The 57,671-nt window shown below is 61.5% G+C and carries 51 protein-coding genes (1 of these 51 running past the window's edge); 17 read left to right on the forward strand and 34 right to left on the reverse strand.

Translation table 11 applies throughout. The features are described from left to right. Positions 1-63: 63 nt before the first annotated feature. Positions 64-213, reverse strand: coding sequence for an aldehyde dehydrogenase family protein (locus GPL81_RS12125; RefSeq protein ID WP_281355034.1), 150 nt, complete (start codon positions 211-213; stop codon positions 64-66). An 8-nt stretch (positions 214-221) separates the two neighbouring features. Between GPL81_RS12125 and GPL81_RS12130 the strand changes: the two genes are divergently transcribed. Then, complete coding sequence (locus GPL81_RS12130; RefSeq protein ID WP_160106897.1) at positions 222-1,280, forward strand: HlyD family secretion protein; 1,059 nt, start codon at positions 222-224, stop codon at positions 1,278-1,280. 34 nt (positions 1,281-1,314) lie between these two features. Further along, positions 1,315-2,343 carry a DUF2955 domain-containing protein gene (locus GPL81_RS12135; protein WP_160107159.1) on the forward strand — a complete coding sequence of 343 codons (1,029 nt, stop codon included), beginning with the start codon at positions 1,315-1,317 and terminating at the stop codon, positions 2,341-2,343. A 109-nt stretch (positions 2,344-2,452) separates the two neighbouring features. Here the strand turns inward: GPL81_RS12135 and GPL81_RS12140 are convergent, their stop codons facing one another. The 31 genes from GPL81_RS12140 to GPL81_RS12290 form a co-directional block, all read right to left on the reverse strand. Then, the gene (locus GPL81_RS12140) at positions 2,453-2,908 is read right to left on the reverse strand and encodes a YMGG-like glycine zipper-containing protein (protein WP_160106898.1); all 456 of its coding nucleotides are present in this window, start codon (positions 2,906-2,908) and stop codon (positions 2,453-2,455) included. Between the two features lie 43 nt (positions 2,909-2,951). Then, a complete protein-coding gene (locus GPL81_RS12145) occupies positions 2,952-3,299 on the reverse strand; it encodes a Rieske (2Fe-2S) protein (RefSeq protein WP_160106899.1) in 348 nt (115 codons plus the stop codon). A gap of 2 nt (positions 3,300-3,301) precedes the next feature. Beyond that, positions 3,302-3,613, reverse strand: coding sequence for a YciI family protein (locus GPL81_RS12150; protein ID WP_160106900.1), 312 nt, complete (start codon positions 3,611-3,613; stop codon positions 3,302-3,304). Positions 3,614-3,615: 2 nt separating this feature from the next. Then, positions 3,616-4,488, reverse strand: a complete 873-nt coding sequence (locus GPL81_RS12155) for an intradiol ring-cleavage dioxygenase (RefSeq protein WP_160106901.1) — start codon at positions 4,486-4,488, stop codon at positions 3,616-3,618. Positions 4,489-4,513: 25 nt separating this feature from the next. Further along, a complete protein-coding gene (locus GPL81_RS12160) occupies positions 4,514-5,581 on the reverse strand; it encodes a maleylacetate reductase (protein ID WP_160106902.1) in 1,068 nt (355 codons plus the stop codon). Positions 5,582-5,589: 8 nt separating this feature from the next. Next, complete coding sequence (locus GPL81_RS12165; RefSeq protein ID WP_096511628.1) at positions 5,590-7,053, reverse strand: aldehyde dehydrogenase family protein; 1,464 nt, start codon at positions 7,051-7,053, stop codon at positions 5,590-5,592. An 89-nt stretch (positions 7,054-7,142) separates the two neighbouring features. Further along, positions 7,143-8,162 carry a hydroxyquinol 1,2-dioxygenase gene (locus GPL81_RS12170; protein WP_160106903.1) on the reverse strand — a complete coding sequence of 340 codons (1,020 nt, stop codon included), beginning with the start codon at positions 8,160-8,162 and terminating at the stop codon, positions 7,143-7,145. A 48-nt stretch (positions 8,163-8,210) separates the two neighbouring features. Beyond that, on the reverse strand, positions 8,211-8,705 hold the full coding sequence (locus tag GPL81_RS12175; RefSeq protein WP_160106904.1) for a cupin domain-containing protein: 495 nt from the start codon (positions 8,703-8,705) through the stop codon (positions 8,211-8,213). Positions 8,706-8,959: 254 nt separating this feature from the next. Then, positions 8,960-9,889 (reverse strand): LysR family transcriptional regulator, encoded by a 930-nt coding sequence (locus tag GPL81_RS12180; RefSeq protein WP_160106905.1) that lies wholly within the window; start codon positions 9,887-9,889, stop codon positions 8,960-8,962. Between the two features lie 208 nt (positions 9,890-10,097). After that, entirely contained in the window at positions 10,098-10,559 is a 462-nt protein-coding gene (locus tag GPL81_RS12185) for a nuclear transport factor 2 family protein (protein ID WP_160106906.1), read from the reverse strand. Between the two features lie 27 nt (positions 10,560-10,586). Next, positions 10,587-10,976: a c-type cytochrome gene (locus GPL81_RS12190; RefSeq protein ID WP_160106907.1), complete on the reverse strand. Its 390-nt coding sequence runs from the start codon at positions 10,974-10,976 to the stop codon at positions 10,587-10,589. Positions 10,977-11,039: 63 nt separating this feature from the next. Beyond that, positions 11,040-12,767: an FAD-dependent oxidoreductase gene (locus GPL81_RS12195; protein WP_160106908.1), complete on the reverse strand. Its 1,728-nt coding sequence runs from the start codon at positions 12,765-12,767 to the stop codon at positions 11,040-11,042. 67 nt (positions 12,768-12,834) lie between these two features. Then, entirely contained in the window at positions 12,835-13,752 is a 918-nt protein-coding gene (locus GPL81_RS12200; protein ID WP_246218920.1) for a transporter, read from the reverse strand. A 292-nt stretch (positions 13,753-14,044) separates the two neighbouring features. Next, complete coding sequence (locus GPL81_RS12205; protein WP_160106909.1) at positions 14,045-14,755, reverse strand: NAD(P)H-dependent oxidoreductase; 711 nt, start codon at positions 14,753-14,755, stop codon at positions 14,045-14,047. A gap of 9 nt (positions 14,756-14,764) precedes the next feature. Beyond that, positions 14,765-16,408 (reverse strand): ABC transporter ATP-binding protein, encoded by a 1,644-nt coding sequence (locus GPL81_RS12210; RefSeq protein ID WP_160106910.1) that lies wholly within the window; start codon positions 16,406-16,408, stop codon positions 14,765-14,767. 2 nt (positions 16,409-16,410) lie between these two features. Next, complete coding sequence (locus GPL81_RS12215; RefSeq protein WP_160106911.1) at positions 16,411-17,238, reverse strand: ABC transporter permease; 828 nt, start codon at positions 17,236-17,238, stop codon at positions 16,411-16,413. A 3-nt stretch (positions 17,239-17,241) separates the two neighbouring features. Further along, the gene (locus tag GPL81_RS12220) at positions 17,242-18,201 is read right to left on the reverse strand and encodes an ABC transporter permease (RefSeq protein WP_160106912.1); all 960 of its coding nucleotides are present in this window, start codon (positions 18,199-18,201) and stop codon (positions 17,242-17,244) included. A gap of 171 nt (positions 18,202-18,372) precedes the next feature. Beyond that, the gene (locus GPL81_RS12225; RefSeq protein ID WP_160106913.1) at positions 18,373-19,974 is read right to left on the reverse strand and encodes an ABC transporter substrate-binding protein; all 1,602 of its coding nucleotides are present in this window, start codon (positions 19,972-19,974) and stop codon (positions 18,373-18,375) included. A gap of 97 nt (positions 19,975-20,071) precedes the next feature. After that, on the reverse strand, positions 20,072-21,487 hold the full coding sequence (locus GPL81_RS12230) for an aldehyde dehydrogenase family protein (protein WP_160106914.1): 1,416 nt from the start codon (positions 21,485-21,487) through the stop codon (positions 20,072-20,074). Next, entirely contained in the window at positions 21,480-22,670 is a 1,191-nt protein-coding gene (locus tag GPL81_RS12235; protein WP_096511641.1) for a pyridoxal phosphate-dependent aminotransferase, read from the reverse strand. The genes GPL81_RS12230 and GPL81_RS12235 overlap by 8 nt, the downstream gene beginning before the upstream one ends. Before the next feature lie 30 nt (positions 22,671-22,700). Next, the gene (locus GPL81_RS12240) at positions 22,701-24,308 is read right to left on the reverse strand and encodes a 5-guanidino-2-oxopentanoate decarboxylase (protein WP_160106915.1); all 1,608 of its coding nucleotides are present in this window, start codon (positions 24,306-24,308) and stop codon (positions 22,701-22,703) included. A 10-nt stretch (positions 24,309-24,318) separates the two neighbouring features. Beyond that, positions 24,319-26,418 carry an acetate--CoA ligase family protein gene (locus GPL81_RS12245; protein WP_160106916.1) on the reverse strand — a complete coding sequence of 700 codons (2,100 nt, stop codon included), beginning with the start codon at positions 26,416-26,418 and terminating at the stop codon, positions 24,319-24,321. A gap of 18 nt (positions 26,419-26,436) precedes the next feature. Then, positions 26,437-27,597 (reverse strand): acyl-CoA dehydrogenase family protein, encoded by a 1,161-nt coding sequence (locus GPL81_RS12250; protein ID WP_096511643.1) that lies wholly within the window; start codon positions 27,595-27,597, stop codon positions 26,437-26,439. An 86-nt stretch (positions 27,598-27,683) separates the two neighbouring features. Further along, positions 27,684-28,475: an enoyl-CoA hydratase/isomerase family protein gene (locus GPL81_RS12255; protein ID WP_096511644.1), complete on the reverse strand. Its 792-nt coding sequence runs from the start codon at positions 28,473-28,475 to the stop codon at positions 27,684-27,686. Between the two features lie 452 nt (positions 28,476-28,927). After that, positions 28,928-30,340: an amino acid permease gene (locus GPL81_RS12260; RefSeq protein ID WP_160106917.1), complete on the reverse strand. Its 1,413-nt coding sequence runs from the start codon at positions 30,338-30,340 to the stop codon at positions 28,928-28,930. 344 nt (positions 30,341-30,684) lie between these two features. Then, positions 30,685-32,955 (reverse strand): ATP-binding protein, encoded by a 2,271-nt coding sequence (locus GPL81_RS12265; RefSeq protein ID WP_160106918.1) that lies wholly within the window; start codon positions 32,953-32,955, stop codon positions 30,685-30,687. Further along, on the reverse strand, positions 32,952-33,716 hold the full coding sequence (locus GPL81_RS12270) for a substrate-binding periplasmic protein (protein WP_160106919.1): 765 nt from the start codon (positions 33,714-33,716) through the stop codon (positions 32,952-32,954). Before GPL81_RS12270 ends, GPL81_RS12265 begins: the two co-directional genes overlap by 4 nt. Positions 33,717-33,742: 26 nt before the next feature. Further along, positions 33,743-34,459 carry a response regulator gene (locus GPL81_RS12275; protein ID WP_160106920.1) on the reverse strand — a complete coding sequence of 239 codons (717 nt, stop codon included), beginning with the start codon at positions 34,457-34,459 and terminating at the stop codon, positions 33,743-33,745. A gap of 92 nt (positions 34,460-34,551) precedes the next feature. After that, entirely contained in the window at positions 34,552-35,199 is a 648-nt protein-coding gene (locus GPL81_RS12280; RefSeq protein ID WP_160106921.1) for a TetR family transcriptional regulator C-terminal domain-containing protein, read from the reverse strand. 228 nt (positions 35,200-35,427) lie between these two features. After that, positions 35,428-36,213 (reverse strand): class II aldolase/adducin family protein, encoded by a 786-nt coding sequence (locus GPL81_RS12285; protein ID WP_160106922.1) that lies wholly within the window; start codon positions 36,211-36,213, stop codon positions 35,428-35,430. A gap of 75 nt (positions 36,214-36,288) precedes the next feature. After that, a complete protein-coding gene (locus GPL81_RS12290) occupies positions 36,289-37,338 on the reverse strand; it encodes an ABC transporter substrate-binding protein (RefSeq protein WP_160106923.1) in 1,050 nt (349 codons plus the stop codon). 316 nt (positions 37,339-37,654) lie between these two features. Here GPL81_RS12290 and GPL81_RS12295 point away from each other — a divergent pair, with 316 nt between their 5' ends. Both GPL81_RS12295 and GPL81_RS12300 read left to right on the forward strand, forming a co-directional pair. Next, positions 37,655-39,610, forward strand: a complete 1,956-nt coding sequence (locus tag GPL81_RS12295; RefSeq protein WP_160106924.1) for an oxidoreductase — start codon at positions 37,655-37,657, stop codon at positions 39,608-39,610. A 168-nt stretch (positions 39,611-39,778) separates the two neighbouring features. Further along, positions 39,779-40,375 (forward strand): cupin domain-containing protein, encoded by a 597-nt coding sequence (locus tag GPL81_RS12300; RefSeq protein WP_160106925.1) that lies wholly within the window; start codon positions 39,779-39,781, stop codon positions 40,373-40,375. Here GPL81_RS12300 and GPL81_RS12305 read toward each other — a convergent pair. After that, a complete protein-coding gene (locus tag GPL81_RS12305) occupies positions 40,372-41,301 on the reverse strand; it encodes a helix-turn-helix domain-containing protein (RefSeq protein WP_160106926.1) in 930 nt (309 codons plus the stop codon). The two genes, GPL81_RS12300 and GPL81_RS12305, sit on opposite strands and share 4 nt — an antisense overlap. Before the next feature lie 162 nt (positions 41,302-41,463). Here GPL81_RS12305 and GPL81_RS12310 point away from each other — a divergent pair, with 162 nt between their 5' ends. The 12 genes from GPL81_RS12310 (at position 41,464) to GPL81_RS12365 (ending at position 55,899) form a co-directional block, all read left to right on the forward strand. Next, positions 41,464-42,822 (forward strand): glutamine synthetase family protein, encoded by a 1,359-nt coding sequence (locus GPL81_RS12310; RefSeq protein ID WP_096511654.1) that lies wholly within the window; start codon positions 41,464-41,466, stop codon positions 42,820-42,822. 200 nt (positions 42,823-43,022) lie between these two features. Beyond that, positions 43,023-44,111 carry a polyamine ABC transporter substrate-binding protein gene (locus tag GPL81_RS12315; RefSeq protein ID WP_160106927.1) on the forward strand — a complete coding sequence of 363 codons (1,089 nt, stop codon included), beginning with the start codon at positions 43,023-43,025 and terminating at the stop codon, positions 44,109-44,111. Continuing rightward, positions 44,108-45,409 carry an NAD(P)/FAD-dependent oxidoreductase gene (locus GPL81_RS12320; RefSeq protein WP_160106928.1) on the forward strand — a complete coding sequence of 434 codons (1,302 nt, stop codon included), beginning with the start codon at positions 44,108-44,110 and terminating at the stop codon, positions 45,407-45,409. Before GPL81_RS12315 ends, GPL81_RS12320 begins: the two co-directional genes overlap by 4 nt. A 225-nt stretch (positions 45,410-45,634) precedes the next feature. Further along, on the forward strand, positions 45,635-46,231 hold the full coding sequence (locus GPL81_RS12325) for a paraquat-inducible protein A (RefSeq protein WP_160106929.1): 597 nt from the start codon (positions 45,635-45,637) through the stop codon (positions 46,229-46,231). Then, complete coding sequence (locus tag GPL81_RS12330; RefSeq protein WP_096511658.1) at positions 46,228-46,884, forward strand: paraquat-inducible protein A; 657 nt, start codon at positions 46,228-46,230, stop codon at positions 46,882-46,884. Before GPL81_RS12325 ends, GPL81_RS12330 begins: the two co-directional genes overlap by 4 nt. Then, positions 46,865-48,541: a PqiB family protein gene (locus tag GPL81_RS12335; protein WP_160106930.1), complete on the forward strand. Its 1,677-nt coding sequence runs from the start codon at positions 46,865-46,867 to the stop codon at positions 48,539-48,541. The genes GPL81_RS12330 and GPL81_RS12335 overlap by 20 nt, the downstream gene beginning before the upstream one ends. Before the next feature lie 17 nt (positions 48,542-48,558). After that, positions 48,559-49,113 (forward strand): PqiC family protein, encoded by a 555-nt coding sequence (locus GPL81_RS12340; protein WP_160106931.1) that lies wholly within the window; start codon positions 48,559-48,561, stop codon positions 49,111-49,113. 299 nt (positions 49,114-49,412) lie between these two features. Beyond that, the gene (gene pmrG / locus GPL81_RS12345; RefSeq protein ID WP_425502570.1) at positions 49,413-50,087 is read left to right on the forward strand and encodes a lipopolysaccharide core heptose(II)-phosphate phosphatase PmrG; all 675 of its coding nucleotides are present in this window, start codon (positions 49,413-49,415) and stop codon (positions 50,085-50,087) included. A 141-nt stretch (positions 50,088-50,228) separates the two neighbouring features. Continuing rightward, positions 50,229-51,947 (forward strand): lipid IV(A) 4-amino-4-deoxy-L-arabinosyltransferase, encoded by a 1,719-nt coding sequence (gene arnT, locus GPL81_RS12350; RefSeq protein ID WP_160106932.1) that lies wholly within the window; start codon positions 50,229-50,231, stop codon positions 51,945-51,947. A 269-nt stretch (positions 51,948-52,216) separates the two neighbouring features. Further along, complete coding sequence (locus tag GPL81_RS12355; protein WP_096511663.1) at positions 52,217-53,230, forward strand: iron ABC transporter substrate-binding protein; 1,014 nt, start codon at positions 52,217-52,219, stop codon at positions 53,228-53,230. A gap of 3 nt (positions 53,231-53,233) precedes the next feature. Next, a complete protein-coding gene (locus GPL81_RS12360) occupies positions 53,234-54,832 on the forward strand; it encodes an ABC transporter permease (RefSeq protein WP_160106933.1) in 1,599 nt (532 codons plus the stop codon). Next, positions 54,829-55,899: an ABC transporter ATP-binding protein gene (locus GPL81_RS12365; protein WP_160106934.1), complete on the forward strand. Its 1,071-nt coding sequence runs from the start codon at positions 54,829-54,831 to the stop codon at positions 55,897-55,899. Before GPL81_RS12360 ends, GPL81_RS12365 begins: the two co-directional genes overlap by 4 nt. Before the next feature lie 123 nt (positions 55,900-56,022). Here GPL81_RS12365 and GPL81_RS12370 read toward each other — a convergent pair whose 3' ends face one another. Continuing rightward, on the reverse strand, positions 56,023-56,961 hold the full coding sequence (locus GPL81_RS12370) for a site-specific integrase (protein ID WP_160106935.1): 939 nt from the start codon (positions 56,959-56,961) through the stop codon (positions 56,023-56,025). Between the two features lie 382 nt (positions 56,962-57,343). On the opposite strand from GPL81_RS12370, the gene arnB reads away from it, so the two are divergent. After that, positions 57,344-57,671, forward strand: the 5' end (the start) of a protein-coding gene (arnB, locus tag GPL81_RS12375) for a UDP-4-amino-4-deoxy-L-arabinose aminotransferase (RefSeq protein WP_160106936.1). 821 nt of this gene lie beyond the right edge of the window; only the first 328 of its 1,149 coding nucleotides appear in the window; its start codon is at positions 57,344-57,346; its stop codon lies off the right edge, out of view.

A 57,671-nucleotide genomic window follows, 5' to 3' on the forward strand; every position in this document is an offset into this window, starting at 1 on the left:
CCCGCGAAAGCGACCCTCCCCCACCCACGGCGGCCCCCCCCGCGCCCGGCCACCGGAATGCCCCTAACCGGGCACCACGTTGACCACGCCTTTGGTCAAGCCTACTTCCGTCATCAGCTCGACAAGGCTCAAGGTCGTCAGCGGGGTGATTTCCGAATGCTTGATGACTATGGTGTTGCCCGCCGCCAGCGCAGCCTGCCGCCGACCCGACAAAAAAAGGCGTGAAAGGGGTGTTGCTGCTGATCGTCCTCAGCCTGACCTGGTATCTGCTGGCGGATCGTTTTACGCCCTACACGCAACAGGCGCGGGTTGGCGCCTTCGTGATTCCGGTGGCGGCGGAAGTCGCGGGCCGGGTAATCCGCGTCAACGTGCGCAACAATCAGGACGTCAAGGCCGGGGACGTCATCTTCGAGATCGACCCGCAGCCCTATCAAATAGCCGTCGACCGTGCGCGAGCGGACCTTGAGTCCACACGTCGGCAGGTCGGAGCCAGCACCGCCGGCATCGCTTCGGCGCAAGCCAACCTGCGGGCGGCACAGGCCAATGAGCTCAAGGCCCGCCAGGACAACAAGCGCCTTGAAGGCCTGTATCGCGAAGACCCCGGCACCATCTCCGTGCGCCTGCTGGAAGTGTCCCGCGCCAACCACGAAGCCGCCATCAGCCAGGTCGCCGCCGCCCGCGCCGAAGTGCAGCGCGCCCGTGAAACGGAAGGCGGCAGCGAGGATGACAACGCCAAACTGCGCAGCGCCGCCACCGCCTTGTCGAAGGCCGAGCTGGACCTGTCCAATACCCAGGTCCGGGCGCGCTCGGCCGGGCTGATCACCGACTTGCGCACCGATGTCGGCCAGTTCGCGGCCGCCGGCAATCCGGTCATGACCCTGATCGCGATCCATGACGTGTGGATCAGTGCCGACATGACCGAGAACAATCTCGGCCGGGTCAAAACCGGCACGCCAGTGTCGATCGTGCTCGATGCATTGCCCGGCGAAGTATTCGAGGGCCGCGTGCGCAGTCTCGGCTACGGGGTCAGCGTGGGCCAGCCGTCCGCCCCCGGCACCTTGCCCACGGTGCAGAACAGCCGCGATTGGCTGCGACCGGCCCAACGCTTCCCGGTGATCATCGAGTTTTCCGCCGAGTCACTGGCCATGATCAAGGACAACCGCTCCATTCGCGCCGGCGGCCAGGCCGAGGTGATGGCCTTTCCTTCCGAGGGCAATGTGCTCAATCCTTTGGGCCGGATCTTCCTCGGGCTGATGAGCTGGCTTTCCTATGCCTATTGAGAGCATGCCTACTGAAAGCATGCCTACCAAGAGCATGCGTACCGAGCGCTCGCCGCGGGTCCAGCGCGCCGCGCGTCTGGCCACCGGCACCGCGTTGTGCCTGGCCGCCAGCTATGGCCTGGCATTGCCGATTCCGTTTCTGGCCCCGGTGTTGTGCGCACTGTTGCTGGTGTCCCTCAACCGTCCGTTGTCGTTCAAGGCTGCCTTGGCGCTCGGTTTGGTGGCGATGCTGACCACTGGCATCGGCCTGTTGCTGATTCCTCTACTGCGCTACTTCGGGTTCAGCGGCGTGTTGCTGATCGGGCTTTGTCTGTTCGCGGTGTTTGGCTTTGGCTTGAGGGGCGGCAATGGCCTGATCGTCACCTTGCTGGTGATCGGCCTGACCATGATTTCGTCGGCGGGATTTGCCGACTTTGACTTGGCGCTGACGGTCATCACGGCGCTGGTCGCGGGCCTGCTGCTGGCAGTCATGGTCGGCGTGGTGAGTCACGGCTTGTTCCCCGAACCGGCCAATGCCCCCGCTCCACCCGCCGCCCCGGCCTTGCCAGAGAACGAAGTCCATCGGGTGGCGTTGCGTGCGACTTTGATCGTGATCCCGGCATTTCTGCTGGCGCTGATCGACCCGGCCAGCTATCTGCCCATCGTGCTCAAGGCGGTCAATCTGGGGCAGCAGAGCTCCACCACCTCGGCCCGCAACGCCGGCCGCGAACTGCTGGGATCGACGCTGCTCGGCGGTCTGTTGGCGATCCTGTTCTGGAGTGCGCTCAGCCTGTTCGTGCACCTGTGGATGTACTTCCTGTGGATGCTGCTGTTCGGCCTGATCCTGGCGCGCAAGCTCTACGGCCTCAGCCCCGGCCGCTGGAGCCCCGGCTTCTGGATGAACACCCTGATCACCCTGATCATCCTATTGGGCCAGTCGGTGCAGGACAGCGCGGCGGGCAAGGACGTCTACACCGCGTTTGCGGTGCGCATGGGGTTGTTTATCGCGGTGACGCTGTATGCCTGCCTGATGGTTCATCTGCTCGATCAGCGACCAGACCAGAAGCCGTACCCTCTCCTGTAGGAGCGAACCTGCTCGCGAAAAACGTCCAGGCAACGCGGGCATTCAGACAGCCCGCGTTATCGTTGACGACCATCGCGAGCGGGCTCGCTCCTACAGGGGATGTGTGTTGTCAGGGATTGACCTGGTAGCCCTTGCCCTGCAGGCAACTGGTATAGGCCGTCGAGGTGGTGGACGCAGCGGTTTTGTTTTGCGCCCGGCGTTCCTGGCGCTGGCGTGCGCCACCCACCACCGCGCCCGCCGCCGCGGTCTGCTTGGCCTGGTTTTGCCGGTAATCCTGCTTGGTGTCGTCATCGACGCGATCATAGAACTCGTCATGCTGACGGCCGCGCACTTGCGCACCGGCGGCACCGGCGGCGGCCCCAACGGCGGCGCCTTTCATCCGACCGCCGGACGGCGTGGTCGTGGTAGACGACGCCTGGCTGGCGGCAATGTTGTGGCAATCGGTGATGTCCAGTTGAGTCTGTTGCGAACTCTGGCCTTTCATCGGCACCACGGTTTCGGCCCAGCCCTGGGCACTGAAAACCGCCAATGCGACGCACAGGCTGACGGGTGACAACCTTTTCATGATGATCTCCGTATGGGCGTGGTTCACCCCCAAGGATTGTAGATCACCGTTCCTCACCCGCCTCCATGACCAGGCTGTTTTCCACCCGGCGAACCGTCACGGCCTCCAGTTGCGCCCCCTTGCAAGGGCCGTCGATGCAATGCCCGTCTTCGAAACGAAACATTGCACTGTGATGCGCGCACATCAGCACCTTGGCGCGATAGGTGCAGAACTCCTGCGGGCGATAGTCCAGCGGTACCGAGAAATGCGGGCAGCGATTGACGTAGACCCACACCTGCTCGCCCCGGCGCACGGCAATCAGCCCGGCGGGATGCAGTTGTCGGTGCTGGGGCAGGCCCAGGGCACCGCCGTCGGTGATGTCGTCGAGTTGGCACAACGTGATAAGGGTCATGGTCAGCCACGCATTTCCGGGTTGCCGAGACTCCAGTGCCAAGGGCGGATCTGGAGACTCGCAAACAGCCCGGCCTGCACATAAGGGTCGTCGCGCATAAACGCTTCCACCTCCGGCAGGCTGCCCGCCTCGATCACCAGCAACGTGCCATTCATCGCCGCGCCGGCGTCATCCAGGGTCGGACCACCGAGCCGCACAACGACCCGGTGCGTCTCGCTCGCCCGCAAATGGGCCTGGTGACTGGGCCGCAGACGCTGACGCAGGGCCAGCGAACCCGGACGGTCAGTGGCGAACACCGCAAAGAACTGGCCCATATTCACACCGCTTCCATGACGAATTCGTAACACGCCCGCTTGAACGGCACCTGGATATCGAGCTGTTCGGACAGGTCATCGTGGGTGAGCCGGTCTTCATAGATGACCTGCAGCGACTGCTTGACGCCAAACACCGCATCAGACTCCAGGTACGGATCATCGCGATTGAACAGGTGGGTCACCAGTTTGCGATACCCCGGCACCTCGATCATGAAATGCAGGTGCGCCGGCCGCCACGGGTGGCGATTGGCGGCCTCCAGCATGCGCCCCACCGGACCGTCGGTGGGAATCGGGTAACACACCGGGACGATCGTGCGAATCGCAAAGTAGCCATCGGCATTGGTGCGGTAGCGACCGCGCAGATTGCCGAACGGTTGTGCGCTGTCCTGGCCCGAGTACATGCCGTTTTCCGCCGTTTGCCAGACGTCCAGCACTGCACCGGCCAGGGGATTGCCCCGGGTGTCGACCACACGCCCGCGCACCAGGGCCGGCTCGCCCGGGGTGAACGCCATGTTTTCGCCGAATTCGCGCTCAGGCATGCCTTCGATGTAGAACGGCCCGAACACGGTGGTCTCGGTGGCGTTGGCACTGTGTCGATGGTTGATCGCGTCGACCAGCATCGACACGCCGAGAGTGTCCGACAGCAGAATGAATTCCTGGCGCACCAGGCCATCGCACTTGTGGCCGGTGTCGGTGAGAAAACCAATGCCTTCAAACCATTCCTGTTCGGTCAGTTCGACGTCACTGACAAACGCATGCAGGTGACGCACCAGGCTTTGCATGATCTGCTTGTAACGCGCATTCGGCGCATCATTGAAACTGTTCACCGCTTTTTCGGAGATCAGTGATTCGAAAATTCTGTCTTGATCGGTCATTGTTGTCATTCCGACGAGGATGAGTTCAGGCCGGCGCCAGGCCTTGCAGGGCGCGGGTCAACAACGCTTCAATCGGGCCCTGTTCGAAGGGCCGTGGATTGTAGTAAGGGCTGGCACAGGCGATTTGCGCGGCTTCGGCCGGACCGCTTTCTGGCAGGCCGATGTCCGCCAGCGCCAGTGGTATGCCCAGTTTCTGGTTCAAGGCATACAAAAGAGCACCCACCTCCTGCGCGTCTTCGCCCCCCAAGGCTCGCGCGGCCCGTTGCAACGGCCCGGCCGCCGCTTCACGGTTGTAATGCGCGGCGTGGGGCAGAACGATGGCGTGCGCCTGGGCGTGGGGCAGATTGAAGGTCCCGCCCAAGGTGTGGCAAAGCTTGTGGTGCAAGGCCATGCCAACCGACCCCAGGCAGATGCCCGCCAGCCACGCGCCGTACAACGCCTGGCTACGGGCATCCGGATCGTTGGGGTCATTGACCACGCCCGGCAACGCTTGCGCCAGCGAGCGAATCGATTCTTCGGCCATGAAGCCGATGATCGGGTTGGCGTCCTGGGCGTACAGCGCTTCAACTGCGTGAGCCATGGCATTCATGCCGGAGCAGGCCGAGATCTGCACTGGCAGGGTCAGGGTCAATTGCGGGTCATAGATCACGGTCTTGGGCAACACCCTGGGATCGCGCCCGGTTTTTTTCAGGCGGTTTTCGGTCAACCCGTAGATCGGGGTCATCTCCGAACCGGCATAGGTCGTCGGCACCGCCACGATCGGCAGCCCGGAATCCATGGCAATCGCCTTGCCCAGGCCGATGGTCGAACCACCGCCGATGGCCACGCAGCAATCGGCCTCCAGGCGCGCAGCTTCGACCCGCGCCGCCTGCGCCACTTCCAACGGAACGTGCATCACGGCATGCGGGTAAACACCCGCCGCACGGTCACCGAGCAGCGCCGCGACCTGTTCACCGAGCCCGTGCTGTTCCGGCGTGGTGAGGATCAACGCACGCCGGGCGCCCAGCCGTTCGATCTCTTCAGCCAGCGCCGAGAGCTTGCCCCAGCCGAACACCACACGGGTCGGCAGGCTTTGGTAAATGAAAGGATTCATGACTGGCCTCAGCGCGAGTAGTAAGGGGCGATGTTGGCGTCGACGTTGACCCACACCGAGCGGGCCTCGGTGTAATCGTGGATCGCTTCGAAGCCCATTTCACGGCCATAACCCGACTGGCCGACACCGCCAAACGGACTGCCGGGGCTGACGCGTTTGTAGCAGTTGATCCAGCACATGCCGGCGTGAATGGCATTGGCCATTTTGTGCGCGCGGGACAGGTTCTGCGTCCACAGGCCGCTGCCCAGTCCGTATTCGGTGCTGTTGGCGATGGCCAGGGCTTCTTCATCGGTGCTGAAACGCACCACAGTGACGAACGGACCGAAGACTTCTTCCTGGCACACCCGATCATCGGGCCTGGCCTCGACCACCGTGGGTTCGATGTAAAAGCCGTTGGCCAGCGCTTTGTCGTCCGGCGCTTTGCCGCCGGCGAGGACTTTGCCGCCCTGCTCGATGGCGATATCGATGTAGCTCATGACACGGTCGCGGTGCAGCGCCGAGGTCAGCGGGCCCATTTCGGTCTCGGGGTCCATCGGATCGCCCAGGCGAATGGACTTGGCCAAGGCGATGAAGCGCTCGAGGAACCGGTCGGCGATGTCTTTGTGCAAAATCAAGCGTGAACCGGCGATGCAGGCTTGCCCCTGATTGTGGAAGATCGCCCAGGCCGCGCCGTTGACGGCGGCTTCCAGATTGGCATCTTCAAACACGATATTGGCGCCCTTGCCGCCCAGCTCCAGTTGAATACGCTTGAGGTTGCTGGAGGACGCTTGAACAATCCGGCGCCCGGTTGCCGTTGACCCGGTGAAGGCAATCTTGCCCACGTCGAGGTGCTCCGCCAGCGCCTGGCCGGCGGTATGGCCATAACCGGGCACCACGTTGACCACGCCTTTGGGGAAGCCGACTTCCGTCATCAGCTCGACAATGCGCAAGGTCGTCAGCGGGGTGATTTCCGAAGGCTTGATGACGATGGTGTTGCCCGCCGCCAGTGCCGGGCCCATTTTCCAGCTGGTGAACATCAGCGGGAAGTTCCAGGGAACGATTTGCCCGACGACGCCGATGGGTTTGCGCTGCACGTAATTAAGAAACCCGGCTTCGACCGGAATCACCGAACCTTCGATCTTGTCGGCCATCCCGCCGAAATAGCGGAAGCAAGCGGCCGTGCGCGGCACGTCCAGGCCACGGGAATCACGGATCGGGTGCCCGGTGTTCAGGGATTCGAGTTGCGCCAGTTCCTCACTGCACGCCTCGATCTTGTCCGCCAGCTTGAGCAACAGGCGCCCCCGCTCGGCAGCGCCCAGGGCCGCCCAGGCCGGGAAGGCGCGCTTGGCGGCGGCCACCGCCAGATCGATGTCCGCCGCTTCGGCGGCGGCGATGCGGGTAATCAAGGAGCCGTCATGGGGCGAGACGACGTCGATGGTGCCACCGGCGACTGCATCGACGAATTGGCCATCGATATAGAGCTGATTTTGCATAAAATTTTCCTCGCACCGCGCCTGTGGCGCAGTGTTGACGATTTGATTCGAGTGCCTCGCCCGACGTGTGCCGGGCCAGGCGCCAGGGATTAGAACTCGATGGGATACGGCTTGAGCTCGCCGCTTTCGTAGCGTTGCGGCAGGTTCGGCGTGGCGTTTTCCCAGACCATGAGCATCGAGCGCTTGGTGGAATAGCCCTGATGGCGAATGTCGGCGGGCATGGCGCAAATATCACCGGCGCGCATGGTGATGCGAGCGCGGGGGTTGCCGTCGTCCTTGTCGCCGACATCCCAGATGATCTCGTCGGACAGCTGCAAGAACCACTCGACCCGGTCATTGCCATGGAACACTGGCAAGATGAATTCTTCAGTGGTCGGACAGAACAGGCTGGCCTTGCACACCGAGGTCACCGAAGGGTTCCAGGTCACGTCGGAGCGCGACAGATACTTGAACAGGTTGAAGGCATGCAATTCGCCTTCGAAACCTTCTGCCCCGTGGACTTCAGGCTCATCCTGGGGAACGTCGATGAACTGGCGATTGACCGGCAGATCGTTGCGCAGCGGCGAGTCATCCGGCAGACCCGGCATACGCTTGGTGGCGATGCGGAAGCGTTCGATGGCCTCGATGTTGTCGCCGTTCTTGCGACCGAAGGCCGAACCGGTTTCTTCCGGTGCCGCGAACGGGTCGAAGGTGGCATTGGTCCAGTCACGCAGGATGGCCTTGAAGGTGGCCATGATCAGCGGCGTTTCAAAGTTTTCGGTGTAGTTGACCCCGGCCGCCTTGAGCGTGCCGTTGAAGGTGCCGGCGTACAGGTCGACCTTGCCGTAGTAGTTACGGGTGCCGATGACGTGGTCGAAATTGACCCAACCGTAGAAAAAGCCCCAGGCCACATCGCGCATCAGGGCGCGCAGAAAGGCATCCACCGGTATCAGGTGCGAGCGGGTCTGGCCTTTGGCCGGCCAGGTGATGCGGGCGAAATACTCGTCGCGCGACAGTTCGAAGGCGCCAAGGTTGAATGAGCGGTAGCCGGTAATGGCGTGGGGAGCGCTGGCCCGGACTTCATCGTCGGCAAAGTGGGCGGTTTGGGCAGCGGTTTCAAGCATGGCCATGGCGGGATTCCTCTTGTAGTTGTGGGTTGGACGGTCGGGCTGGACAAATCATTTGAAGCAGATGTCTGCCCACTTCTCGACCGACAACGGCCCCTTGATCGTCTGCTGCAGGATCACGCCCGGCCGGCCGGCTTCGAATCGATAGGCGCTGCCGACCGGCAACAGGCATTGATGGCCGCGCTTGAGCAGCACATAGCCCATCGGTTTGCCGGCCGGCACGTCACCGGCCAGCCGGGTGCCTTCGCCGTCGGTCAAAGGCGCATCGAGCTTGAGGAAATCCACCCGTACCTCACCGTCCATGACGATGGCGAATTCATCGTGCGCCGCCGTGTACCAGGGCGATTGCCCTTCGGCGCGCAAGGTTTCCACGACGTAGCCCAGATTCAGGCCGACCACGACTTTTTCATAAGGAAGGGATTTTTGTGCCACTTCGAAGATGTTCGAAAAGGCGTAATGACTGGCCTGGCCGCTGACGATTTCAACCGAGCCTTTGCTGTAATTTTCCAGCGAGCCGAAGACTGTTTCGATTGCCGCGCTACTCATGGAATTCACCGTTTTGTTGTTGTAGTAACCGTGAACCAACAGTACGACTGACCCCATTCGGGAACAATTAGAGAGTCAACGACAACAGTGTTCGCGAAACGCAAACACTGCGGTACTTAACTGTTGCCCCGTTCCACTGTGGGAGCGAGCCTGCTCGCGAAGGACGTCAACGAAAACGCGACCTGCCTGAATAACCGCATTGTTCAGGCGTTTTTCGCGAGCAGGCTCGCTCCCACAACTGGATCGCCGTCCTCTCAGCGCACCCAGCCACGCGCCAGCAACGGCTTGTCCCAGCAGGGATCGTCACCGAAATTTTCCACCAGGAAATCGATCAACGTGCGCACTTTCAAAGCCCGGCGCTGGGTAGCGGGATACACCGCGGAGAAATTGAAGGACGACAATGCGTAATCGGGCAGTACCGGAATCAGACGGCCGTTAAGCAGGTCTTCGCTGGCCACCAGTGTCGGCAGACAGACAATGCAAACCCCGGTGGATGCGTAATCACGCAACAAATGCACAGAGTTCGAGCGGACCTGACCCGGCAGACTCAGCTCCACTTGCTCGTCCTTTCCGGTGAAGATCCAGCGGTTGCGCGACGGATAGCCCTCATACAGGGCAATCTTGTGTTGCAGCAATTGCTGGGGGTGCGTGGGCACGCCGAACGCTTCGGCATATTCAGGGGACATGCAGAATAAGCGGCGAACACTGAACAGTTTGCGTTCGATCAGGGTTTCCGCCATGGGCGGGAACATCTGGAACGCGACATCGAAGCCTTCTTCGATCGGGTCCACCACCCGGTCATTGACGATGACGTCAACCTCGATGTCCGGGTACAACCGCGTGAACTCGGCCAGCATCCTGCCGAAGTGGCCGATGGCAAACCCCGGCAGCATCTGGATGCGCAACTTGCCAGTGGGCTTGGCGCGCAGTTCACGCATGTGTTCGGTCAGCGAGTTGAAGCTCGCGACCATGTCCGCGCATTCCTTGTAGTAGGTCTCCCCCACCTCGGAGAGCCGCACATGCCGCGTACTGCGGTGGAACAACGGCGCATTGATGAACTGCTCCAACTGCTGGATGCGGTGGGTGATCACCGAGCGGGTCACCCCCAGTTGCTGGGCCGCCTTGGCGAAGTTGCCGGTTTCGGCCACCCGCACAAAGGCTTCGACACTGAGTAAACGATCCATGGGGCAGGTACTCTGGATGTTCTTGCTCTCATATGAACAACGAGATTAGCCGCTACTGCCCCAAGGTGAATGCTTTTCCCTGTAGGAGCGAGCCTGCTCGCGAAAAACGCCCAGACAACGCGGTCATCCAGACAGGTCGCGTTATCGTTGACGTCCATCGCGAGCAGGCTCGCTCCTACAGGTATGTGTGTCCGTTGAACACAGCCATTCAGCGATTTAGCCAAGGGTAGCGTGCGGTGTCCTGGCTGCCATAGTCGGGGTCCAGATAAATAAAGCAGCGCTGGATCTTGAAGTCGCGTATCTCGAACACGTCGGCCCAGTAGCCTGCGCCCGCCGCCGTCGGCACGCCGGCGCGCCAGGGTCCATCGACGTGCTCGCCGAAACTGGTGCCCTCACAGACCAGCGTATCGGTGCCGGTGAGTATCCAGTTGAAGTGCGCATAGTCGTGGGTGATCGACTTCAAGCGGCTGCCCAGGTCACCGAACATCTGGCCGATCTGCTCGCGGCCGGTCGCCAGGCCCCATTTCGGGAACAGAACCTGGGCGTCTTCGGCGAACAGTTCGAGAATGCTGCCGCCGGTGGAGGTCACACCGCCGTTGTCGAAGGCCTTGAGGTATTCCAGGGCGACTGATTTACGTTGTTCGTCGGTCATTGTCAGGGTGCTGATCATGGCTGTCTCCGATTCGTTATAGGTCTGTCAGTGCAGCGATTTGATGTAGGTGATGATCTTCTGGCGTTTGGCCGCGTCGTCCTGGGAATAAACCATGGCGCTGCCCGGCGCGACGGTCTGGGCATCGGTCAGCCAGGCATCGAGCATTTGTTCGTCCCAGACCTTGCCGTCCATGGCTTTGCGGTAGCCATCGCTGTAGGTGAAGTTGCTCTCGCTGGCGGCCTTGCGACCGATCAGCCCGAACAGGTTGGGCCCCTGCCCCGGCGGCCCGCCCTTGTCGAAGGTGTGACAGACCGAACAATGGTTGGTCGCCATTTTTTGCGCGATTTCCAGCTCGTCGGCCTGAGCGCTGCCCGCCAGACCAATGCTTGCCGTCAGCAGTAACAGTGCCGCGGTGCGTGGGATGAAGTGGTTCATGGTCTGGTTCTCATGCAATTACGGGTTACCCGCAGCCACGGGTGATCGCGGCTGCGGCCAGGTTCAGCTGCGCACCGGTTCCTTATGCGCCTGATTCGCCGCCCGATAGGCAAAGGCGATGATCGGGCCGAGGGTCGAACCACCGGCCCAATAGGCGCGGCCGGACGCCGAAGCCACGCAGTTGCCGACGCCGTACAGGCCGGGAATCGGCGCATTGGCGTTGTTCAGCACCTGGCCGTAGGAGTTGGTTTTCGGCCCGCCCTTGGTGTCGAGGTTGCCGCCGGTGATCAATGCTGCGTAGTACGGGCCTTTCGCGGCCAGCGGGTACATTGTCAGGTTGCCGGTGCGGCCAGTTTTGACGGGACCGGTGAACACGCCCTGAATCACCAGCTCGCCGCGTTGGAAGTCCACATCCTTGCCCTTCTTCGCCAGCTCGTTGAAGCGCTTGAGCGTGGCCTTCAGGTTCAGGTTGAAATCCGGGCTGAGCTTCATGCCACCGATGTCGGCGGCATGTTTGTCGAGCCGCTCGGCAATGTTCTTCGCCAACTCTTCCAGGGTTTCGCCACGGACCACATGGCGATCGTTGCCGCCCTTGGGCACGATGGGCGAGCCGTATTCGTCGCTGAAGCAGTTGTCCTGAGCCTGCTGGTCCCAGATCGAAAACATCACCAGGTTCGGATATTCGGCTTTGTCGCCATCCCACTGGAAGAAGGTCGGGACCATTTCGTTGTAGACGGTTTTTTCGTTGACGACGCGCTTGCCGTACTTGTTCACCATCAGCATCGAATCGCCGGTCATGGTGAAAATGCCGGACATCGATCCGTCCTTGGCCAGGGCTTTCTCCAACAGGATCGGGCACGACCACGCGTAGTTCATGTTGCGCAACTGAACCCCCAGGTCACTGGAAATACGGATGAAATCGCCTTCATTGGTCAGGGCTGCGCAACCGCCGTAGACCGGGGCGTTGAGGAAGTTGCGACGCAGCTCCGGATCGTGGGTGAAACCACCCGTGGCGAAGATCACCGCCTTGCGTGCCCTGACCCGCTCACGGGTGCCCTCTTCGTTCTCGACCTCGACACCGACCGCTTCGCCCTTGTCGTTCTGGATGACCTTGACCACACGCTCGCCGGTACGGATCTGGATGCCGTCACGCTTGGCGGCCGCGGTCAGCGTGCGAATCGCCACGCGACCACCGTCGGACATGCTCGGCCGGGCGTCCTTGGGCAGCAGCACGCGACCTTTCTTGGCCTTGTCTTCGGGCAGTTCGTACCAGTAGTCCGGCACGTCCGGGCAGTGACGGTAAGGCAGCGCATCGCGCTCGGCCAAGAGTTCGGCGGCAGGCGATGCGCTGTCGTAGATGGCTTCGCACATTTCGTATTCCCAATCCGACAGACCGAGTTTGGGCAACGAGGCATCGTAGGATTGCGGGCGTGTCAGGCGGGCCACATAGCGCATGTAGTCGGCCTTGTCATCGACGATGCCGGCGTCACGCATCGGCTTGTTGTTCGGCACCCAATACCAGAACGCCGCCTTGGCCGCGGTGCCGCCAGGGCTCCCGGCTTTTTCCAGGATCACAACATCGTTGCCCAGCCAACGGGCGAACAAGGCGGTCGGCAAACCACTGCCGCCACCGCCGACGACGACAATGTCGTGCTCTTTGTCGAACGGCAGCTCGTCGCTGGCCATTGCCCGTCCAGCCACGCCCGACAGCGCGGCAACAGCCGTACCGGCAGCGCCGGCCTTGATAAAGCTGCGGCGTGACAGGGCAAGTTTGTCGTTTTCTTCATTCATTTTTTATTCTCCGGAACGGGTAGCGGCCACACGGGTAAATCACAAGGCACAGGCAGGGGTCGATCACTCACCAGTAGTGCCAGAACTGCACAAACAAGCCGTCCGTGACCGTGGTGTTGCGCCCTTCCACGCCTTTGGAATAGTGGATGGACACCTGGTCCCACATTTTTTGGTTGAACACTTTCTGCACGCCGGGCTTGAGCTGGAACAGCACACCGGCGCCCAGCGCGGTTTCGTTGGACTCAGAGAATTCGACGGTGTTGTTGTCGCGATCCTTGGTGCTGAAGGTCTTCTGGTAGTCAGCACTGACGAAGGGTGTGATCTGGTACGTCGGGCGATCGACGACGTTGTAGCCCACGCGCAGGTTGGCGTGGCCCGTGTCGCCGGGATCGGTGTGGTGCGGGCCTTCGCCGCGAATGATCGCGCCGACCAGCAGGTCGATGTTCACCTTGCCCAGCCATTCGTTGTAGAACAGCGAAGGCCACAGGGCGTAGGTGTCGCTGCTGACCGAGTCCGCACCGGTCGGCAGTTGCACGTAGGCCTGCATGCCGATGGTGCGCAGCGGGGTCGGGTTGTACCAGACCAAACCGCCGACCAGTGGATCGCCAAGGCCGCTGACCCGCGTACCATTGCCGCGAACCGCAATCTCCGGGAGGGTGACACTGGCGATGAAACCGGTATTGGGCAGCCCGTCCATCTTCCAGTAATGCAGTAATGAGGTCAGGCCAACCCAGGTTTCGGTGCCAGGGCCGGCGACCTTGTTGCCGTGATCGTCGAAGCGCTGGCGGTCGTTGTTGTATTCAAACTCCTGACCCACCGAGTTGTAAGGCTCGGTGAAGTCCGAACTGAACTGGAAGCTTTGCGGCCGGTTGCTGGCATAGGGAATGCCCGACGCCTGCGCCTCGCCGGCTGGATACAGGGCAGCACCGAGGGCACACAGACCCAGACCTGCCACATTCATCGCGAGACTGAATCCAGCTCTCATCGAAATACTCCGGATATTGTTATTGTTTTGGGTGCTCGATGGTCGACAGTGCCATCGGGCTACGGGCGAACGATAAGGCGCGCCCTGACAGCCAACAATTCCAATCTCGGCGACTTCAGTGTTTGTGGATTCAGAACAATGGGGGCGGAATTTGCGACGGTGTACGCGCAGGCAATGATCAAAAACTGTAGGAGCGAGCCTGCTCGCGATAGCGGTAGAACAGGCGATGGAGATGTTGAGGCTACTGGCCTCATCGCGAGCAGGCTCGCTCCTACAGGGTTTGTGGTGTTAATCAGGCCTTGGTGGTCAGTGGGTAGAGCAGCTCGTCGAACTGCGAAAGCTTCGGAAACTCCAGAGGCTGATCATCACTCAGGTGTTGCAGGCGCAGGGCGTAGTCCTTGAGGAATTGCTGGCGCGCTTCATCGCTGATGTAAGGCACATGCCAGGCCACGAACGGCTCCAGCACGTCGAAACCGACATACGCCAATGTCCCGCGCAGGATCGGCCGCAGCATGTCTTGCAACGGACCATGGATCGCATCCTCGCCGAACATGTGCTCACGCCCGCCCAGGGTCACGGTTACCAACGCTTTCTTGCCCGCGAGCCCGCCCTGATCGTAGAAGCGCTTGCCGCCATAGCAGATGCCCGACACCAGCACCCGGTCGATCCAGCCCTTGAGCATGGCCGGTGCGGAGAACCAGAAGATCGGGAAGTTGAGGATCAGCAGATCAGCCCACAGCAGCTTGTCCAGTTCCGCCTGGATATCCGCCGCCAGCGATTGGCTTTTCACCCCAAGGCGTTGCTCCAGCGCATACACCAGGTATTCGGGGTTTTCCCGGGAAGAGAAGTCGGCATCGCTGGCCACCGGGTTCCAATTCATCTTGTACAGGTCGCTGACCTGCACTTCGTGGCCCTGGGCTTCGAGGGTCGCCACGGCCTGGTCACGCAGGGCTGCGGTGAAGGATTTCGGCTCGGGATGAGCGTGAACGATCAGTACTTTCATGGTGGTTCCTTAGACTTTTTCCAGCGTAGGGTTTGAATTCGAAGCACGGCTGGCCAGCAGGCGGTCGAGCCAGTCGGGGTCCATCTGTGGTTCCGAAGAGAACAGCAGCCCGGTGTAATCCTGGTGTGGCGGGGTGAATATTGCACTGCGCGAACCGTGGTCCACCACCCTGCCCCGTTGCATCACCAGCACCTCATCGGCAATCGCGCGCACGGTGGCGACATCGTGGGTGATGAACAGGTAAGCGACACCCAGCTGTTGCTGAATTCGATTGAGCAGCTTCAATACGCCTTCGGCCACCAGTTGATCAAGGGCCGAGGTGACTTCGTCACAGATGATCAACTGCGGATCGGCCGCCAGTGCCCGGGCGATGCAGATCCGCTGTTTCTGCCCACCGGACAGTTCGCGGGGCTGGCGCTCCATGAAGGTCGCGGGGTCCAGTTCGATCATCTCCAGCAGCTCGGCCACCCGTGCACGCATCGCCTTGCCCTTGAGACCCAGATAGAACGTCAGCGGCCGGCCGATGATGTCGACAATGCGCTGGCGTGGATTGAGGGCCGTATCGGGGATCTGGTAGATCATCTGGATGCGCCGCAATTGTTCCTTGCTACGCTGACGGAAGTCCGCTGGCAGCGGCTTTCCGTCGTACAGCACTTCGCCGTAAGTCGGCGGCAGCAAACCGGTGATCAGCCGTGCCGTGGAGCTCTTGCCGCTGCCGGACTCGCCGATCACCGCCAGGGTTTGACCCTTGTAGAGCTTCAATGAAACGTCATGCAGCACCGGTTGATGACCGTAGCTGGCGCAGCTGTTGCGCAATTCCAGCAAAGGCTTTTCTTCGTGCGGACAAGCCTTGGGTTCGGTGCGGAAACTGCGCACCGCCCACAACGACTTGGTGTACTCCTCCTGCGGATCGCCAAGCATCTGACGGGTCTCGGCCTCTTCCACCAGTTTGCCGTGACGCAGCACCATGATCCGGTCGGCCATTTGCGCCACCACCGCCAGGTCGTGGCTGATGTAGATTGCCGCGCTGCCGTAGGTCTTCACGGCATCACGAATGGCCGCCAGCACTTCAATCTGGGTGGTCACGTCCAGCGCAGTGGTGGGTTCGTCGAAGATGATCAGGTCCGGGTGACAGGCCATGGCCATGGCGGTCATGACCCGCTGTAACTGGCCGCCGGAGACTTGGTGCGGATAGCGCTGGCCAATCTTCTCGGGATTGGGCAGGTGGAGCACGCGGTACAGTTCCACCGCTTCGCTCATGGCCTGTTCGCGGCTCATGCCGCCGTTCTTCACCGCCGTTTCCACGTGCTGATCGATCAAGCGATGGGCCGGGTTGAACGAAGCTGCCGCACTTTGCGCGACGTAGGCAATGCGCAGACCGCGCAACTTGCGCAGGGCTTCCGGCTTGGCCTTGAGCAGGTCGATGCCGTCGAAGTGCACCGAGCCGCCGGTGATCCGGCAGCCGTCGCGGGTATAGCCCATGGCCGACAGGCCGAGGGTGGATTTGCCCGCCCCCGACTCACCGATCAGCCCTAGTACTTCACCGCGTTGCAGGGTCAGGTCGATGCCCCTGATCAGTGGATGCCAGGCATCTTCGTAATGGCCTTCAATGTACAGGTCGCGGATTTCCAGCAAAGGTTTGGAGGTCGTCATGTTCAGCACTCCTTGAGGCCGCTGGATTTGTGCAGCATCCAGTCGACGACGAAATTGACGCTCACCGTGATCAGCGCCACGGCCAGGGCGGGCAGCAACGGGCTGATGTCGCCAAAGGTGATCAGTACGGCGTTGTCGCGCACCATGCTGCCCCAGTCGGCGGTGGGCGGTTGAATGCCCAGGCCGAGGAACGACAGCGCACTGATGAACAGGAACACGAAGCAGAAGCGCAGGCCAAATTCGGCAATCAACGGCGCCGCCGCGTTCGGCAGCACTTCGCGGGTCACCAGCCACCACAAGCCTTCACCGCGCAGGCGCGCCGCTTCGACGAAGTCCTGCACCACCACGTTCATCGCCACCGCCCGTGACAGGCGGAATACCCGGGTTGCATCCAGCAGCGCGATCACCAGCACCAGCGACGTCGCCGTGGTGCCGACCACGCTGAGAATCAGCAAGGCGAAGATCAGTTGTGGAATCGCCATCAGGATGTCCACCACCCGAGACAGGCCCTGATCGATCGCGCCGCCCTTGATCGCCGCGATCAGACCGCTCAGGCCACCCAGCAGAAACGCCAGCATCGTGGTCAGGAACGCGATGCCCAACGTATTGCGCGCGCCGTAGACCAGACGGCTGAACATGTCGCGCCCCAGATTGTCGGTGCCCAACAGGAACTGCCCTCCCCACGGGGCGAAGCCCTCGCCCACCACCTGGGTCTCGCCGAACGGTGCCAATACCGGTGCGAACACGGCCACCAGGATGTACAGCGCGATCACCAGCAGCCCGAATTTGGCGCTCAGCGGCGCCCGCACTATTTGTTTCAAAAGGCTCATGGCTTACCCCTTCGGATGCATCAGGCGTGGGTTGCTGGCGATGGACAGCACATCGGCACTGGTATTGAGCAGGATGTAGGTCGCTGCGAAGATCAGGCTGCAGGCCTGCACCACCGGGATGTCACGCTTGGCCACCGAGTCCACCAGCAACTGGCCGAGCCCCGGATAGACGAACACCACTTCGACCACCACCACACCGACCACCAGGTACGCCAGGTTCAATGCCACCACGTTGACGATGGGCGCCAAGGCATTGGGCAGGGCATGGCGGAAGATAATCCGCGACTGGCTGATGCCCTTGAGCCGGGCCATTTCGATGTACGGGCTGGCCAGCAGGTTGATCAGGGAGGCGCGGGTCATGCGCATCATCTGCGCGATCACCACCAGGCTCAGGGTTGCGACCGGCAGTACCGAGCGCTCAAGGACTTCGCCCAGGGAGGCATTCGGCGACAGGTTGGAAATGCTCGGGAACCAGTTGAGCTTGACCGCGAACACCAGGATCAGGATGTAGGCGACGAAGAACTCAGGGAACGACACCGCGCTCAGGGCCGAGGTATTGAGCAAGCGGTCGAACCAGCTGTTGCGATACAACGCGGCGAGCATCCCCAGCAGCAAGGCCAGCGGCACTGACACCAGTGCGGCCAGCAGCGCCAGGCTGAAGGTGTTGCCCAGACGCGTACCCACCAGTTCGGCGATGGGCCGCTGGTTGGCCAGCGACACGCCGAGGTCACCTTGCAGCAGGTGCCAGATCCAGTGCCCGAAGCGGGTCAGCGGCGGCAGGTCCAGCCCCAGTTGCGCCCGGTACGCCGCCACGGTTTCCGGGGTGGCGGACTGGCCGAGCATGGCCTGGGCGATATCGCCCGGGAGCATGCCGACCGCGAGAAAAATGATCACTGACACCGCAAACAGCGATAACAGCCCCAATGCCAAACGCTGAAGTAGCAACTTTAAAATACTATTCACCGCGCAATTCCTTAAATGGGCACACTCACGAAGACGCACACATAACCTGTGGGAGCTGGCTTGCCAGCGATGGCGTCACAACAGCCAGCATTGATGTTGACTGACACACCGCTATCGCTGGCAAGCCAGCTCCCACAGGGATCTTCATTGTCCTGAAAACCGCGACCGGCCTTACGCCTGCCACCACCGCTCAATCACCCGCAGGCCATCCAGCTCGCCATAGGGCGCAGTCTGCCCACCATGCGCGACGCGGTTGGAGCGCGCCGCCACGGAACTGGCGAACAACGGCACGATGGCCCCGCCGTCATCCCGGCACAGCGCCTGCATTTCGTTGTACATCTCGCGGCGCAGCGGGTCGTTCATTTCGCCGCGGGCGGCGTTGAGCAGTTGGTTAAAGCGTGGGTTGTCCCAGTGGGTTTCGTTCCACGCCGCGCCCTTGGCGTAACCGATGCTGAACATGCGGTCGGCGGTCAGGCTGCTGTACCAGAACGAGGTGGTGAAGGGCTGCTTCATCCAGACGTTGGAGAAGAAACCGTCGGCCGGTTCCCGCACCACGTCTATGTCGATCCCGGCCGCACGTGCCTGTTCCTTGAACAGCACCGAGGCGTCGACGGCGCCGGTGTACGCCGCGTCGGAGGCTTGCAGGCGCACCTTCAGCGAATCCAGCCCGGCCTTTTTCAGGTAGAAACGCGACTTGTCCGGGTCGTAGCTGCGTTGCTCCAAAGCGGTGTTGATGAAGCGGCTGCCGGGCTGGATCGGATGATCGTTGCCCACCAGGCCATAGCCGTACAGCACCGAAGCCAACAGGGTTTCACGGTTGATCGCGTGCTTCATCGCCATGCGCACGTCGTTGTTCTGGAACACCTGGCTGTCGGTGAGCATCGGGAAGGTGTAGTGCTGGGCACCCTTGGTTTCTTCGATCACCAGGTTCGGGTTGCGCTTGAGCAACGCCACGGTTTTCAGATCGACCTTGTTGATCACGTCCACTTGCCCGGTGACCAGCGCATTGACCCGCGCCGCGCCGTCGGCGATGGCAATCAGTTCGGCACCGGCGAAGTGCGCGCGCCCGGCTTTCCAGTAATCGGGGCTACGTTCCAGGGTCATGCGCACGCCCGGCTCGAAATCCTTGAGGCGATAGCCGCCGGTGCCGACACCGGCCTGCCAGTCTGCCACCCCGTCCTTGCTCGGCATGATCACCAGGTGATAGTCGGCGACCACATACGAGAAATCAGCGTTGCCCGAATGCAGTTCGAACACCACGCTGTCGCTGCCATTGGCGCTGACCTTGGCCACGTCGCCCAATACGGTCTTGGCCGCCGAGGTGGATTTTTCCCCGAGGTGATGCTGGATCGAGGTGACCACGTCATCGGCGGTCAGGGTCTTGCCGTTGTGGAAGGTCACGCCCTGGCGCAGCTTGAAGGTCCAGACACGGGCGTCCGGGGTCGAGGTCCAGCTTTCCGCCAGCTCGGGAATAGCCGTGCCGTCCACGGCAATTTCGGTCAGGGTGTTATAGACCGCCGAGAAACCGACGAAGGTAAAGGTGTCGCTCCAGGAGCCCGGATCTTTCGAGTCGGTGGTGCTGCCACCGGCCAGGCCCAGGCGCAACACGCCACCGGGTTTTGGCGTGGCTTCTGCAGCGAAGGCACCCAACGGCAGGCCCATGGAGAACGCCCCGGCCATCGCCGCTGCTGCCGCGCTGTACTTTAAAAAGTCGCGACGCGGGAAACTGAATTCATGGTTCGCTTGAGTAATCTTGTTTTTGTTATCGCTCATTGCATTGCCCCTGATAAAGACTAATGAAATACCCGTTCAAAGCCACGCAAGACACCGGGCCAGGGCCCGGTGCGCAAAACACTTGAATCGTTGACGGTCACACCTGAATCGCCTTCACTTCGACGAATTCGTTGAGCCCCTCTTCCCCCCATTCACGTCCATTACCCGACTGCTTGTAGCCACCGAACGGCGCCTGATAATTGAACGCCGCGCCATTCAGGAAACACTGGCCCGCCCGCAGTTGTCGCCCCAGTTCCAGCGCCCGCCCGGTACTGCCGGCCCAGACGCCGCTGGACAGGCCGAACGGCGAGTCGTTGGCAATCTGGATCGCCTGTGCCTCATCGTCATAAGGGATCAGGCACAACACCGGGCCGAAGATTTCTTCCTGGGCGATGCGCATGCTGTTGTCGACATCGGCGAACAGCGTCGGGCTGACGTAGTAGCCCCTTTCGAATTCCGGCAACCCATCGCCGCCGCACAGCAAGCGTGCGCCTTCCTCCTGGCCGACCTTGATGTAATCGAGCACGGTGCGGCGTTGCCCGGCCGAGCACATCGGGCCGAGGAAGCTTTGTGGATCGAGCGGATCGCCCATTTTCAGGCTCAGGGTTTCCTCCAGCGCAATTGCAACCGCTTCGGCATAACGGCTGGCCGGCAGCAACATGCGGGTCAGCGCGGTGCAGGTCTGGCCGGAGTTGATCATCACGTCCTGCACGCCATAGCGCACCGCGGCGTCCAGATCGGCATCTTCGGCAATCAGCAGTGCCGACTTGCCGCCCAGTTCCAGGCACACCCGCTTCACCGAGGGTGCCGCTGCCTGGGAGACCCGCACGCCCGCGCCGGTGGAACCGGTGAACGACACCATGTCCACGTCCGGGTGCCTGGCCAGGGCTTCGCCGACCTTCGAGCCCGGCCCGCTGACCAGGTTGAACACGCCGGCCGGCAGGCCGATGTCTTCGATCATCTGCGCCAGCAAAAACGCGTGCAGCGGCGTTTCCTGGCTCGGCTTGACCACCACCGTGCAACCGGCGGCCAGTGCTGGCGCAAGCTTGCCGATCAATTGGTGCAGCGGGTAATTCCACGGGTTGATGAACGCGCAGACGCCCACCGCCTCGCGGATCACCAGCGAGTTGCCGACTTCGCGTACTTCGTCCATCAAACCGGCCAGTTCGATGTACTGCTCCAGGCCCATGATCGGCCCGTCTACCTGTACCGAACGACTCCACTGCACCGGCATGCCCAGTTCAGTGGTGATCACCGCCGCCATTTCATCGGCGCGGGCTTTCAGTTGTTCGGTCAAGGCGCGGATATAACCGGCGCGCACGCTGGATGGCGTACGCGACCATGGCCCAAAGGCCTTGCGCGCCGCCGCCACGGCGTTATCGACATCGCGCTCATCGCCCAGCGGCACGCGGCCGGCGACTTCTTCGGTGGCCGGGTTGATGACTTCGGCGACGCCTTGGCCAGACGTGGTTTGCCAGCGCCCGTCAATAAACAGTGTCTTGTGATCAAGCATGAACCTGAGCCTCCATCAATTCCTGTGCACAACGGGCAATGCGCTGGCAGGCATCGCGCAAGGGCGCGGCACCTACCACCAGCCCGAGGCGGATATGTCCGGCAGCGCTCGGACCAAAAGCTTCACCGGCCAGCACCGAAACGCCATGACGATCCAGCAGTCGATCAGCGAATGCCTGGGCGCTGAGCCCGGTTTCGCGGATATCGACCATCACGAACATACCGCCATCGGGCTTCAAAGCACGCACGCCGGGGCAACCGGCCAGGTTTTCGCAAACCAGGTCGCGACGCTGGCGATAGGCTTCGCGCATGGCGTCCAGCTCCGGCAGCTGGCTTTCCAGCGCCACCACGGCAGCGTCCTGAATGAAGTCCGGTGAGCCGTAGAGCATGCACAACGCGAGGTTTTCCAGGTGCGCGGACAAGGATGGCGGCGCCACCACCCAGCCGACGCGCCAACCGGTCATGGCGTGGGATTTCGACAAGCTGTTGAGGGTCGCGGTGCGCTCGGCCATGCCCGGCAAACTTGCCGGGCTGACGTGTTCGCCGTCGAACAGCAGCTCGCTGTAGACCTCGTCGGATATCAGCCACAGGTCGTGGGCGATGCACAGTTCGGCCAGGGCTTGCCAGGTGCTGCGCGGCAGGCTTGCCCCCGACGGATTGTGCGGGCTGTTCAGCGCCAGGGCGCGGGTGCGCGGGGTGATACGAGCGGCGACGTCTTCGGGCTGCACGCGGAAACCGTTCTCCGAACGCACCGGCACGGGCACCACCACCGCACCGCAGGCACCGAATACGGCCTCGTAGGTGACGTACATCGGTTCGGCGACGATCACTTCATCGCCCGGATTGAGCACGCACTGGGCCACGCTGAACAGCGCGCATTGCGCCCCGGCCAGTACCGTGACCTCGTCGGCTGTCACCGGTTGGCCACTGCGTTGCCGGTGGCGTTTGGCGATGGCTTCGCGCAAGGCACGCTTGCCGCGCACCTCGGCGTAGTGGGTGTTGCCGGACAACAAGCTGTCGATGGCGCCCTGCACGATCGGTTGCGGCGTGTCGAAATCCGGGTCGCCCACCGACAACAGCAGAATGTCCTTGCCCTGCTCCATCATGGCCAGCGCACGGTAGTGAATATCCCAGGCGGCAGCGCCGTCACCGGCGATACGTTGGGTCAGATCGGAAAAGCGCATCGCACTATCCCCTCTTCAAAAAGTTGAATATCACCGAACGCAGGCATGCTTGAGTTCGATCAGGGTGACGCCATTGCGATTGAAGCCATGGCGCAGGTCGGTTTGCAGTTCCGCGAGGTTCTGCGGCTGGCTCACGGTGCAACCGAAGGCGCGACCCAGGGCGGCGAAGTCCGGATTGCGCGGCAGCACGCCGATGGGCTCGATATCGAGGCCAATCATGTCGTCGCGAATCTGCCCCAGGGCATCGTTGTTCCACAGCAACACCACCAGCGGACTGTCCAGCTCCTCGACCGCCGTCGCCAGTTCCTGCGCGGTGTAGAGGAAACCACCGTCACCCACCAGCACCAGCCCCGGACGTTGCGGCGCGCCGAACTTGGCGCCGATCCCGGCCGGCAAGCCGTACCCCAAAGTGCCGTAGCCGGTCGGGTGCAACCAGCTGCGGGTGGCCTGGCTGGCATAGGCGTAGTTGCCGGTGTAGGCCAGTTGGGTCATGTCGGTGCTGATGAAGGCGTTGGCCGGCAGCTCGGCGGCGATGCGTTGCAAAATCGCCTGATGGATCGATTGCAACGGACCATGACCGGCCTGAATGGCTTCACGCAGTGCCGCGACTTTGGCGATGGCCGCATCGGCGTTGCGTACATCTGCCGACAGGCGTTCCAGCAAAGCCGCGAGCGTCTGCTGCGCGTCACCTTGCAGTGCCACGGCGCATGGGTAGAAATCGTTGAACTTGCGCGGATCGATGTCCACGCGCAGCACTTCACCAGTAAGCGGCAGGCGTTCGCGCCAGAAATCGGTGTCGGCCATCTCCGTGCCAACTGCCAGCACCACATCGGCCTCGGCGATGAGGTCCCAGCCCGGTTCCACGCACAGCGATGAACCGGCATTGAGCGGCGCGTCCGGTGGCAGCAGGCCTTTGCCGGCGACGCTGGTGAACAGCGGCGCGGCCAGACGGGTGCTCAGTTCCTGCAACTGCGCTGCGGCATTCAAGGCACCGCCACCGGCGATGATCATCGGCCGTTTCGCGCTGTGCAGTTTGGCCACGGCTTCGTCCAGCACGGTCGAAGCCGGGGTACCGCGACCCGGACGGCGCACCACTTCGTTGCTCCAGTCGCGGGCGACCGGTGCCGACAGCACGTCGAGCGGCACCGAGATGTGCACCGGGCGCGGACGCTCGCTGTCGAACACCGCGTAGGCACGGGCGATCAGTTCCGGCAGGTCTTCGGCGGTCAGGGCCACCGCCGAGAATGCGGTGATCGGCGCGGTCATCGCGCGCTGATCCTGGCACTCGTGCAGGATGCCCCAGCCCTTGCCGAGGCTGGCGGTGTGGTTGACGCTGGAAATCACCAGCATCGGAATCGAGTCGGCGTAGGCCTGGCCGATGCCGGTGGCGGCGTTGGTCACGCCGGGGCCGGTGATAACGAAACACACGCCGGGCTTGCCGCTGACCCGCGCATAACCGTCGGCCATGAAGCTGGCGCCCTGCTCATGGCGGGTCAGCACATGGTGAATGCCGCTGCCGGGAAGGCCGCGATACAGCTCCAGGGTGTGCACGCCGGGAATGCCGAACACGGTGTCTACGCCGTAGTTGGCCAGCAGGCGCACCAGCGCCTGGCCACCGGTCAAGGTTTTGCTTTGCATGTTCAGGTCCTCACGCATGGGCGATGCGAATCAACGCATCGACCGCGGTCGTGCCATCGGCACCGACCAACAATGGGTTCACATCGAGTTCGAGCAATTGCGCGGCGTTTTCGCAGGCGTAATCGGCGACCGCTCGTATCGCTGCTACCAGCGAATCCAGATCCGCCGCCTCGCGACCACGGAAGCCTTGCAGCAACGGGGCGCTGCGCAGGCTCAGCAAGGCCTGGCGAATCGCGCCGTCGGTGGTTGGCAGCAGCAGGTTGCGACTGTCCTTGAGCAGCTCCACCAGAATGCCGCCGGCGCCAATCACCAGGGCCAGGCCGAAATCGTTTTCACGCTTGATGCCGACGATCAGCTCCGCCAGTGGTGGCTTGGCCATCGGTTCCAGCAGCAGTTGATCGAAGGGCACGTGCGGCGCGTACGCCTTGATGCTGGCGCGCATCTTGTCCAGCGCGGCGCTCAGGGCTGCGTCGTCCTTGAGGTTCAGTGCCACGGCACCGGCTTCGGTCTTGTGCGGCAATTGCGCGCTGACCGCCTTGAGCACCAGCGGATAATCCAAGGCGTTGGCGTCCTTGAGCGCCTTGTCTGGCGTACTCAACACCCCGTTGGGCGTCGGCAGGCCAAAGGCACGCAGGGCCTGTTTGGAATCCCATTCATTGAGCAACTGCCCTTCGCCTTCCAGTGCCTGCGGGCTGAGCGGTACCAGTGCCGATTCACCGAGGGCCAACAAGGCTTGACGATTGCGCTGGTAACCGGCGATGCGGCCCCACGCCGCCAAGCCGTCTTCGACACCCTGCAATGCCGCCACGCCCTGGGCATGCAAGCGCTCACGGGCGTGAGGCGGCAGCAGTTCCGGGAAGGCCGAGGTGACGAAACCGGTCTTGCCATGACGCTCCAGCGCCTTGCAGTACAGGTCCAGCAGCAGGTCGCACTCCTTGCGCTCGCCGGTAAATTCCGCCGGGTAGTCGAGCACCAGCATCGCCGCATCGGCTTCTGTGCGCAGGGCGCTGTCGAGCATGCGGTTCAACGCTTCGCCGTCACCCCAGATCGCCGTGGTGAAGTCCAGCGGGTTGACCAGGTTGGCGTAGCTCGGCAGCACCTGCGCCAGTTCGCCGACTTGTCCTTCGTCGAGTTTCGGCAGGCTCAGGTCATTGCGTTCGGCGTAGTCGGCAATGAAACCGGCATCGCCACCGGAACAGGCCAGCGCGATCAGGCTGTTGCCCGCTGGCAGGTTGCCGCAGGCCGCGGCTTTCAGGGTCTCTACAAAACTCACCGGGCCACTGACGCGGATCACCCCGAGGCGCGCAAACAGCGCGTCGTACAAGGCGTCGGAGCCGGACAACGAACTGGTGTGACTCAGGGCCAGTTCGGCACCGATCTGCGACACGCCGGTTTTCAACGCGATGATCGGAATGCCCTTCTCCAGCGCCTTGTGCGCGGCACGGGCGAAACCCGGTACGTTCTTCAGGCCTTCCAGATGCAGGCCGATGGCGGTGACCCGTGGCTCGTCGAGCAGCACGTCCATCAGTTCGGCCACGCCCAATTGCGCCTGATTGCCCACCGAGGCCATGTAGGCCACCGGCAGCGAGCGGTCGCTCATGGACAGGTTGTAGGCAAAGTTGCCGCTCTGGGTCAGCACCGCCACGCCCTTCTCCACCGCTTTGCCGCCGTGGGCCACCGGCCACAGCGCGGAGCTGTGCAGGTAGTCGAGCAGGCCATAGCAGTTGGGGCCGAGCAAGGCCATGTCGCCGGCGGCTTCAAGCAATTGCTGTTGCAGAGCCTGCCCTTCGGCGCCGGTTTCGGCAAAACCCGAGGCGTAGCAAATGGCGCCGCCGGTGCCGATGGCGGCGAGTTCGGCGACGCAGGTCAGGGTCAGGTCGCGGTTGGTGGCGATGAACACCGCGTCCGGTCCGCAAGGCAAATCGGCAATGTTGCGCACGCAGGGCACGCCTTCAAGGACGTCGTGCTGCGGGTTGACCAGCCACATTTGCCCAGGGTAGCCGCCATCGGCGCAGCGCTTGAGGGCGCGGGCCATGCTACGGCCACCGACGAAGGCCACGTGGCGTGGGGCAAGCATGCGCTTGAGGTTGTCACGAATGGTTTGCAACATGGGAATTCTCCGGACCAATCAGCGCAGCAGCGGCCGCAGCAGCTCACGGGAAATGATGTGGCGCTGGATCTCCGAAGTGCCTTCCCAGATCCGCTCGATCCGCGCGTTGCGCCAGATGCGTTCCACCGGACCTTCGTCCATCAGGCCCATGCCACCAAAGATCTGTACCGCCTCATCGGCCGCGCGGCCCAGCACTTCGCTGGCGAACAGCTTGGCCATGCCGGCCTCGCCATCGGTCATGGTGCCCTGATCCATCTTCCACGCGGTGTGCAGGGTCAGCAGTTCGGCGGCGCGAATTTGCGTGGCCATGTCCGCCAGCTTGAAGGACACGCCCTGATAGGTGCCGATCGGCTGGCCGAACTGTTTGCGGTCCGCCGCCCATTGCAGCGACACGTCCAGCGCCCGTTGCGCCTGGCCGACGCAGTTGGCGGCGACCATCACTCTGCCTGCGGTCAGCCAGGCGTTGGCCACGTCCCAGCCCTTGCCGACTTCGCCCAGCACTTTGGAGGCGGGTACGCGGCAGTCGTCGAAGAACATTTCGAAGGTGTGATAGCCACGGTTGCTCACGCATTTCGGCCCACGGCGAATAGTCATGCCGGGGGTATTGCGGTCGACCAGGAACGAGGTCACGGCGTTGCGCTTCTTGCCGTTGTGCTCGTAGGTGTCGGTGACGGCGAAGACGATGGCGAAGTCGGCGTGGCCGGCGTGGCTGATGAAGTGCTTGCTGCCGTTGAGGATGAAGTCGTCGCCGTCACGCACGGCGCGGGTCTTGATAGCGTTGGCGTCGGAGCCGGCGCCCGGCTCGGTGAGGGCGAAGCAATCGATCTTCTCGCCCTGGATGCATGGCAACAGGTAGTCGTTGATCTGCTCGCCCTTGCAAGCCATGAGGATTTTCGACGGCCGCGCGACAAACACGTGCAGCGCCCAGGAGACCTTGGACAACTCGCGCTCGATCAGTGCCTGGGACAGGTAATCCAGACCGCCACCGCCCACCTCTTCCGGCATGTTGAACGCGTAGAAACCGGCGGCAATCGCCTTGCCGCGAATCTGCGCCGCCAGCTCCGGGGAGACCTCATCGGCGCGATCGACCTGATCTTCATAGGGCAGCAGTTCCTTTTCGACAAAACTGCGTACCGCGTCCACCAACATTTCTTGTTCTTGGGTCAGTTGGAAATTCATGGTGCTACCTGTTGTTCGTTTGCAAAGATTGGTTTGCGAGGCTGAAGGTGATCGCTGGCAAGCCAGCTCCTACAGGTCGGCTTGGCTTATCGACCAATGAAGCGTGCCGGGCGTTTTTCCATGGCGGCGCGCAGGGCTTCGTTGCCGTCTTCGCTGCGACCGCACAACAGGCCGGCAGCCAGTTCCGCCTGCAGTTGCTCGGGCAGGCTGCGGTCGGCGCCTTCGCGCATGAGTTTCTTGGTCTGGGCAAAGGCAAAGGTCGGACCGGCGGCCAGGCGCGAGGCGAGTTCACTGGCGGCGGTCAGCAACTGATCGTCGGCGCAGACATCACTGACCAGGCCGGCGTCCAGGGCACGGTCGGCGCCCCACAATTCGTCGAGAAACAGCAGGCGCTTGGCCTGCTCGACCCCGATCAGCCGTGGCAGGTGCCAACTGGCGCCGGCGTCCGGCGAGTACGCCATGCTGGTGTAACCGGCCTTGAACCGTGCCGATTGCCCGGCGATGCGCAGGTCGCAGCACAGGGTCAGGTCCATGCCCGCGCCGACGGCGGTGCCGTTGATGGCGGCGATGGTGGGTTTTTCCAGGCTGTGCAGGCGCGTCATCAGGGCGTGGGCGGTTTCAGTCCAGCCGTAGGTTTCCAGCGCGCCCCGGGCTTCGGCTTCGGCCCATTCATCGAGGTCGGCCCCGGCACAGAAACTGCGGCCACTGCCGGTCAGCACCACCACGCGGACCGCAGGGTCGGCGTTATAGGTGTCGAGCAACGCGTGCAGGTTTTTCAGCGTCGGGATGTCCAGCGCATTGCGCTGAGCGGTGCGATTGAGGGTGATCCAGGCAACGCCTGCTTCGACCTGACTGAGCAGCGAATCGTGAGTAGTCATGCGAGTCCCCGAATTATTGTGATTGGTCTGAGGTGTTGCGACTTGAGGCCATACTAAACGAGTGTTCAGTAAGGCGGCAATTGGTGGCGAAATAAGCTGTAACAGGCCGATTAATCGTTTAGCTCATTGTTTTAATTACGTTTTTTATAGATAGACGATCTTTGGCCACTATCTCTGTTACAACTTCGAACAACTGCCCACACGGTGGCGCAAAAACGCTCAACACCGCCCATGACTGACCCACCGCCTTCAACTGTAGGAGCAAAGCTTGCTCGCGATAGCGCAATGTCAGGCGATTCGAAAGTGCGGCCGCCAATGCCATCGCGAGCAAGCTTTGCTCCTACAGAAGCGAGCCTGCTCGCGATGGCGGCGTCACATTCAACATCTCTGTTGATTGTTGAACCGCAATCGCGAGCAGGCTCGCTCCTACAGGGATGTGCTAAATCATGGGATCAGGCGCTCGGCAAACTCGGCGCCAACACCTCTTCACGCTTGCGATGGAACAGAAAGTACGCGCCATAGCACAGCGCAATAAAGCCAAAGCCCCAGTACAGCGATGGTCGCTGGGTTTCATCCAGTGCCAGGAACACGAACAACGAGCAGCACAGGGTGATGCACATCAGCGGCAGCACCGGGAACCATGGGGCGCGGTATTTCAGGTCGCTGAGTTTGCCGCCGTCGCGCAGGTAGGCCTTGCGGAATTTGTATTGGGCCAAGGCGATGACGATCCAGGTCACCGTGCCGGACATGCCGCTCACCGCCATCAGCACCATGAACAAGGTGTCCGCCGCGACGAAGCTGGTCATCAGCGACACCAGGGCAAAGCACAGGGTGATGCTCAAGGCACGCAGCGGTACGCCACGCTTGCTCAACGGCGACAGGCTTTTCGGCGCCATACCGGTTTTCGACATCGCCCAGAGGATGCGGGTCGAGGCATACAAGCCAGAGTTGCCCACCGACAGAATCGCGGTGAGGATCACGAAGTTCATCAGGTCGGCGGCATAGGGAATGCCGACCATGTCGAACACCTGCACGAACGGACTTTCCATCAGCCCCGCCTGCTGCCACGGCACGATGGCCGACAGCACGATGATTGCCAGCACATAGAAAATCAGCACGCGGAACACCACGTTGCGTACCGCGCGCGGGATGCTTTTTTCCGGCTGGTCGGTTTCGCCGGCGGCCACGCCCATGATCTCGCAGCCCTGGAACGCGTAGACCACGGTCATCATCACCGCGAACACGGCGGACATACCGTTGGGAAACAGCGAATCGCCGATCAGGTTGGTCGCCATCGGCGCCGGTGCGCCACTGCTCAGCGGCATCACGCCGAAGATCACCAGCACACCAACGACGATGAAACCGAGAATCGCCGCGACCTTGATCCCGGAGAACCAGTATTCCGCCTCACCGAAGGCGCGGGTCGCCATGGCGTTGATGCCGAACAGCACCACCACGAACAGCGCCGACCAGTACCAGATCGGCACCGCCGGGAACCAGCGGGTCATCAGCATGCCGGCGGCGGTGAACTCCAGGCCGACGGTGGTCGCCCAGCTCATCCAGTACACCCAGCCGATCATGAAGCCGGTGGCCGGGCCGATGAATTTCGTGGCGTGGGTCTGGAACGAACCGGAGACTGGCATCTGCACCGACAGTTCGCCCAGGCAGACCATCACCAGGTACATCAGGAAACCGGCCACCAGATACGCCAGAATCGCCCCCACCGGGCCGCCCTGGTTGATGGTCACGCCGGAGCCCATGAACAGCCCGGTGCCGATCACACCGCCCAACGACAGCATGAAGATGTGCCGGCTTTTCAGGGCACGGGTCAGTTGGATGCCTTTACGATCAGTGTTTTCGTTCATGTCGGCACCTCAGCAGTCAGTGAGGGGCGCGGCGCATGACAGGAGGTCATGGCTCGGGGAGGGATCAGCTTTACGGTAATTCATTATTATTATCTCCAATAAGCTTCGAAGACCGCGCTGCGGCGGTTGCGTCGATTATTGGAAAGCCATGTAAGGCCCTGTTGTACGTAAAGATCAAAGATGTAAAAAGTCGTAACAACCTTGTACACCTGCACCACAACACGCAATCCCCTGTAGGAGCGAGCCTGCTCGCGATTGCGGTGGGTCAGTCGACATCAATGTTGAATGTTAAACCGCCATCGCGAGCAGGCTCACTCCTACAGGGATAGGCGGTGTGCCTGGGATTATCGGGGCAACGTTCCCAGAAGGTCTTCGAGGATTTGCAGCGCCCGCTGCATTTGCGCCTGAACGGTCGGCGCCAGCCCGGGAATCGCCGATTCGTCGTTGTCCAGGGCCGCCGTTTCCAACTGGCGCAATACCGCCGCAAGCCCACGGAACCCCAAGGAATCACTGCTGCCGGCCAAACGATGGGCCAATTGCGCGACCTCCGTGCAATCGTCAGCCTCGATCGCTTCGTCCAGTGCTTCGCGATGTTGAAGGATCGAATCACGCAACACGGTCAACAGCCCCTGCACTTTCTGCTCACCGAGCAAGGTGCGATGGGTGTGCAGCAACGGCCAATCCATCGCCTCGTCCTCGACCACCGCCTCGGCGACCGTCGTCTGCCCCGCCAGCACCTGCCGCAGGTTCTCCAGCTTCAGCGGTTTGGCCAGAATGCCGTCCATGCCCGCATCCAGATAACCGCGAACCAACGCCGGTTGCACGCTGGCGGTCAGGGCGAAGATGCGGGTCTGGCGATTCGGTCCTTCGGTGCTGCGAATCCGCTTGCACAATTCGACGCCGCTCATTCCCGGCAGATGCACATCCAGCAGAATCAGATCGAAGACCCGCCCGGCACACTGCACCAACGCTTGCTCGGCATCGATGGCCAGCCACACCTGATGCCCGTCCCGTTGCAACAGCCCCTCGGCGACTTCGCGGTTTAGCGCCACATCCTCGACCACCAGTATGTCCAGTGCCGGGCCCGCTGCATGAACCGACGCGACGTCGATGACGCCGCTGGCCGGCTGCAAGGTCAGTTCGAACCAGAAACAACTGCCGCGCCCGACTTCGCTGCTGACGCCGATGCTGCCGCCCATGTGCTCCACCAGGTGTTTGCAGATCGCCAGCCCCAGCCCGGTGCCGCCAAAACGCTGCGCCACTTCTTCACTGGCCTGGGTGAACCGCTCGAAAATCTTCGCCTGCATCGCCGGGGCAATGCCGATGCCGTTGTCGGTGACGCTGACCCGCAGACGCTGCCCGTTCTGCGCTTCAGGCTGATCGAGCAACGCCACCTCGACGCTGACCTCGCCGCCTTCGGTGAACTTGATGGCATTGGCCAGCAAGTTGCTCAGCACCTGCCGCAAGAATTGTTCAGCGCCATTGTGATGTTCGGCCACCCGCTGATCGACCCGGCATTGCAAGAGTGTGTCGTTGTCCAGCGCCTTGGGTTCGAGCAGGGTCAGCACCTCGTCGAGCAACTGGCGAATCGAGAAATCCACCGGCTCGGGCAGGCTCGCGCCCTCCTCCAGCTTGGCGAAAAACAGCACTTCATTGAGGATGCTCAGCAAGCCCTCGCCGGCCTTGTGCAAGGCGTCCAGACGCTTGCTGTCCTGCGGGTCCAGACGGGCGCCGCGCAGCAACTCGGCCATGCCGAGAATGCCGTTGAGCGGTGTGCGCAGTTCGTGGCTCATGGTCGCCAGAAACCTCGACTTGGCCTGGTTGGCGGCTTCGGCTTCGTCCTTGGCGCGCATCAGGCTGGCGGTACGCCGCTCGACCCTGCGCAGCAATTCGTCGCGATTGTCCTGCAAGGCCAAGCGATCGGTTTCCCGGCGTTCGATGTCACTGAGGATCGCCCGGCGCATGTCATCCAGGGCGTGGGCCACGGTGTCGATTTCGTCTTCATGTGCGTTACGTCGTTTGTCCAGGCGCAGCGGCTCATGCCACTCACCAGCGGCAATGCGCCGGGCGAACCCGGCCATGACTTGCAGGTGCCGGGTGACCAGGCGGTAAAACAACCCGGACAGCGCAATCGCCAGGCCACACAAAAACGCCCCCATCCACAACAGGCTGGTCAGCCCGGTGGCGTACAGGCGCTGATACACCGCGCCCAGGTCGGTGCTGACTTCCAGCTCGCCGAGCTGGCGCAACGGGCCCGAAGGTGGTTGATAGTCCAGGGCAAAACGCTCGATGCGCAACGGGCCGACCGGGTCCGGGTTGCCTTGCAGCAAGTCGTAGTCGGGGCTGGTCAGGTGCACCCGCGCCACGTCGGAAAAATCCACCAGACCGCGCAATTGCACGTTCAACTGTTCCTGGTTCAGGTCCCACAGGCTGCGCTCCAGGCTCGCCAGATAGCCGGCGCGGATCAGCTCCATGCGCGAGTCGATCTCGCGCATTTCCCGGCGGTATTCGATGTACAGCTGCACGCTGCTGGCCAGCACGGTGAAGCACAGGCTGAACAACAGAATGAACAGCAGCAGGCGCCGCAGCAGTCCGCCGGGTCGAGCGCGAATCATTGGGCGTTGGCCGGCAGGTTGATCATGTCGCGGTAGGTGACTTCGCTTTCATTGAGCAGGCGCTCGATGTCGCCAGCGTCCACCATGCGTTGCAGCTGGGCGTTGATGTCCGGCATGCGCGCAGCCAGCGGCGAACGGCGCGACACGGCGATCCGCAGGTAATCCACGCTCAGGGCAGTGGGCAAGGCGACAATGTCTTGCGCGCCGGGCAGACTTTCCACGTACAACTGCCCGGTGCGACGTTCCTGGGTGATGAAATCAATGCGACCGCGAATCAGCTTGCCGAAGTTCTGGCGACTGTCCGAGACCCATTCGATGTTGTTGTTTTGCGCGACCATGCGATCGAACTCCACGCCGTAACTTTCACCGAACAGCAAGCCGCCACGGTAGTTGGCCAGATCCTGCAAGCGTTCGAATTTCACCGGGTGTTGGCGATTGATGAACAGCGCCACTTCCTCGCGCAGCACCGGTACCGTGGAAAACAACATGCTCTGTTCCCGCTGCACAGTGCTGTAGGCCAGCACCACGTCGACCCGGCCTTCGGCGGCGTCGAGCAGGCAGCGCTTCCAGTTGCCCAGCACCACCACCTCGACGTCGTAGCCCAATTGGCCGAACAGCTTTTTCACCACGCTCGGCGCCAGTCCTCGGACCTGTTTACCGTCGCTCCAGGAAATCGGCGGGTACACCGGGTAATCGCAATAGCGCACCTTTTCAGCCGCCAGCGCATAGCCGGACATCATCGGCAAAATCAACGCCAGCATCAGCCAGAGCCGTCGCCCCACGACCATCACGCCGCCAGGCTGGCCGTGAACAGGTAACCGGCGCCGTGGATGGTGATGATCAACTGCGGTTCGGCGGGGTCGTCGTGCAGCTTGCGGCGCAAGCGGCCCACCAGCACGTCGATGGAGCGGTCGTTGGGCACCCATTCGCGGTTACGGATCTGGTCCATCAACTGATCGCGGCTCAGGGTGTGGCCGCTGTTGCGCAGGAACACGCTGAGCAGCTGGTATTCGCCGTGGGTGAGCAGGGTTTCACTGCCGGCCGGATCGATCAGGCGTCGGCGGTCGGTGTCCAGCGCCCAATCGGCGAACTGTTTGACGGGCCTGGAGACGGGCGCCACGGGTTGAGGAACCTGTGCGTGACGAACCCGGCGAATCAGGTTTTTCGCCCGGGACACCAGTTCCCGTGGATTAAGGGGCTTGATCACGTAGTCATCGGCGCCGCATTCGAGGCCGACGATGCGGTCGATTTCATCGTTGCGCCCGGTGATCAGGATGATCCCGACTTCCGAACGCACCCGCAGCTCGCGGGTCAGGGTCAGGCCGTCCTTGCCGGGCAAGCGGATATCGAGCATGACCAGGTCGACGGTCTGGCTGGCGAGGAAGGTTTCGGCCAGTTCCGCGGTGGCGGCGCAATGCACGTCGTAGCCTTCCTGGGAAAGATAGGCCTGCAACAGTTCGCGAATCAGCGGATCGTCATCGACGATCAGTACCCGAGGCGTCATTACGTGGTGTCCTGCACGGGCCCGAAGGCGTATTTCTTATTAGAGTGTTTTGTTGCGACAGCGCCAGAGAGTAGCCACTGCTGAACAGGCGATCAACAGCTACTCGTCTGTACACAGAAACGCTGGCGCCCACCAGCCTGCAAACCGTCGACCCAGGCCTCGCAAATCTGGATGCCCTGCTCCGGCGTAAAGGTGCCCGGGTTAAGTCCGGATTCCAGCCACAGGCCATCGAGCAAGGCGCTGAGACTGATCGCGGCGAGATCGGCGTCAAAGTTTTCCCAGCCCTCTTCCTGCGCCAGTTCCATCAGCACCTTGCGCAAGATGCCACGGTACTCGCCGTAGGAATGATCGTGGGCCTGGTTGATTGCCTCGGCAGTTTTCACCGCACCCCAGAACGCCAGCCAGGCATCGATCAACTGCGGATCGAGCAATTCGGCGGAGAACGAACCACGGAAAAACGCCGACAACCGCTCCCGGGCATTGGGCGCCGCCTGTTCCATGGCATCACGCAGCAGGGTCATGACCCGCCCGGTGATCGCCATGTAGGCCTCGGCCACCAGTTCGTCCTTGCCGGAATAGTGATGACTGATCAGGCCAACCGAGACACCGGCCTCGGCGGAAATCTTGCGGATCGAAGCGCCCTGGAAGCCATGGCGCTTGAGACACACCAGCGTCGCCTCGATCAGATTGGCCTTGCGCAACTCCGGTTCCATGCGGGAAAAACGGGCTTCCTGATTCATGGCGACATGCTCCTGGATTCAGTCATGAGGGCTCGTGTATTGGCTGCGAGCTGAACGACTGTACAGCAAGAGCACAGTGATTCTCCAGTCGAGACCGAGGCGTTTCCATCGCGGGCAAGCCTTGCTCCCACAGGTTTTGCATCGTCTAGATGACCGTGAAACGACTCAGTACCTGTGGGAGCAAGGCTTGCCCGCGATGGCATCAGCCCCTTCAACACAGAACCAGGATCAATCCCGATACCCCGGCGCCACCCGTTCCAGCATCCGCAACAGCGCCGCCCAGGCCAGTTGCATCGCATCCGGGTCAGCCAATTCGCCCTCTTCCAGTGGCCGTCCTGGGTCATTGAACTGGCGTTCGGTGTGCTCACACACCTCGGCCGGAGGCAGCACCAGTTCCCCGGCAGCCTGCGCCGCCAGCTGAATCTCACAGGCCTTTTCCAGGTAATACATACGCAAGAACGCCTGGCTCACCGTCTCGCCCACGGTCAGCAAACCATGGTTACGCAGCATCAACACCGGCTTGTCGCCCATGTCCTGCACCAACCGCTGCTGCTCGCTCATGTCCAGCGCCACGCCTTCGTAGTCGTGGTAAGCGACCTTGCCGTAGAACTCCATGGAAATCTGGTTCACCGGCAGCAACCCGCACTTCAATGCGGCCACGGCGCAGCCGGATTTGGTATGGGTATGCAGCACGCAGTGCGCGTCTTCGCGGGCGCCGTGTATCGCGCTGTGGATCACGAAACCCGCCGGGTTGACGGGATACGGCGATGGCTCGACGGCGTGGCCATTCAAGTCAATTTTCACCAAATTCGATGCAGTGATCTCATCGAACATCAATCCATAGGGATTGATCAGAAAATGATGTTCCGGCCCCGGCAGGCGCACTGAAATGTGGGTGAAGATCAAATCGGTCATACGAAAATGCGCAATCAGGCGATAACAGGCGGCCAGTTCTTCGCGCAGGCGCTGTTCGGTCGCGCTGCGCGCAGTCAGGTGGGTGGCGATCTCATTCATTGTTGTGGTTCTCCAGGCTGATCGGCTGGGCAAACAGTACGGCTGGACGCGCACAGGCGTCCAGCCGCTTTGTACTTACTTGCTGGCCCAGGCGTTGAAGCGTTCCTCCAGCTCTTCGCCATGGTCAACCCAGAAACCGACGTCCATCGACAACGCACCCTTGAGGTTCTGCGGCGCGGTCGGCACCCACTTGGCCAGTTTGTCGTCCAGTTGCGCGGCAGCCAGGGTGTTGGTCGGCCCGTAAGGAATCAGGTTCACATACTTGACCTGGGCATCGGGCTGATTGGTGAACGCGATGAAGCGCTTGGCCTGATCCACATGCTTGGAGCCCTTGATGATCGCCCAGTAATCCATACCGTACAGACTGCCGGGCCAGACCAGGCCAAGGTGGCTGCCTTTTTGCGCGGCGTCGGCAATGCGTCCGCTGTAGGTCGAGGTCATCACCACGTCGCCCGACATCAGCCATTGAGGAGGTTGCGCGCCCGCCTCCCACCACTGGATGTTGGGCTTGAGTTCGGTCAATTTAGCGAACGCGCGATCCACGCCTTGCGGGGTGGCGAGTACCTTGTAGACGTCTTCGGTTTTCACCCCGTCGGCCAGCAAGGCGAACTCCAGGTTGTACACCGCACGCTTGCGCAACCCGCGTTTGCCGGGGGTTTTCTTCACGTCCCAGAAATCGGCCCACGAAGTCGGGGCTTGCGCCAGTTTGTCGGTGTCGTAGGCAATCGCCACGCTCCAGACCATTGCTGCCGAACCGCATTCCTGCGCCGCTTCGGGGATCAACTGGTCAGCACGCCCCAGTCGCGTCCAGTCAAGACGCTCATACATGCCTTCTTCGCAACCGCGCATCAGGTCCGGGCCTTCGATCTGTACTACGTCCCAATCGACGTTGCCGGTGTCGACCATCACTTTGATCCTGGCCATCTCACCGTTGTATTCGGCCTGCATGACCTTGCTTTGATCCAGCGTGGCGAAAGGCTGAAAGAATGCCGCGTCGAGGGCTTTCTGTCCGGCCCCGCCGTATCCGACCACCACCATGTCCGACCCTGCCTGAGCGTTGCCAAGGCCTAAGGCCATGGACAGCACCAAGGGATAAAAACCGTGCTTGAGCGTTCGCGATTTCATCAAAGGTTCCTCTTGCAGGTGCCGCCCGGACTGACACCGGAATGGCCCTTTTTATTGTTGTGAGGTTCGGCCCGGGAACGGGCCAGGAATGAAACTACTGCAAGCCACAGTAAAAAAACAAGTTGATTTTTTACTGAAGGTAAATTTCTATAGGCTAATAATAACAACGCCGAGAAACCTGTGACCTCTGTAGGAGCGAGCCTGCTCGCGATGGACGTTAACGATAACGCGGGCCGCCTGATTCCCCCCGGTGCCCGGACCTCCATCGCGAGCAGGCTCGCGCCTACAAAGGTCAGACCGCTGGAGTAGCCGCACCATGTCGACACCCGCCTTTGCACACCTGTTCGAACCCTTGCAGATCCGTGGCAAGCGCCTGAAAAACCGCATCATGTCCAGCGGTCACGACACCTCGATGCCCACCGACAACCTGGTCAACGAGCAACTGATCGCCTATCACCGGGCGCGGGCCGAGGGCGGTGTCGGGCTGATCGTGCTGCAAGTGGCCGGCGTGCATGACAGCGCGCGGTACACCTCCCACGTGCTGATGGCCACCGACGACGCCTGCATCGACGGCTACCGGAAAATCGCGCAGACCTGCCATGCCCACGGCACCGTGGTGCTGTCGCAGGTGTTCCATCCGGGGCGGGAAATCATGGAGTCCGCCGATGGCCTGCTGGCCGTGGCCTACTCCGCGTCGACGGTGCCCAACGAGCGTTTCCGGGTGATGCCGCGGGCGCTGGATCAGGCGATGATCGACGAGATCGTCGCCGGCTACGCCGCTGCCGCCCGGCGCCTGCATCAGGCCGGGATCGATGGCGTCGAGGTGGTGGCCAGTCACGGCTATTTGCCGGCGCAGTTCATCAATCCACGGGTCAATCGCCGCGCCGATGGCTACAACGGTGAACTGGAACAGCGTCTGCGCTTCCTGCGTGAAGTCATTGCCGCGATACGCGCCGGCACCGACGAAGACTTCATCATCGGCCTGCGCATTTCCGCCGACGAGCGCGACCCCGAAGGCTTGACCGAAGACGAATCCCTGGCCGCCGTGCAATCGCTGCAAGCACAGCTGGATTACGTGCACATCGTCGCCGGCACCTCGGCCTCACTCGGTGGCGCGGTGCATATCGTGCCGCCGATGGCGATTGAAGCGGCGTATCTGGCCAAGGAAGGTGGGACATTCAAGGCCAGCCTGGACATTCCGCTGTTCGTCACCGGACGCATCAACCAGCCCCAGGAAGCCGAGCTAATGATCGCCCGTGGCCAGGCCGATGTCTGCGGCATGACCCGCGCGCTGATCTGCGACCCGCAAATGCCCAACAAGACCGACACCGGCCGCGCAGAAGACGTGCGCGCCTGCATTGCCTGCAATCAGGCGTGCATCGGGCACTTCCACAAAGGACTGCCGATTTCCTGCATCCAGCATCCGGAAACGGGCCGCGAGTTGATCTTTGCTCAGCGCAAACCGGCTGCAACACGCAAACGCATCATGATCGCCGGCGGCGGCCCTGCCGGGATGAAAGCCGCTGCGGTGGCAGCGCAACGCGGCCACGACGTGACACTGTACGAAGCCAGCTCGCAACTCGGCGGTCAGGTGTTGCTGGCGCAATTGCTGCCACGGCGTAGCGAATTCGGCGGTGCCAGCACCAACCTGCAGCGGGAAATGGAACTGGCCGGGGTACGCGTGGTGCGCAACACCCGGGTCGACCGCGCCCTGGTGGAGCAGGAAAAACCCGACATGGTGATCGTCGCCACCGGTGCCGAACCCTACTGGCCGCACTTCGAACGTGGCGGCGAGTTGCAGATGGTGGATGCCTGGCAAGTGCTGCGCGATGAGGTGCAGATCGGCCGTTCGGTGGTAGTGGTCGACTGGCGCTGCGACTGGATCGGCCCCGGCATCGCCGAGCGCCTGACCCGCGCCGGGCATCAGGTACAACTGGCCGTCAACGGCACCCATTGCGGGGAAAGCCTGCCGCTGTACGTGCGCGATCAACTCGCCGGCGAACTGCACAAACTGGGGATTCCCATCACCCCTTACGCGCGGTTGTACGGTTGCGACGACAACACCGTGTACCTGCAACACACCGCCAGCGGCGAGCCGATGCTGCTGGAAAACATCGACACGCTGGTGCTGTGCCAGGGCCATCAACCGGTGGACACCCTCGGCGACGAACTGCAAGGGCTGGTCGATTTTCGACGGATCGGCGACTGCCTGGCACCGCGCACCGCCGAAGAAGCGATTTATGAAGGCCTGAAGGTCGCGTGGGAGCTTTGAGCCTGTTTATACTCCGGGGCTTTACTAAATGCTTGAACACAAAACCCTGTAGGAGCTGGCTTGCCAGCGAAGAGTGAGTGTCAGTCAACATTCATGGCACCTGACACACCGCTTTCGCTGGCAAGCCAGCTCCTACAGGGTACGTCCCTCCCCGGTTCGGAATTGAACATGAGCAACAACAGCACCACACAGCCCGCAACCGGCGCCGCCGAACCGCACTTTCTCGGCACTCGCATTCGCGGCCTGCGCAAGCGCCGGGGCATGACCCTGGCGGAACTGGCACAGCAAAGCGAGCTGACCGCCGGCTACATCAGCCAGCTGGAGCGCAACCTCGCTTATCCATCGATCCCGGCGCTGTTCAACATCGCCCGCAGCCTCGGGGTGACCATCCAGTGGTTCTTTGCCAGCGAAGCCAACACCGCCCCTGAAGACGACGGCATTGTCGTGCGCAAGAACAGTCGCATGAGCGTGCATTACGAAGACGGCATCATCGACCAGCTGCTGACCCCGCAACCCAGTCAGCAATTGGAAATGCTCCACTCGCGCTTTCCGCCCGGCACCTACAGCCAGCAAAGCTATAGCCACGAAGGCGAAGAAGCCGGTTATCTGTTATCCGGCAGTTTCGAATTATGGGTCGGCGAGCGCTATTTCCAGCTCAACGAGGGCGACAGCTTCAGTTTCTCCAGCCAGGAACCGCACCGCTACGGCAACCCTGGCGATGTGGACGCGGTGGTGATCTGGGTGATCACTCCGCCAACGTTTTAACGCCGCCCGCGCACCGGCACAGTGACGCTCGCGCGCTTGAGGGTGTCGCTCGGCAATTCCTTGAACAGCGCGCGGTAGCTGCTGGAAAACCGCCCCAAATGCCAGAACGACCAGTGCATCGCCACCTCGGCGACGGTGGTTTGCGTCGGCGTGCAACTGAGCAATTCGCGGCGCGCACTGTTGAGGCGGCGCAGGCGTAGCCATTGGGTCGGCGCCATGCCGGTGTAGGCCTTGAACGCCTGCTGCAACTGGCGCAATGACACCCCGGCGACCTGGGACAATTCCAACAGGTTGAGGTGTTCTTCCGGGGTATCCGCCGCCCATTCCCCTACCCGCTTCATGATCGCCCGTTCCCCGGCCCGGCGCTGCAACGCACCTTGATCAAGGCAGACACACGCGTTGTCGAGGATGAACAGGCAGTCGTCCAGTAATTGCTCGGTCAGGGCTTCGCGACTCGGCGGATCGATGGTTTGCGACAGCCGTGTCAGCGTGCCGCTGAGCCAGCGGCTGAACAATGCGTTCTGCTGCGAATTGAGCGGCGCCATGAACAACCCTTCCAGCCGGGCCACATCCAGTGCGTGGCGCTGGACGAACTCCGGGCCGAACACCACGGCGATTTCCTGATAGTTCTCCGGGGTGATCCAGATGTTGCGGCTTTCGCCATTGAGCACGTAGAGCGCGTTGTCGCTGCGATCGAAACAGAACGCCAGCGAGCCCTGCGGCGCGCTGAAATTCTGCTCGACCCGGGTGTTCATGGACTCTTCGTAAATCTCCACGCCCTGCAAATCCAGATAGCGCACCAAGCCTGCGAAATGACCCGGCGACATCTGTTGGTAATGCTGGACCCAGCCCGGTGTGGCGCGGATTTGCTCGGCGACATCGGCGGTGTTGAAGGCTTGGACCTGTAGTAAATGACACGCTGTCATGGAATGACCTTACGCACTCTTTTGGTGCGCTTTGTGCTGCTTAAAGTGGATAGATGGAACCGCAAGGCTCGCCCAAGATAGTCGTCAACGCGCTACAGGGGAAGTGCTCGGCGGATGAAACCGGCGGCTCCTGGCGTTAATAAAACCAATAACGAGGTCTTTATGAATGTCCCTTTCGATCAGCTGTTCACGTGGCTGAAAGATCACAAGATTACCGAAGTCGAGTGCGTCGTCAGCGACCTGACCGGCATTGCACGCGGCAAAATCGCACCCACCAACAAGTTCCTGCATGAGCGAGGCATGCGTCTGCCGGAAAGTGTGTTGTTGCAAACGGTAACCGGGGACTTTGTCGACGACGACATCTACTACGACCTGCTCGACCCCGCCGATATCGACATGGTCTGCAAGCCCGACGCCGATGCGGTGTATGTGGTGCCATGGGCCATCGAGCCAACCGCCATCGTGATTCACGACACCTTCGACAAGTTCGGCAACCCCATCGAACTGTCGCCGCGCAACGTGCTGAAAAAAGTCCTGCAGCTGTACACCGACAAGGGCTGGAAGCCCATTGTTGCCCCGGAAATGGAGTTCTACCTGACCCAGCGTTGCGAAGACCCGGACTTGCCACTCAAGGCGCCGTTGGGCCGTTCGGGCCGCGCGGAAAGTGGTCGTCAATCCTTCTCCATCGACGCCGCCAACGAGTTCGACCCGCTGTTCGAAGACGTCTACGACTGGTGCGAACTGCAAGGCCTGGACCTCGATACGCTGATCCACGAAGACGGCCCGGCGCAGATGGAAATCAACTTCCGTCACGGCGACGCGCTGGACCTGGCCGACCAGATCACCGTGTTCAAGCGCACCTTGCGTGAAGCCGCGCTCAAGCACAACGTCACGGCGACCTTCATGGCCAAGCCGATTGGCGACGAGCCCGGCAGTGCCATGCACATTCACCAGAGCGTGGTGGACATCGCCACCGGCAGGCCGATCTTTGCCGATGCCGACGGGCAGATGAGCGACCTGTTCCGCCAACACATCGGCGGCCTGCAAAAGTACATCCCCAAAGTGCTGCCGATGTTCGCACCCAACGTCAACTCGTTCCGCCGCTTCCTGCCGGATACCTCGGCCCCGGTCAACGTTGAATGGGGCGAAGAAAACCGCACCGTCGGCCTGCGCGTGCCGACCTCCAGCCCTGAGGCGATGCGCGTGGAAAACCGTTTGCCGGGGGCCGACGCCAACCCGTACCTGGCCATCGCCGCCAGCCTGTTGTGCGGCTACATCGGCATGGTCGAAGGCATCGAGCCGAGCGCCGCGGTCCAGGGCCGCGCCTATGAACGCCGCAACCTGCGCCTGCCGATCACCATCGAAGACGCCCTGACGCAAATGGAAGAGTGCGACGCCATCGGCCGTTACCTGGGCAGCAAGTTCGTGCGCGGCTACGTCGCGGTCAAACGCGCCGAGCACGAGAACTTCAAGCGGGTGATCAGTTCCTGGGAGCGTGAGTTCCTGTTGCTGAGCGTCTGATAAATCTCGCTCCCTGGCATCACACATCCCCCTGTGGGAGCGGCGGTGCGACGATTCGACTTGCCCGCGATGAGGCCGGCACATTCAACATCTCGGTTGACTGACACGCCGCCATCGCGGGCAAGTCGAATCGTCGCACCGCCGCTCCCACAGGGGCAAGCGAACACCAAAAAATCTCAAAAATTCCAAGAGGTGTCGATATGCGTCTATTGAAATCCATGGTCCCGCTCGCACTGGCGGCCCTGTGCAGCGCCGTGGCCCAGGCCCAGCCACAGGTCAGCGTCTACAACTGGACCGACTACATCGGCGAGACCACCCTCGCCGACTTCCAGGCCAAATCCGGGATCAAGGTGATCTACGACGTCTTCGATTCCAACGAAACCCTGGAAGGCAAATTGCTAGCCGGGCGCACCGGGTATGACGTGGTGGTGCCGTCCAACCACTTCCTGGCGCGGCAGGTAAAGGCCGGCGCTTTCCTCAAGCTGGACCGCGCCGAACTGCCGAATTTCAAGAACCTCGATCCGAAACTGCTGGCCCTGCTAGAGAAGAACGATCCGGGCAATGAGCATTCCGTGCCGTACCTGTGGGGTACCAACGGCATCGGCTACAACGTCGATAAGGTCAAGCAAGTGCTGGGCATCGACCATATCGACTCCTGGGCCGTGCTGTTCGAACCGGAAAACATCAAGAAGCTCAGCCAGTGCGGCGTGTCGATCATGGACTCGGCGGATGAGGTGTTCCCGGCGGTACTCAACTACATGGGCATGGACCCGCGCAGTGAAAACCCCGAAGACTTCAAAAAGGCCGAAGCCAAGCTGCTGAGCATTCGCCCGTATGTCACCTACTTCCACTCCTCCAAGTACGTTTCGGACCTGGCCAACGGCGACATCTGCGTCGCGTTCGGTTACTCGGGCGATGTGTTCCAGGCCGCCAACCGCGCGAAAGAAGCCAAAAACAATGTGAACATTGCCTACGCCATCCCCAAGGAAGGCAGCAACCTGTGGTTCGACCTGCTGGCCATTCCCGCCGATGCCAGCAACCCGAAAGAAGCCCACGCCTTCGTCAATTACCTGCTCGACCCGCAGGTGATTGCCAAAGTCAGCGCCTCGGTGGGCTACGCCAACCCGAACCCGGCCGCCAAGCAGTACATGGACGCCGAACTGGTCAACAACCCTGAGGTTTACCCCTCCCAGGCAGTCCTCGACAAGCTCTACATCTCGACCACGCCGCCGCAGTCGATCATGCGCCTGATGACCCGTTCCTGGAGCAAAGTGAAGTCCAACCAATGAACCAGTACACCCAGGAACATACGCACTCTTACTACGCCGCCTCGGCCCACGGCTTGGCGCCTTTCCCCACGCTGGACGCAGACCTGATGGCCGATGTCTGCGTGATTGGCGGCGGTTTCACCGGCGTCAACACCGCCATCGAACTGGCCCAGCGCGGGCTCTCGGTGATCTTGCTGGAGGCCCGGCGCATCGGCTGGGGGGCCAGCGGGCGCAACGGCGGGCAATTGATTCGCGGGATCGGCCATGATGTCAGCGGTTTCGCCCGATACGTGGGCGCCGAAGGCGTGCGATATATGGAGCGCGCGGGCGTCGAATCGGTGGAACTGGTGGGCCGGCGAGTCCGTGAGCACGGTATCGATTGCGACTTGCGCTGGGGCTTCTGCGAACTGGCCAATACCCCGGCGCATTTCGCCGGGCTGAAGGCCGAACACGCAGAGTTGCTCGAGTCGGGCTATGCCCATGAAACCCGTCTGGTCGAACCCGGACAGATCCCTCAGCAGGTCGTGAACTCCGACCTGTATGCCGGCGGCTTGATTGACATGGGCTCGGGTCACTTGCATCCCTTGAACCTGGTGCTCGGCGAAGCACGGCTGGCGCAGTCCCTTGGCGTGCGGATTTTCGAGCAAAGCCCCGTCCTGGAATTGATCCATGGCAGCACGGTGCAGGTGCGCTGCGCCACTGGCACGGTCCGCGCCGGCAGCCTGGTGCTGGGCTGCAATGCGCATCTGGAAGAACTCGAACCGAAACTCAGCGGCAAGGTACTGCCCGCGGGCAGCTACATCATCGCCACCGAACCCTTGTCGGCGGAACAGGCGGCGCAGTTGATCCCGCACAACCTGGCGCTGTGCGACCAGAAAGTCGGCCTGGATTACTACCGGCTCTCGGCGGACCGGCGCTTGCTGTTCGGCGGTGCCTGCCACTATTCCGGGCGTGACCCACGGGATATCACGGCCTACATGCGCCCGCAGATGCTCAAGGTCTTCCCGCAACTGGCGAATGTGCGCATCGACTATCAATGGGGCGGCAAGATCGGCATCACCGCCAATCGTTTCCCCCAGGTCGGGCGCTTGAGCCAGCATCCCAATGTGTTCTACGCACAGGGCTATTCCGGTCATGGCCTGAACGTCACGCACTGGTGCGCAAAATTGCTGGGCGAAGCGATCTACGCCGGACACAGCCAGGGCTTCGACGTGTTCAGCGCCGTGCCGCACATGACCTTCCCCGGCGGCCGCGCCCTGCGCTCGCCCCTGCTGGCCTTGGGCATGCTCTGGTACCGCATGCGCGAAGTACTCGGCTGACATCCACAAATGGTTTCTCCTGTGGGAGCGAGCCTGCTCGCGAAGACGGGCTGACATCCAGCAACTCTGTTGCCTGACACACCGCATTCGCGAGCAGGCTCGCTCCCACAGGGTTTTGCGCTACATGTAAGGTCCCTCGTTCAGCCTTTCGATTTGCTCAATCGCAAGTCACTTCTATATTGAGGGGGTGCTCATCAATTCCTGCCTTCTGTCGAGCCTGGCCCAATGGCGACGAGTGACCCACTGATCATCTGCGAGCACTGTGACTGCGTGTACCAGAAAACCACGCTCGCCAAACATCAGAAGACCTTTTGCATCCGCTGCGGCGGCGTGCTTCAGCGCTATAACGGTCTGACGGTGGAGCAGCGGCTGGCATTGACCTTCACCGCCCTGATGCTGTGGATCTTCGCCAATTTTTATCCGGTCATGAGCATCAGCCTCAAAGGCCTGAAAAACAGTGCGACGCTATGGGATTCAGTGCTGGCCCTGAGTCTGGGGCCCATCACGTTCATCGCGATGGTGGCGGCGATCGCCATGATCATCGCGCCGATTTTCCAGCTGGTGCTGCTGATCTGGGTCCTGTGCTTCGCCCTCACCCATCGGCGCTCGCCGGGTTTCAGGTTCTGCATGCGCTGGCTGGAAACCCTCAGGCCCTGGAGCATGCTGGAAGTCTGTCTGCTGGGGGCGATGGTCGCCGTGATAAAACTCGCCGGGTTACTGGATGTGTTGCCCGGCATCGGCCTGTTCGCCCTGGCCATTCTCAGCCTGATGATGATCCGTGTCGCCGGTCGCGACATTCGTGATCTGTGGGACATCCCATGACTACGCCCCCGGTCGCCAGCGATCTCAACCTGTGCCTGTGCCACACCTGCGGGATGGCCTGTGACATGACCCATGAGCCTCACGAATGCGAGCGCTGCGGCGCCCCGCTGCACCGGCGCAAGACCAACTCGCTGACCCGGACCTGGGCCTACATGCTCGCGGCTCTGGTGTTTTACATTCCGGCCAATCTGCTGCCGGTGATGAACACCAAAATGGTCGGCAATGGCGCCGACAGCACGATCATGAGCGGTGTGCTGGAGTTCTGGCAGCACGGCGCCTGGGACATTGCCCTGATCATTTTCATCGCCAGCATCGCAGTGCCGGGCATCAAGTTCGTGGCGATCACGCTGCTACTGGTCACCGTGCAACGCGACAGTCTGTGGGCGCGCCAGGAGCGATCCAAGCTCTACCGTTTTGTCGAGGTCATCGGTTACTGGTCGATGCTCGACGTGATCGTGGTCGCCCTGGTGGCCTCGTTGGTGAAATTTCAAGCCCTGGCCGATATCGAGCCGCGTCCGGGCATTCTGTTCTTTGGCCTGGTGGTGGTGTTCACCATGTTGTCGGCGATGAGTTTCGACCCGCGCCTGATCTGGGATGCCACGGGCGAACATCCACACATTGAGGAGGTCAAGGATGAAGCAACAAGCCACTGACGGGCCGCAAGCCCCGGGTCAGGCGCCCATCAAGACCCGCCGTTTCAGCGTGTCGCTGGTGTGGATCGTGCCGATCGTCGCGGTACTGGTGGGGATTTCCCTGGTGGTTCACAGCATGCTGCAAGAAGGGCCGACCATCACCGTTACGTTCAAGACCGGCGACGGCCTGACGGCGAACAAGACCGAGGTCAAGTACCGCAGTGTGGTCATCGGCACCGTCACGGACGTGGAACTGAGCAATGACCAGAAGAGTGTCAACGCCACCATCAAATTGTCCAAACAGGCCGAAAGTTTTACCAGCAAGGACTCGAAATACTGGGTGGTGCGGCCGCGCATCGGTGCCGGTGGCGTGTCGGGTATCGATACCCTGCTGTCCGGGGATTACATCGGTGCCGACATCGGTCAGGACAATGCCCGTGCAAAGAACTTCAAGGGCCTTGAGAACCCGCCACCGATTACCTACGGCGAACCGGGCAAACGTTTCACCCTGCATACCCAGGACCTGGGATCGCTGGATATCGGCTCGCCGGTTTATTACCGCAAGATTCCGGTGGGTCAGGTCGTGGCCTACGCTCTGGACCCTGACGGCAAAGGGGTGAACATCGATTTATTCATTCATTCGCCCAACGACGCCTACGTCACCGAGAACACCCGTTTCTGGAATGCCAGCGGTATCGACGTGAACGTCGGTGCCAACGGTTTTGCGGTCAAGACCGAGTCCCTGTCTGCGATACTGGTGGGCGGCATCGCCTTTCGCGCGCCGGAGTACAGCCCCAACGACAAGCCGGCCCCGGAAGAGTATGCCTACGAGCTGTTCGACGACCAGCAAAGCGCTCTCGCCCCGCCCAATGGCAAGCCGCAATACCTGGCCTTGCGTTTCGATCAGGCGTTGCGCGGGCTCAAGGTCGATGCACCGGTGGAGTTCCTCGGCGTGGAAATCGGCAAAGTGGTGGCGGTCAACCTGGACTTCGATGCGAAAAAACGCAGTTTCCCGGTCAACGTCGGCATTGTGATTTACCCGCAGCGCCTGGGACTGGCCCACACCAAAATGCTCAAGGAGTTGAATCATGACCCCAACGATGAAGCCGCGGCCGTACGGCTGATCGGTTCCTTCATCGATAACGGCCTGCGGGGTCAGGCCCGCACCGGCAACCTGCTCACAGGCCAGCTGTATATCTCCCTGGACTTCTATCCAAAGGCGGAAAAAGTGGCTTTCGATCCCAACGCCCGCCCGATCAGCATTCCGACGGTGCCTGGCAGCCTCGAACAGTTGCAGGAAAAACTCGAAGCCATGGTCACCAAGATCAATCAGCTGCCCATCGAGCGAATTGCCGGCAACCTGGACAGCAACCTCGTGGAATTGCGCAAAAGCCTGGGGCACTTCAATGCCAAGACGCTGCCCGGCGTGCAAAACACCCTGGTGGACGTCAGCAAGACCCTTCAGTCGGCCAATACGACGCTTCAATCGGCCAACTCGACCCTGGCCGACGATTCGCCACAACGGGAAAAACTGGGCCAGACCCTGGACGAGTTGGGGCGCACATCGCGTTCCCTGCGTGACCTCGCGGACTACCTGGGACGGCATCCGGAATCGCTGATTCGCGGCCGCCCCGAAAATGCCGCGCCCATCGACCTTCAAGGGCCACCCAGCAAATGAGCACAGGAGCATCACCCATGGCTTTTCCGCTGAAGGTTACGTTGTTCGCTGCGCTGGCATTGCTCGCCGCTTGTCGCAGCGACCCGATTCAGTTCCACACCCTGACCCCGGCCCAGTTGAGCAACCATTCCAGGACCGCGGCGGATATACAGGTCGAAAGCCTGGTGGTCCCGCCTCAGGTCGATCGTCCGCAGATTGTTGTACGCCAGGGCAATAGCGGCATGTCCATCCTCGAAACCCATTGGTGGGGGGCAAGCCTGGTGGATGAATTGCGCAGCGCCTTGACCGATCAAATGGTGAACAACAATCCAGGGCGCAAAGTGTCGGTGCGACTGGAGGTGCAACGGTTCGATTCGATTCCTGGACAATACGGCCTGATCGACGTGAAATGGCGCCTGCGGGGCGCCAATGGAGACGACAACGCCCTGCTCAGTTGCCGCAGCACCTTGCAAACGCCTTCCGGGACGTCCATCGACGAGTTGGTGGCGGCCCAGCAAAACAATGTCAAACGCCTGGCTGCGCTCATCAGTCAGGCCGCGTCCCGAACTCAATCGGGATGTCCTCAGGACTGATCACGGTCTGTTTTACTGGCCCGACGGCGACTCGATCGCCGTTGGCCGGAACCTCACCCGCCGCCTTTGTTTTTACTTGCCTTGCTGGTCAAAAGTAAAAGGGAAAGATTACCAATAACCAACTAAGTAACCCCTGAAAAGCCCATTGCATTTTTTTCACATTCCTTTCACCCCGCCAACATCTGCGCAGCTTTAGTGTGCCCTGCACATGATCTGACTAGTTGCTTTCCAAGTTCTCGTTTCGTCCTGGATTCGACTGCTTGACACAACTTCTTATTGCGCTTCGGCAGGTGGAAAACTTGATCAACTCCTCAATGCGCAAATCGCCGTCGGGCCTGGGCAAAACACCGCGACTATTTAGGGTATTGCTCGCGAGCGTCGGCGCCCTGATGGTCATCGCACTGGTGACCGGGTTTGTCTGGTCGCAACGATCGCCGATCAGCCTGGCTAACGCGGACCCGGAAGTCCGGGCTCAATGGCTGCAAAGCTGGGAAGCCGGCGAGGTCGTGGTTCTGGTTCGCCATGCCGAGCGCTGCGACCGTTCCAGCAACCCTTGCCTGGGGCCTGCAGACGGTATCACCCGTGCCGGCAGTGACGCTGCAGCGGCAGTGGGCCAAGGCCTGGTGCGTCTGGGGATGACTCAGGCCGATGTCTTGAGCAGCCCGCTGACCCGTACCGCGCAAACCGCGCATTACATGTTTGGCAGCGACGCGCAGACGCAGGAATGGCTGGCCACCTGTGGCAGCACCTGGCGTAACGACATTGTGGCGCATAAGCGTGCCCATCGAAATCTGGTGCTGGTGACGCATAGCGGTTGCATCGGCGACTTCGAAGCCTTGAACGGTTTCAAAAATGCAGCGAAAAGCGAGTATGGCAGTTCGTTATTTGTGCGCATTGATAATAAAGGTCAGCTTCAAGTTCTCGGCATCATGAATGCTGAAGACTGGCGCTCGCTGCCCTTTGAAAAACGCTGAAACAATAATGAGTTCAACACTCGTTGATGAGGTACTAGTTTGTTCAGGCTGCTTCGCAGCGGCGCTGAAAGTTGCTTATCGCCCACTAAAACCGATCACACCCCCTCAATCAAACAACCTTCCCTGAGCCAAGGCTGACTCATGACTTCAAATCACCCGCTACCCGATTCCGTAGCCCAAACCCGTAGCGTTCGGCACCGGATGCCACCTTCAGAGCGCTGGACCGTATTAATCCTGATAGCGGCATTCGTGGCGTTCTATTTGTTGCCGCTGATGAGTCATGGGCTGTGGATTCCCGACGAAACCCGTTATGCCCAGATTGCCCAGGAAATGTCCCTTAGCGGTAACTGGATCTCTGCGCATTTCATGGGCCTGCGTTATTTCGAGAAGCCGATTGCCGGTTACTGGATGATTGCCATCGGTCAGGTGGTGTTTGGTGACAACCTGTTTGGGGTGCGGATCGCGTCGGCGCTGAGCACCGGGCTAAGTGTCTGGCTGGCTTATCTGATTGCCCGCCGGTTCTGGAATGATCCGCGCAAGAGTTTTGCCTGCGCGCTGCTGTACATGAGTTTCGGGCTGATTGCCGGCCAGGCCGGATACGCCAACCTCGATCCGCAATTCACCTTCTGGGTCAACCTGAGTCTGGTCTCGTTTTGGTTTGCCATCGACAGCAGCACCCCTCGCGGTCGGCTGATTGCGTGGGTAGTGTTGGGTGTGGCCTGTGGCATGGGGTTCATGACCAAGGGTTTTCTCGCCTGGCTGTTGCCGGCACTGATCGCCCTGCCCTATATGTTCTGGCAGCGTCGTGTCAAAGAGTTGTTGCGCTATGGGCCGCTGGCGGTCGTTGTCGCAACCGTGGTCTGCTTGCCCTGGGCACTGGCGATCCACCACCAGGAACCGGATTTCTGGCGCTTTTTCTTCTGGAATGAACACGTGCGCCGGTTTGCCGCCGACAATGCGCAACACGCTCGTCCATGGTGGTTCTACCTGCCGTTGCTGGTCGCCTCGAGCTTGCCCTGGGCTGCGTTGTTGCCAACGACCTTCATCCAGTCCTGGAAAAACAAGCGCCAACCTGTCTTTGGTTTCCTGTCGCTCTGGTTTGCATTGCCATTTATCGTTTTCAGCCTGAGCAGCGGCAAGTTGCCGACTTACATCATGCCGTGCCTGCTGCCCCTGTCGTTGCTGATGGGGCATGCGGTGACGGAACTGCTGAACCAGGCGCAGAGCAGGACGATTCGTATCAACGGTTGGCTCAACGTCATTATTGCCACCGGTGCGCTGGTAGCGCTGCTGTACCTGCAAACCACCAAAGAAATCTACGAAAATACCGAGATGTTCAGCCTGTCGCTGGCATTCATCGTGCTGGTCGGCTGGATTATTTCCAATGCCTTGCAGATCCTGCGTCCACTGCACTTGTGGGCAATGCCGGCCATCGGCATCGGGTTGCTGGTGGCGCTGCTGCCGGCCGCCATGCCAAGCCAGATCGTCGACAGCAAAATGCCCGACCGTTTCATCGCCGAGCATCTGGACAGCTTGAACCAGACCTCCTCACTGCTGAGCAACGATCTGGGCGCGGCCTCGGCGCTGTCCTGGCTGACAAAACGACCGCAAGTGGATCTCTATAATGTCATCGGCGAGTTGAAGTACGGCCTCTCGGATCCCGCCGTGGCAAACCGTAAGGTCACCACGGAAAACGTCGGCCAATGGATGACCGAGGCGCGTAAAAAGGGCTCGGTCGGTGTGGTGATGCGGGTCAACAGTGTCGATGAGATCCAGGAAGTGGAACGGCTGCCCATCGACGGCAAGCGTTATCAGCGCGGTAACCTGCAAATCCTGATTTTCCCGCAAACCCAACCCTGATACCGAGCACTAAAAAACCGAGAGGCCTGGCCGGTCTCTCGGTTTTTTTATGGGCGGCTTAAACAAAGGTACAAGGGTGAGCATTAACGCATCCTTGCTGGAGCGTGAAATCACACGAATTAACTGTTAATTTGACGTTTTTTTCTCATTCTGGCCTCTACATTCGCCCGCCTTAAACATGCAAATGATTCCTATTGATCTACAATAACCGACGACCTTCCCAGTCGGATCTGCTTGCTCGACACCAAAAAAACAGGAGCTGCCACAGCATGATGTCCCGTATCCCGTCCTTCCTGAAAAAAGCCCTGCTGGCTACCGCATTGGTAAGCGCTGGCCACGTGTATGCCGCCGATGGCGTCGGCATTGTGGTTTACAACGCACAGCACGAAGGCCTGACCAAGGCCTGGGTTGAAGGCTTCACTCAGGAAACCGGTATTCCGGTCACCTTGCGAAATGGCGATGACACCGAAATGGGCAACCAGATCGTGCAGGAAGGCAGCGCCTCGCCGGCCGATGTGTTCCTGACCGAAAACTCCCCGGCCATGGTGCTGGTGGACAACGCGGGTCTGTTCGCACCGGTCGACAAGACCACCCTGGAGCAGGTCGATTCCGCCTACCGTCCGGCCCACGGCAAATGGGTAGGGATCGCCGCACGTTCCACGGTGTTCGTCTACAACCCGAGCAAACTGCCGGAAGCCGAACTGCCCAAGTCGATCATGGACCTGGCCGCACCGCAGTGGAAAGGCCGTTGGGCCGCGTCCCCCGGCGGTGCCGACTTCCAGGCCATCGCCGCCGCCATGCTCGAACAGAAAGGTGAAGCTGCGACCCTCGACTGGCTCAAGGCAATGAAAACCAACTTCACCGCCTACCGCGGTAACAGCTCGGTGCTCAAGGCGGTGAATGCCGGGCAGATCGACAGCGGCGTGATCTACCACTATTACAGCCTCGTCGATCAGTCCAAGACCGGCGAGAACAGCAAGAACACTGCCCTGCACTACTTCAAGCACAAGGACCCGGGCGCGTTTGTCAGCATCTCCGGTGGAGGTGTCCTGGCGTCCAGCAAGCACAAGGAACAAGCCCAGGCGTTCCTGAAATGGATCACCGGCAAGGACGGCCAGGCCATCCTCAAGGACGGCAAATCGTTTGAATACGCCGTGGGCAAGAACGCGCAATCCAACCCTAAACTGGTGCCTTTGCAGCAACTCGACGCGCCAACTGTCGATGCGTCCAAGCTCGACAGCAAAAAAGCCGTGGAGCTGATGACCCAGGCTGGACTGCTCTAATTGATGCCTGAAACCCTGCCGGCGGGTGTTGCCGAAAGCACACCCGCCAACCTGCGTCGACGTTCACGCGGCTTTTTCGCGAGCCGGGGAGGCGCGTGGGTGACCGGTTTGTCGGTGCTGGTTTCGTTACTGGCGCTGCTGCCCATCGCCTTCGTCATCGGCGTGTACCTGCAAACCGGTTGGGCCACTCTGGCGCCACTGGTGTTCCGTCCACGGGTCGGCGAACTGCTGGTCAATACCCTGTTGCTGGTGATCATCACCATCCCCTTGTGCATTGCCCTGGGGGTGACGCTGGCGTGGCTCACCGAACGCACCAATTTACCGGGCCGCCGCTGGTGGTCGTTGCTGGCGACCGCGCCGCTGGCGGTGCCAGCGTTCGTGCACAGCTATGCATGGGTGAGCCTGGTGCCGCCGATTCACGGGCTGTTTGCCGGTGTATTGGTCTCGGTCATTGCCTATTTCCCGTTTCTTTACCTGCCGGTTGCCGCGACATTGCGTCGACTCGATCCGGCCATCGAAGACGTCTCCGAGTCCATGGGGCTCAAGCCCTGGGCGGTGTTCTTTCGCGTGGTGTTGCCGCAATTGCGCCTGGCCATCTGCGGCGGAGCCTTGTTGGTCGGCCTGCATCTGCTGGCCGAATACGGCCTGTACGCGATGATCCGCTTTGACACCTTCACCACGGCGATCTTCGATCAGTTCAAATCCACCTTCAACGGACCTGCCGCCAACCTGCTGGCCGGTGTGCTGGCGTTGTGTTGCCTGGCGATGCTGACCATCGAATCCGCCGCCCGCGGTCATGCGCGCTATGCCCGGGTCGGGTCCGGCAGTGCCCGTGAACAACGGGTTGTCTGCCTGAAGGCCCCGGCGACGGTACTCGCGCTGGTGTTGCAGATTGTCACCTGCGCGCTGGCATTGGGCGTACCGTTGATTACCCTGGGCAAGTGGCTGATTGCCGGGGGCTTGCAGGTCTGGGACTTGAGCGAACTGCTGCCGGCACTGGAACAGACCCTGCTCTTCGGCGTGGCGGGCGCGGTCCTGACCACCTGCGCCGCCATCCCGATTGCCTGGCTGTCGATTCGCTCGCCCGGCCGGCTGCAACGGATTCTGGAAAGCTGCAACTACATCACCAGCGCCCTGCCGGGGATTGTCGTCGCCCTGGCCCTGGTGACCGTGACTATCCATTTTGCCCGGCCGATCTACCAGACCACGATCACCGTGCTGTTGGCGTACCTGCTGATGTTCCTGCCCCGCGCCCTGGTGAGTCTGCGTGCCGGTATCGCCCAGGCGCCGGTGGAACTGGAAAACATGGCTCGCAGCCTTGGCCGTTCACCGGCACGGGCGCTGTGGCTGATCACCTTGCGCCTGGCCGCGCCGGGAGCCGCCGCCGGTGCCGCGCTGGTGTTCCTGGCGATCACCAATGAACTGACCGCCACCCTGCTGCTCGCCCCCAATGGCACACGTACACTGGCCACCGGGTTCTGGGCCTCGACCAGTGAAATCGATTACGCCGCCGCGGCACCCTATGCGCTGCTGATGATTGTGCTGTCGCTTCCGCTGACCGGAATCCTTTATCACCAATCCAAAAAAACGGCTGGCCGATGAACGCTCTAGAACTGCATTCACTCTCCAAATCCTACGGTGGGCAAAAAGCCCTGGAAAACGTCAGCCTGTCGGTACCCGCCGGCAGTCGCACGGTGATTGTCGGACCTTCCGGCTCGGGCAAGACGACGTTGCTGCGGATGATCGCCGGCTTCGAGTTTCCCGATACCGGCCGCCTTTCGCTCAACGGCCAGACCCTGGTCGACGGCACCCACGAGGTGCCGGCGCATCAACGCCTTATCGGTTATGTACCGCAGGACGGTGCGTTGTTCCCGCATATGACGGTAGCGGCCAACATCGGCTTCGGCCTGGCGACCAAGGGCAGCGAAAAGCAGGAGCGTGTCGCCGAGTTGATGGACAGTGTTGCCCTGGATGCAAACATGGCCGAACGCTGGCCCCATGAGTTGTCCGGCGGCCAACAGCAACGGGTAGCCCTGGCGCGAGCCCTGGCCCAGCAACCCCGGCTGATGCTGCTGGACGAGCCGTTTTCGGCGCTCGACACCGGACTGCGCGCCAGCATGCGCAAACTGGTGGCACGCTTGCTGGCGGAGGCCGGGGTCACCACCATCCTGGTGACCCACGACCAGAGCGAGGCATTGTCTTTCGCCGATCAATTGGCGGTGATGCGCCACGGCCGGCTGGTGCAGTCCGGGCATCCGCTGGACCTTTACCGCTACCCCGACGACGTCCAGACCGCGTTGTTTCTCGGCGAGGCCGTGGTCATGCCCGCCCGCATCGAAGCCGGCTGGGCCCACTGCGATCTGGGCCGCATACCGGTCAACAACCACCGCAACAACAGTGCGGCGCAGATCATGTTGCGGCCCGAGCAATTGCAGCTGGCCAGTATCATGCCCCATACCGCGGAAGTCGTGGGCTGCCGCGCCGTGGTGACCGAGCGGGACTTCAGCGGCAACACCTGCACGCTGACGGTGGAATTGCAGTCTTCGGCCTCCGGTGAACAGTCGGGCCGCTCTTTGCTGGTGCGTAGCTCGGGCATGTACGCGCCACCGGCCGGAAGCGCGGTACATGTCTCGACCATCGGTCATGCCCACGTATTGAGCGAACCCTGAACCCGGCACCTGTAGGAGCGAGCCTGCTCACGATGGGCGTCAACGATTGCGCGTGAAACCTGATTCACCTCGGTGCCCTCAGGTTTTTCGCGAGCAAGCTCGCTCCTACAGGACTGGATACGATCAAAGATCAAAGCGATCCACTGCCCGACGCCGTTCGTTGTCATCGCGCACGTCGTAGTTGGCGGTCGTCTGGATGTTGCTGTGGTGGGCCAGTTTTTGCGCGATCGACAGGTCGTGCTCCTCGATCACCCGGGTGATGAACGAACGGCGAAAATCATGAGGCATGATTTTCACCCCCACCTGCGCACCGCGCTGCCTCGCAATGTAGTAAATCGCGTGCTTGGTAATGCGCTCACGAGTGATGTGGCTGCCGCGTCGAATGCGGTTGAACAGAAAGGGGTCGTCCGATTCGCCTTCCTTGAGCTGTGAACGGCGCAACTCCAGCCAAGCGTCGAGCTTGGCGAACGCCCAGGCCGGGGCGTACTTGATCAACTGCTTGTTGCCCTTGGCCGTGACTCTCAGGCTGCGCTCGGTGAAATCGACCTGGTTGAGGTCGAGGTTCACCGATTCCGACTTGCGCATCCCCGAACCGTACAGAATCCCGATGATCGCCGCGTCCCGCAGGCCTTGCGGCCGTGGATCGGCGGCGCAGACTTCCATCAGCTCCTGGATCAGCGTGCGCCGAAGATTGCGACCCTGGGACAGGCGCGTACCAGCAATGCCCTTGACTGAGCGCATTTTCAGCAAGTGCTCCTGGGTGATCAGGCTCATGCGCCACGCCTCGTTCATGACCCCGCGCACCGCATTGACGTAGAGCGACGAGGTATTGGGCGCATAACCGTCAGTGCGTAAAGTAGCCACCAGCGCAACTACATCCTCGGGCTGCAGTTCGTGCCAGGGAATCTCCTCGATGTTCACCTCTTCGAAACCCAGGCGGTCGGCAGCATCCTGTAACACATAACGCAGGGTCATCTGGCTTGACGGCGCCAATCGCGCCAGATACACCGTCAGCGGATTGGTGGTGGAAGTACGTGAATCAGTAGCGGGTAAGTCAATCAAACGAAACAGCCTTAAGTGAAAACGGTTCGACAAAACAACTAAGCAGCGAAACATGGCTCATTACAGCGATACTTGCACAGGACTTCTGCAATCAGTCGTGATAAACGGCGAAAGCCTGAACAGGCGCTTAATCGCTTGCAGATAAACGATTCGCAGACCGTTTTTTCATGTTCCTTTCACAAAATCGAGCATAATCTCAGTAGGATAAGGTCAGCCTTGTGAACCCCCAACCTGCCGTCCGGGACGGGGAAAGTCAACTGATGCAGCTTCGCACGCTTTTCATTCAACTAATTGATGCAAATCCAGTTTCTTCGTCTATTCTATTCCTGGATCCATTTTTTTTAGCCTCAACGGCTATTCACTTTTCAGCCACGAGGTGCTCATGAGTCAGGCTTTTCTTCCCTTCTCCCGCCCCAGTATCGGTGATGAGGAAGTAGCAGCGGTAGAACAAGTACTGCGTTCAGGCTGGATAACCACCGGACCAAAAAACCAGGCTCTGGAAGAACACTTCGCCAACTATGTCGGTTGCCGTCATGCCGTGGCCCTGTCTTCGGCCACCGGCGGGATGCATATCACACTATTGGCACTCGGGATCGGCCCCGGCGACGAAGTCATCACCCCATCGCAGACCTGGGTCTCCACGGCCAATATGATTTGCCTGCTGGGTGCTACCCCGGTGTTCGTCGATGTTGACCGTGACACACTGATGA

Source organism: Pseudomonas izuensis, from assembly GCF_009861505.1.
In the GTDB taxonomy this organism is placed as follows: domain Bacteria; phylum Pseudomonadota; class Gammaproteobacteria; order Pseudomonadales; family Pseudomonadaceae; genus Aquipseudomonas; species Aquipseudomonas izuensis.

What these genes read in the sequence shown, in the direction of transcription:
- GPL81_RS12135 (WP_160107159.1), top strand. Translation starts at nt 1,315, where the DNA reads ATGCGTACCGAGCGCTCGCCGCGGGTCCAGCGCGCCGCGCGTCTGGCC.
- GPL81_RS12140 (WP_160106898.1), bottom strand. Translation starts at nt 2,908, where the DNA reads ATGAAAAGGTTGTCACCCGTCAGCCTGTGCGTCGCATTGGCGGTTTTC.
- GPL81_RS12145 (WP_160106899.1), bottom strand. Translation starts at nt 3,299, where the DNA reads ATGACCCTTATCACGTTGTGCCAACTCGACGACATCACCGACGGCGGT.
- GPL81_RS12150 (WP_160106900.1), bottom strand. Translation starts at nt 3,613, where the DNA reads ATGGGCCAGTTCTTTGCGGTGTTCGCCACTGACCGTCCGGGTTCGCTG.
- GPL81_RS12155 (WP_160106901.1), bottom strand. Translation starts at nt 4,488, where the DNA reads ATGACCGATCAAGACAGAATTTTCGAATCACTGATCTCCGAAAAAGCG.
- GPL81_RS12160 (WP_160106902.1), bottom strand. Translation starts at nt 5,581, where the DNA reads ATGAATCCTTTCATTTACCAAAGCCTGCCGACCCGTGTGGTGTTCGGC.
- GPL81_RS12165 (WP_096511628.1), bottom strand. Translation starts at nt 7,053, where the DNA reads ATGCAAAATCAGCTCTATATCGATGGCCAATTCGTCGATGCAGTCGCC.
- GPL81_RS12170 (WP_160106903.1), bottom strand. Translation starts at nt 8,162, where the DNA reads ATGGCCATGCTTGAAACCGCTGCCCAAACCGCCCACTTTGCCGACGAT.
- GPL81_RS12175 (WP_160106904.1), bottom strand. Translation starts at nt 8,705, where the DNA reads ATGAGTAGCGCGGCAATCGAAACAGTCTTCGGCTCGCTGGAAAATTAC.
- GPL81_RS12180 (WP_160106905.1), bottom strand. Translation starts at nt 9,889, where the DNA reads ATGGATCGTTTACTCAGTGTCGAAGCCTTTGTGCGGGTGGCCGAAACC.
- GPL81_RS12185 (WP_160106906.1), bottom strand. Translation starts at nt 10,559, where the DNA reads ATGATCAGCACCCTGACAATGACCGACGAACAACGTAAATCAGTCGCC.
- GPL81_RS12190 (WP_160106907.1), bottom strand. Translation starts at nt 10,976, where the DNA reads ATGAACCACTTCATCCCACGCACCGCGGCACTGTTACTGCTGACGGCA.
- GPL81_RS12195 (WP_160106908.1), bottom strand. Translation starts at nt 12,767, where the DNA reads ATGAATGAAGAAAACGACAAACTTGCCCTGTCACGCCGCAGCTTTATC.
- GPL81_RS12200 (WP_246218920.1), bottom strand. Translation starts at nt 13,752, where the DNA reads ATGAGAGCTGGATTCAGTCTCGCGATGAATGTGGCAGGTCTGGGTCTG.
- GPL81_RS12205 (WP_160106909.1), bottom strand. Translation starts at nt 14,755, where the DNA reads ATGAAAGTACTGATCGTTCACGCTCATCCCGAGCCGAAATCCTTCACC.
- GPL81_RS12210 (WP_160106910.1), bottom strand. Translation starts at nt 16,408, where the DNA reads ATGACGACCTCCAAACCTTTGCTGGAAATCCGCGACCTGTACATTGAA.
- GPL81_RS12215 (WP_160106911.1), bottom strand. Translation starts at nt 17,238, where the DNA reads ATGAGCCTTTTGAAACAAATAGTGCGGGCGCCGCTGAGCGCCAAATTC.
- GPL81_RS12225 (WP_160106913.1), bottom strand. Translation starts at nt 19,974, where the DNA reads ATGAGCGATAACAAAAACAAGATTACTCAAGCGAACCATGAATTCAGT.
- GPL81_RS12230 (WP_160106914.1), bottom strand. Translation starts at nt 21,487, where the DNA reads ATGCTTGATCACAAGACACTGTTTATTGACGGGCGCTGGCAAACCACG.
- GPL81_RS12235 (WP_096511641.1), bottom strand. Translation starts at nt 22,670, where the DNA reads ATGCGCTTTTCCGATCTGACCCAACGTATCGCCGGTGACGGCGCTGCC.
- GPL81_RS12240 (WP_160106915.1), bottom strand. Translation starts at nt 24,308, where the DNA reads ATGCAAAGCAAAACCTTGACCGGTGGCCAGGCGCTGGTGCGCCTGCTG.
- GPL81_RS12245 (WP_160106916.1), bottom strand. Translation starts at nt 26,418, where the DNA reads ATGTTGCAAACCATTCGTGACAACCTCAAGCGCATGCTTGCCCCACGC.
- GPL81_RS12250 (WP_096511643.1), bottom strand. Translation starts at nt 27,597, where the DNA reads ATGAATTTCCAACTGACCCAAGAACAAGAAATGTTGGTGGACGCGGTA.
- GPL81_RS12255 (WP_096511644.1), bottom strand. Translation starts at nt 28,475, where the DNA reads ATGACTACTCACGATTCGCTGCTCAGTCAGGTCGAAGCAGGCGTTGCC.
- GPL81_RS12260 (WP_160106917.1), bottom strand. Translation starts at nt 30,340, where the DNA reads ATGAACGAAAACACTGATCGTAAAGGCATCCAACTGACCCGTGCCCTG.
- GPL81_RS12265 (WP_160106918.1), bottom strand. Translation starts at nt 32,955, where the DNA reads ATGATTCGCGCTCGACCCGGCGGACTGCTGCGGCGCCTGCTGCTGTTC.
- GPL81_RS12270 (WP_160106919.1), bottom strand. Translation starts at nt 33,716, where the DNA reads ATGCTGGCGTTGATTTTGCCGATGATGTCCGGCTATGCGCTGGCGGCT.
- GPL81_RS12275 (WP_160106920.1), bottom strand. Translation starts at nt 34,459, where the DNA reads ATGACGCCTCGGGTACTGATCGTCGATGACGATCCGCTGATTCGCGAA.
- GPL81_RS12280 (WP_160106921.1), bottom strand. Translation starts at nt 35,199, where the DNA reads ATGAATCAGGAAGCCCGTTTTTCCCGCATGGAACCGGAGTTGCGCAAG.
- GPL81_RS12285 (WP_160106922.1), bottom strand. Translation starts at nt 36,213, where the DNA reads ATGAATGAGATCGCCACCCACCTGACTGCGCGCAGCGCGACCGAACAG.
- GPL81_RS12290 (WP_160106923.1), bottom strand. Translation starts at nt 37,338, where the DNA reads ATGAAATCGCGAACGCTCAAGCACGGTTTTTATCCCTTGGTGCTGTCC.
- GPL81_RS12295 (WP_160106924.1), top strand. Translation starts at nt 37,655, where the DNA reads ATGTCGACACCCGCCTTTGCACACCTGTTCGAACCCTTGCAGATCCGT.
- GPL81_RS12300 (WP_160106925.1), top strand. Translation starts at nt 39,779, where the DNA reads ATGAGCAACAACAGCACCACACAGCCCGCAACCGGCGCCGCCGAACCG.
- GPL81_RS12305 (WP_160106926.1), bottom strand. Translation starts at nt 41,301, where the DNA reads ATGACAGCGTGTCATTTACTACAGGTCCAAGCCTTCAACACCGCCGAT.
- GPL81_RS12310 (WP_096511654.1), top strand. Translation starts at nt 41,464, where the DNA reads ATGAATGTCCCTTTCGATCAGCTGTTCACGTGGCTGAAAGATCACAAG.
- GPL81_RS12315 (WP_160106927.1), top strand. Translation starts at nt 43,023, where the DNA reads ATGCGTCTATTGAAATCCATGGTCCCGCTCGCACTGGCGGCCCTGTGC.
- GPL81_RS12320 (WP_160106928.1), top strand. Translation starts at nt 44,108, where the DNA reads ATGAACCAGTACACCCAGGAACATACGCACTCTTACTACGCCGCCTCG.
- GPL81_RS12325 (WP_160106929.1), top strand. Translation starts at nt 45,635, where the DNA reads ATGGCGACGAGTGACCCACTGATCATCTGCGAGCACTGTGACTGCGTG.
- GPL81_RS12330 (WP_096511658.1), top strand. Translation starts at nt 46,228, where the DNA reads ATGACTACGCCCCCGGTCGCCAGCGATCTCAACCTGTGCCTGTGCCAC.
- GPL81_RS12335 (WP_160106930.1), top strand. Translation starts at nt 46,865, where the DNA reads ATGAAGCAACAAGCCACTGACGGGCCGCAAGCCCCGGGTCAGGCGCCC.
- GPL81_RS12340 (WP_160106931.1), top strand. Translation starts at nt 48,559, where the DNA reads ATGGCTTTTCCGCTGAAGGTTACGTTGTTCGCTGCGCTGGCATTGCTC.
- arnT (WP_160106932.1), top strand. Translation starts at nt 50,229, where the DNA reads ATGACTTCAAATCACCCGCTACCCGATTCCGTAGCCCAAACCCGTAGC.
- GPL81_RS12355 (WP_096511663.1), top strand. Translation starts at nt 52,217, where the DNA reads ATGATGTCCCGTATCCCGTCCTTCCTGAAAAAAGCCCTGCTGGCTACC.
- GPL81_RS12360 (WP_160106933.1), top strand. Translation starts at nt 53,234, where the DNA reads ATGCCTGAAACCCTGCCGGCGGGTGTTGCCGAAAGCACACCCGCCAAC.
- GPL81_RS12365 (WP_160106934.1), top strand. Translation starts at nt 54,829, where the DNA reads ATGAACGCTCTAGAACTGCATTCACTCTCCAAATCCTACGGTGGGCAA.